Origin of the sequence: Oceanobacillus chungangensis (genome assembly GCF_003369565.1) — a bacterium.
Taxonomy (GTDB): domain Bacteria; phylum Bacillota; class Bacilli; order Bacillales; family Amphibacillaceae; genus Oceanobacillus; species Oceanobacillus chungangensis.
This window is the reverse complement of record NZ_PIOD01000026.1, coordinates 1-50548: the sequence shown is the minus strand read 5'-3', so window position 1 is coordinate 50548 and position 50548 is coordinate 1. Positions and strand designations below refer to the sequence as shown.

Here is a 50548-nt window from a genome sequence, read left to right as displayed (position 1 = left end):
GATTAAGTCCAGTCGAATACCGAACGCAATCCAGCCAATCAGCTGCATAATAAAAACTCTAACTTTTAGGGGTAACCACCTTTTGATGATTGTCTTGTTTAACAATTGCGCCATACGATGGAACAAGAATTAAATTAGAATTATAAAATTTCCCACCCTAAAAACTCTTCACCGCTTAATCAATGCCGTGAAGTCACCCTTAAAAACTTTTTCTTTATTATTATTGTAAGTAGATAATCTTAAAGTAATGATTCCAGCTTCTTTTTTTATTGCTCTCTTATCAATAACCTCAGCAATGGTATGCAACTCATCACTAGGGTATACTGGTTTTATAAATTTAATATTATTCATTCCTCTTCCAGCGATGATATCATCACCATGGACTCCTTGTTCAATCCAAAGTTTAAATGAAATGCTTAGCGTATGTATTCCAGAAGCAATGATTCCATTAAATATCCCCTGTGTTGCTTTTTCTTCTTCTAAATGCATATATTGAGGGTCGAATTCTCCAGCAAATCTCATAATATCTTCTTTTGTCAATTTATATGATTTAGTTTCGAATACATCTCCAATTGTAAATTCATCTAACTTCATAAAAACACCTCCTAATTACACTTACATCTAATTTTAACATCTGTTATTAATAGTTAGTACTAATTTTTGTTTTTTCTTATTCAACTGACCTGCTCCGTTAGCTTTAATAATCTCCTTGTTTAACTATCGCACTAAATAGTTGAAGTTATAATAAGATTACTTGTCACTGCGATACAAGCTCTTTTGCAATTTCCGTATATAAACGATTTGACCAATATGATAGGCGTTATGCGTAATAGTATTTCCGAGTAGCTCATACCATTTAGCTGGTACAGGAAATCCATTTATATTACTTTCGAGTTGTTTCTCGGTTAGTAGATTTTGCCATTCTAACAGCACCTCTATCAGTTCCGCTTTTAATTCATTAAACATTTTGTTTTCTTGAATAATAAAAGTTTCATCATTATCATGAATGGAATGGGTATTGATAATTTAGGCTAATTAGCCCTTTTAGTACAATAATTTCAACAGAAAGGCGTTAATGCAATAAGAAAATAATTGGTCTTAAGCATTCAATTACTTTGCATTTAAAATGAAACTGTTTAATGACTTCTCCTTCTCATTTGACACGTTCATCAGTTCATAATAGCTGGTAACCAGTGTTCGTATCATCGAGGGGGCGTTGGCGAACTCATTACGAATGCTATTGGCATAACTTTTTTCCCACTGTGCGTCCTGTAAATACGAAGCATCGACCACACCCTGTTTAACGATTTTAAAACCTACCTTTTCAAGCAACTCTCGAATTTGTTCTTTATGAAACAAATTTTGTATATTTCCATCATTTTTTACAAAATTCGAGTACATGGCTAGAATGGAAGCTGCGCAAAAATGAACTCGCTGCGATATGTGTGTAAAGTCAAGATTCCACTCTGCAAAGCATATGCATTTCGTCATTCTACGCAATTTCTTAAAATAACGGAGGAGATCTTCAGGTCTTTTAAAATACCAGGAACTATGAGATAACACTGCCACATCAAATATTTCACTTGATTCAAATGATCCAAAATCCATTTCAAAATGGAATGTAATACGCTCTCCCAATGCTGAACTCTTGATTATGTCCGTTGCTTGTCCTAATGTCAACGGAGCTCCATAATCCCGACTGGCAATATCAATGCCGATTACTTCCCCATAATCTCCTACCGCGTCTGCTAATGCTACCGATGTATCACCCTGTCCACAGCCAATTTCTATTACTCTCATTCCCTTTTTAACTCCAAATGCTTCCACTAAATCTAAACGGTGTTGCAGTTGAACTTGCTGTATTAGATTCGTTTCGAAGAGCTTATATTTAGATAAAAACGTAGTTGTTTTGCTGTTTATCTCAACAAATGTCATTGTCAACCTCCAGATTACTTAGTGCCTTATTCTGTTTCCAGATAATTTTTACCAAATGTTAATCCCCTTCTTATAACAAACCTGTCATTATTACAATGATCGCACGTCAATCCATCTTTCATTAACGCACCAGATAGTTTAAGTTCTTTACAAACTAAAAAAACGGAAAATAACAAAGAGGCGGATTTAAATTAACATTACTTATTTGATTTCCTCAGCCAACTCCAAAATAATTCCCTCTGGACCACGAACGTAGCATAATTTATAACTTTCTTCATATCGCTGTATCTCACTAAAGATTTCCGTACCCTTCTTTTTTAATTTGGCAACAATAGCTTCAATATCTTCAACAGTAAATGCAATATGCCGGATACCCAGTGTATTTGCATTGGGTTGGTGAATATCTTTTTCATCTGATGGCGAATAAAATTTGATTAGCTCTACCCATGTCTGACCGTCTGGCATTCCCAATCCTACACACGCTACTTTAACGTCATTAAGCCCAACTGCATATCCCATCAACTCTCCTTCCATTTCCCATTCCCCTTTCACCTCAAGTCCAAAATCGAGAAAAAACTCTTTAGCGGCAGTGAGATCATTTACGATTACACCTACATGATCTATTTTTTGGAACTTCAAATTTCATACCTCCTTTGTTCCTGTTATTTTTCATCATACAGCCAATCCCAAGTTTGTTTTCTTCATGAGTTCTATTCATCAACAAATCGCAGCATTCCTTTTCCAACGGATATAACATCTTCCTGATTAAAAATGATGCAGGCCGTTCCTCCACAGCACATAATTCGGTATGTAAAAATGCTTTAATCGGTTTATCATATAATTTCATATACCTCACATCATTTACAATTAACTTATGCAAAACTCTTCATCTAACCAACCCATTAGTTCCATAACTCTATACAATAATCTTGTTTAACTATCGCACCAGTTAGTGCAATAAAAACAGTAAATTGAATAATTACGATTAGAACTAATACTAGTATAAACATTTCACTAATCGTTAGGATAGATTTTTTTGGATTTTTGGTATATCTCCACTCAAGAATGCTCTTACCGTATAATCTATTCCAGTGGTGATAATCAATGCAATTAGAAAAATGATTATTGAATAATCTCGAAAAAATTATCCAGTTTAGAATAATAATTAATACAATTGCAGAAGTAATACTGATAGCCAAATTAAATTTTTTATGCAAATCGTTTATGTAGTTATACGTAATATGTAGTTATACGTAAAAAATTCCTTTTTCTCTTTCTCAATATTAATGAATAATCGCACCCGTTAGCTTAATTAGATTTGTTCCATTCGTGTTCCAAAACACTATATAATAATGAATCTCTCCAGCCATCTTTAATTAACAAATCTTCTCGAATTCTACCTTCCTTAGTCATACCAACTTTTTCCAAAACTTTTGATGAACCAACATTTCTTGGGTCACAAGTTGCATATATACGATGCAATTTAAGTTTCTCAAATCCAAAATCAATTAACAGAGTTGCTGCTTCCGTTGCTATTCCTTTTCCCCAATGGTCTGGATTAATAATATAAGCGACTTCTCCAACTTTGTTAGTGAAATCCCTGATGTTAAACTCTCCAGCCCCAATCATAGTTTCATTATATATGATTGCAAAAACGAACCTTGTCCTTGGTTCTTTTGTTGCGTTTTCTATCACTTGATTCACAAAATCTCTCGAGTCTTCTTCCGTATTTGGTCCCCAAGGTTGGTATTGACAAACTATATCCTGTGATGCGTATTTATGTACATCAATCCAATCACTTTCAGTAAATTCCCTTAATAGTAACCTTTCATTTGAAAGACTAATCTTAGTATGTTCGATTATAATCCCCTCCACTTTTATAACCATTTTCCACAAATCTACCCTTTAATAAAATGAGACCGTCATATTGACAATCTCATTGTTGAAGTAAAGCACCATAAAATTTAAGTGCATTATTCCACCTACTATAGGATTATTAACATGATAGGAATTTTTAATAAAGGCAAAGTTCTCATTAATTTTTCATCCTTTTAGTCTTGATTAAACCACAGTGGATCTTAGTCATCAACATCACCATAATAATTGATTAAAATCTTGTCTTTTGCTTTTATATCTGTAAAAGCATAGAAGTCGAATGTGTGATTTCTAAAATTAATTTCATAAATTGCATTTGGTTGATAAGAATGGTTAAACAGCATTCCATAACCAAGAAGGATTGCGGAATGATTTATTCCATACTCAAAAACATAATCAGCTAGTATGGTTTGCTCAATGTATTGATGCTAATTGTTTGGATAAGAAATAACAGGTGCTTCGTGTAAAAGTTCTCCTTTTGATATCACATGTAGCAAATAACCCTCTATTGAATTCTCAATCATGTTGTTCACCTACTCACTCTTAAAATATTCCTTCAACTGTAACATTAATTTTGACGTGAGCCCTTTTTATTTAAGAAAGAGACTTTCCAATCTTTATTTATATCAGCATCTATACCTAAATCCTTTGTCTTTAACCATTCAAACGCTTTTAAAACTAATAGTGAGGCATTATCCAAGGAATCATCTTTTTCTTAGATTGACCAATACGGACAAGCACGCATCCCTATCAATGACATTAATTTACCTTTCACGACATAATCCCTCTAAGCTATAATAATATTTGACTGTTTTATTTACAATAAATTATAAAAATTTCGCAAAATACTTTTACTTTCTTCGTCTTATATAGTGTAATAGCTTTTACAAAATCTTAGGAGGAGTAATTATAGATGAAATCAAATGATAAGAATTTTGTTAAACGCCTCCAAATGGAAAAGGAAGACGCATTAGAATATATCGTTAATCAGTACTTGCAACTTGTTAAAGGAATCTCCTTTAAGATATTGGGACCTATGCAAAATGAAGGTCTTTTAGAAGAATGTATAAACGATATATTCCTCTCCATTTGGAATAACGCAAAAAAGTTCAAGGGAAATTCAAGTAATTTTAAATATTGGGTTGCGGCAATTGCTAGATTTAAGGCAATTGATTATTACCGTAGAGCAATTAAAAATAATGAAGTAGGAGCAGATTATATAGAATTTCCAGATCACTACTCTGTAGAGGAGGAAATTATCCAAGCTGAAAATAAGAAGGAAGTTCTGGATTTAATTCGTACCTTAGACCCTATCGATCAAAAAATCATGATTATGCGTTATTTCCTGGATATGCATTCAGAAGAGATTTCTCAAAAGCTAGGAATAACAAAATCAGCTGTTGACAGCAGAATTTTTAGAGGTCGCAAAAAATTGAATAAGCAAGCAGAAAACTATATTTTGGGAGGTAGTTTAGGTTGAAAGATATTTATGAACTTTTTAATGGTATTGAAGTAGACACCAATGTTAAAGAAATGTCTTCAGTTTCAGATATAGAAAAGAAAAAAATTTTTAAAGAGCTGAATCATCGGATTGGAAAAGCAAAAAAGCAAAGTAAATGGAAAAGAGCTTTATCAGTAGCAATTGTTACATTTGGAATTATAACCCCTGCAATAGTTGGTCTATCCTTTACTGCCTATGCCGAAGATATACCGTTTCTAGGAAATATTTTTAATTTTTTTAGTAGTGATGGCAGTTACGAAGGATATGATGAAAATGCTGAGAAACTAGATTTAGTTCAAGAAAGTAATGGTATAAAAATAAGTATCAATGATACTGTTTTTGATGGAAAAACCTTATATATTACCTATATGATTGAAACTGACAAAGATTTAGGGGATTCCCCGTCGGTAAATTCTACGCCTGTCTATGGAGACAGTGGTCTAACAGGTAGTGAAAATATCTCAAGAATTGAAGAAGGAAAATATATAAGTGTGATGGAAACCGAGCATTATTATTCAAATGATCTAGATGAAGTTGATGTTAACTGGAACATTGAAAGTGTATCAACAGAAGCAAATAATAACGGTACTGTATATGATGGAAATTGGAATTTTCAATTTAAAGTAAAAGCTGTTGAAACCCAATATGTCGCCTTAAACGAGACAATAGAAAAAGGGGGAATGACATTTACTGCAGATAATATCGCAATTACCCCAATGTCATTTATCTTATCTTACCAGCATGTTGCAACATACGATATTATAAATAATTGGGATAATCAATTCGTTGAGGTCGAAGTAAAAGATGATCTAGGAAACAGTTATAAGTCATTATCTGTTAGTGGGTACGGCAATCCAAAGTTTTCTAAAAATTGGACTGCCACTTATAATAAACTGTATCCTAATGCAACTAAGTTAATTTTAACTCCAATCATCGAGCTATCGGATAACGAAACTATAGGCTATTACAAAAATGGCGAGCAAATAAAGGCTAATTATCGTACAATGGAAAGTGAAGCAGATTATGAAGAAATACGACTCGAGGATATTACTGTTGAGTTAAAATAAGATAACGAAACCCCTGATATTAAATTCAATATCAGGGGTTTCTATTTTTGAGATTACTCCAGACTAAAATTATATGAATTTCTTATATTTGTATTGTTAGGCCTTCATTAGTGGAACAAGGTTTAACATCTACTTCAACTAGTTCACCAGTTAATTTAAGTATAATATTACACAAAGTTAAATTTTTTTTGATACGCTAATTCCCCTTTACTAAAAAAAGAATCCGTTTATAACCATATGTTTAGTGCCTTGCATCTAAAAGTAATTTTATCTCTTTTATTTGTTCTATATGTCGCATTTCATGCAAATATATCTGTTCAATCCATTGATCAAGAGGTAATTCACCAAAAGCAGGATGTTTCACTGATTTTTCCGCCAATATGGATTTATCTTCTATAGTACTAAGAAAAGTCATCAATTTTTTTCTCGAATCGCTTAACAGATCAATTATTTGTTGAACTTCGAATGGTTCTACATCTGGTTCAACAATTTTTGGAGCTTTAATCTTTTTCGTTCTGTCCAATAATATAAGTTGAACTTTTTTACGTTCTTTTTGAGTACTATCACACTCTTTCAATCCCCATGCAATTGCCTTAATAGAGGACTCTTCCACTAAAACTAAGTGATGGCAAACTTGTGCTATACTCCACTTATTCATATCAGGCTTACTATTAAATTGAGTATCACTTAATAAAGTAATCTCCTTTACCAGGTTATTTCTCGTTTCATACAGATTGTCAATTACTAATTTATTCACGAGATTTCTCTCTTCGCCAGAAAGTGCTTACTTAGATTCCTATTCTTTATATATTCTCTACGATGAAAAGTATTCTCCTAGTTGGATTAAAATGTGAATAGGTCACAATTTTCTCGTTAAACTAACCTGCACATTTCGTACAATAGCTGCCGTTTAATTTCATCTTCAACTAAAGCACCCTTTACTTGAAGACTGTTTATAATTTTTCTTCTAAATCATAAATCCTCTTTTCAAGTTCTTTTACTTTGTTACTACATAATCCCCCCTATTAAAAATCTAAGGTCTCTACGTTTATTTATTTTTCAACTATCCTGCTCCTTTATTTCAACAAAAAGGGTGCAATCTCCTTCTTGAAGGAAAGCACCATATAGTTTAAGTATGAAAACGTCACAATCTCTTCTACAATTAAAAAAATAATCAAATCTCAAATCTGTTACTCCAAGATTTTTCCGGATTTAATAGTTTAAAATTTATTCAACTGGTGAGAGTTCGCTTTCTGTTACCCATTTATGATGTGTTACTTCTTGATCAGTTTCAGTATCTGTATTGCTCACCATATATACTGTTATTTGCTCAGCCGAGTCGATAGTAGCAGTTGCTCCATCCATTCCTTACCATATAGCCCGCAAATAATGATGATTAGTCATTATCTGCGAGTATTTTTTGAACTTTACACCGATTATTTAACTTTTATTACAATTTTCCCTTTGGCATGATGTGTCTCACTTAATTCATGTGCTTTTTGTAACGCTTCTGCTGAAAAATCAAATACACTACCCACTTGAGGCTTAAGTATTCTTTTCTCAATTAATTCGCCTATCTCTCCTAGCTGTTTACCATTTGGCGTTAACCAATAGGAACTTGCTGTTACTTGATACTTTTCTGTTAATGCTGGATTGGGTTGTCCGGCAATAGTTACTAGTCTGCCACCAGGCTTTAATATTTGGAAGCTTTTATTTAAAATGTCGCCGCCCATTGTATCAATGACCACATCATAATCACTTAATTCTTCCTCAAATTGTTGTATACGGTAATTAATGAATTCATCTGCACCTAGCTCTTTTACATATGCTTCATTTTTTTCACTCGCTGTTGTAGCGACATAGGCACCCAAATGTTTGGCCATTTGAATGGCCAAACTTCCTACACCACCAGCTCCAGCATGGATGAGTACTTTATCTCCTTGCTTGACTTTTGTATTATCCACTAAACACTGCCAAGCGGTTAAACCTGCTAATGGAATGGAGGCAGCTTCTTCAAATGTCAGGTTGCTAGGCTTTTTCGCAAGCAATTCCTCATCCACAGTCGTAAATTCCGCATAAGTACCTTCAGCGGTAGTATCCGGTCGTGCAAAAACTTCATCCCCGATCTGAAAATACGTCACTTCACTTCCAACTTCAACGATCTTACCAGCAACATCCCAGCCAAGGATAATTGGGAATGTCCAATCAAGCATCTGCTTTAAGTAACCCGCACGAAGCTTCCAATCAATCGGATTAATGGAAGTTGCATAAACCTCAACAAGTACTTGGTTTGCTTTTATTTCTGGTTTCGGTAGCTCCTGCTCCACCAACACATTTTTACTACCATATTCATTGATGACAACTGCACGCATGAATAGCACTCCCTTTTACGAAATATATTTGCAAGCTCTAGTATTAGTTTCTTCCTAAGAAGTCATTCCTTCACTCCAGAGCTTGATAAAAATCTAACAAAAGATTTTCACTTCCATGTATCTATTTGATACACAATATATCTTAGCTTCTAATAACTTGAAATCAAAATAAATTGCTTAGAAGGTGGTAGATTATGGATTAAATCACCATAGGGTAGTGTCAGGAAAATGCGATTTACACAACGTTAAGCAGATTACAACATAGAAAATCGGTTCCTAACACGATAGGAACCGATTTTTTGATTTGGCTTGTTAAGCAAATGCACCAGTTAGCCATTCATGAAGCGCAAAATCAGCGCTTCACCACAGAGAATGAATGTTTGTTTTTATGTCTATAATGGCTTTTGGGTACATTCACAACAATCTTGGCTTAGCATTTAAAAATCACAAAACGCTGGGTCTAGTTTGTTTTTGTCTTTTTTGCATTTTCGGATGTAAACTTTCATGGTAGTTTAATAAGATTGATTATTTATTAATTCATCATAATACTTTTTTGGATCAGAAATATTGTTATTAATAAAAAACTTTGCGTGACCTTTGAACATATCAATGTAAGAATCCCCACTAATGGTTAAATCTCCTAACTCATCAACGTCTCCTGTAACCTGTACAGTATTATTTTTTAGATCAACAATAACAGTCATATATGTTTTATCCTTGTATAAAACAATACAGTTTACATGTTGTTTAAATAAATCAACATGAGGATATTCATGACGTACTCCCGTTGGTTTAAAAATCGTATATCCAACCTTAGATTTATCTATGTTATCATTCATTTTTACACCCCATTATGAAATTTATGATAAATACTATTCGCCTTTTTATTGTGCTAACCTGCCCTTAGTTAAAAAGACCGCCATATTGACGATCTCCCTGTTATGCTAAAGCACCAGTTAGCTTAATAAGATTAAAAGAAATCTTTGTAATGAATTTCTAAGTAGGGTACATCACTTTCTATTTTTTCCTTCATTGCATTTAGTTTAACTTTTTTATTGTATTTTTGCTCCTCATTTAGAAACTTTGAAAAATAAATATAGGAGAAAATCTGTCTATAATTCAGGAAAAATGGTAATTTGGAAAGCCAATATGAATCAAGATTATTTTCGGTTAAATAACCTTTCAAAAAAGCCTTTATAAATAGATGTGCGAATTCCTCTCTTCCTTTAATATCATTTTCTTCGATAGTTTGAACAGCGTGATATAAAACAATTGCAATATCATATATAAACCAGTTGTATTCACAATCTCCAAAGTCAAATAAGATAATTTTGTTATTATGTACATAGAAGTTTCCTTGATGCAGATCATTATGTATCATTCCATATCCACTTTTATTCTTTGGTAGTTTATTAAGTTCGATGACAAATTTCTCCCATTTTTCAAATACTCCTTTATTAACTTCATCAAAATTATCAATAAATAAAGGCCCCATATTCCATTCTTGCTTTTTTATATTTTTATCTAAGGGACTGTAATTTTTCGATAAACAATGTATTTTGCCAAGTGCTTTTCCCCAAATATAATAAAAATCCTTGTTCCAAGTTTCTGCATCATTAACATTGTTGAAAGATCCATTTGCTTTTTCAAATGCTAAAACATAACATTCTTTTTCAATATCTATCTTAATAGTTTCTATATATTTTCCATTATTTGATAAAAGAGGGCGAGTTACATAAACTCCTGAAGAATGTAAAAATCTTATCCAATCTAATTCTGCAATAATAGAGTCTTTCCTATATAAATAACTGGGATAAAATTTTAATATAATACGTTCACCATTTCTGTTGCATTCAAATACATTATTTGAAAACCCACCAAGTAATTCAAATTCCAATGCATTTACATCAAATCTCTCTGCACCTTTAAATAAAGAAGCCTTATCCAAATTTTCTCCTCCTAATTTATTCTTGTAATAATATACGAATAATTAAATTTAAGGTTTCAGTATTTCAAAGTCTTCTTCAACTATCCTGCCCCTTTAGTTCAATAACACATCTTGATTTTAACATTAACTCCCCCTCGATTCGGCTGAATATTTTAAAAAATTATTTTATTCAACTGTGTGGAAATGATGTTGATAACAATATTTTCGGGAGTGAACAATTATGTTATTATCGGATGCTGCAAAGAGTTATGAGGCAGATAAGAAAATTGAGGGTTTTTCAGCACAAACTTTAAATGCTTATAGGATTCAAGCAAAGCTACTCATTGATTACTTTGGAAATATCAATATTAATAAGATAACAACTCTACAACTGAAGAATTATTTAGCTGAATCAAGTAATAGCTTAAAGCTTTCAAGTTTGTCACATCGTATTAGATTTCTACGTTCCTTATTTGGATGGTTACACGAGGAAGATATCATAGAGTTAAATCCTGCTAGTAAAACAAAGAAACCAAGGGTTGGAAACGGATTCCGAAATTCCTTACTGAAAGAGAAATCGAATATTTAAGGGACGCTTGCTCTTCTCCAATGGAAAAAGGTTTATTTGAATTTATGTTTTCTACTGGTTGTCGAATAGGAGAAATTGTTTCTTTGAATCGAAATAGTATTAATTGGGGAAATCAATCTGCCATTGTTCGTGGTAAAGGAGATAAGGAACAAGAAATGTACTTTAATATCCGTTGCGATATTTGGCTAAAGAAATATATAGATAGCAGATACGATAACGATTCAGCAATATTTGTTACAGAACGCTCTCCACATAGACTGAGTATTGCTCAGATGAGATATATAATTAAACGTATTTCTAAACGAGCGGGAATAAATAAAACCATTCACCCTCACCAGCTAAGGCATAGTTATACAACGCACCTATTAAATAATGGTGCCCTCTAGAAGTTATTCAAAGTCTACTGGACCACAAAAAAGTGAAACTACAAGAATTTATGCAGAACTACGTGGTAGACTACGGCAAGAGTTTTATAGAAAATATTTCTAGAATATTAAAGAGCAACGCATATTATAACAGCGTTGTTCTATTCATCTAATGCACCATATTGTTAAATAAGGTTTTTACTTTCAAGCATGCAAAATTAAGTATTAGAACTATTATGTATTTACGGAATGTCTCTTTCTTTTTAAATGAATGCCAAATAATAACAGAATTATACTATAGATACTAAAACCAACTACCACAAGCGTTGCTTCATTGGTAACACTAATTGGCTCTAATCCGCTATGATTGTTAATATGATACTCTTCCGCTTTATAGGTAAACCAAATAATAGTACCAATAAAAATATATAAAATTATTAGAAATGCTGACTTTATATAAGCTATCGTTTTGTTCTTTGAAGAAATAGAGCGCAATATATATATAAACAGACCGCCATATACAAGCATAAAAATGATTATTTCATAAATCTCGATTTTTAGTCCCATTTCACTGCCTCCTTATTAAACAGTCCTGCTCCTACACTTCAACAAAAGGGTGCGAATTCCTTCTTGCAGAAACGCATCAATTAGTTGAAGAGTGAAAATACTCTTTAGAAAAAACGCTTAGACTTTGTCATTATCCTCTTGATTTTTAGAATTCTTATCTGGCTTGGCCAAATAATATAAGAAACCTGCTGATGACAAAATAACTATTATAGTATAAACAAACCCCATTCTTATCCCCCTATTGGTTAACTAATTATTTAGCTAATCTGCCCCGTTAGCCATTCATGAAGCGCAAAATCAGCGCTTCACCAAAAAGGAAGAAAGTTTGTTTTTATGTCTATAATGGCTTTTGGGTACATTCACAACAATCTTGTCTTTTTTAGCATTTTCGGATGTAAACTTTCATGGTAGCTTAAGAACCTAAAATAATAATACCATAATTTTCTGTAAGTGTAGATTAAAGAAAAAGATCGTACCAGACGACCTTCTTGTTTAACTATCGAACCAATTAATTCAATATGAATTTATAATGACGGAGGACTATCAGACAGACAAATCGATAAATTCTAATTCTATTTCTGCTTCTACTTTCGAACGATAAACGGTAATTTTATCATAGAGTTTCAAGTTATCTTGCCATGATTCTATATTACTCAGAAAATCTCCTCCGTTTTCAGAAATTATCTAGCACTCCAAATCCCTATTGATATAACAAATTGGTGCGTCACTTTCCAAATCACATTGTTGACCAACAGTTCCGATAAATCCACCATTACTATCTATTGCCATAATATCTACATATGGAACCGTATTAAATTCTAAATGTGGAATATCATCGTCAAAGATAAATTGAATATCATAATCGTTAGCATATTTTTGGTACTCCTCATTTTTATGATAAACACTCATAGAATAAATTGTTGTACCTGTTGGTATAATCTCTGTATCTTCTAAAATAAATTTATGGCTCCAGTTAATTCTGTTCTATCTAGATAAACTTTTCGCATCTCACATCTCCGTTTAATCTTATTTTAGAGATAAATGCTCATTCCTTTTGTGATTTCTTATTAAACTATCCTGCCACTTTAGCACAATAGCTGTTTAGTTTTAGTTCCTCCGGGTATTCTTTCCAACTTATAGTTGCTTTTATAATTTCAGATTCATCGACGATAAATGTACACTCACTGCAAGATTGCCTATGCCCCTATTTCTATTACACCTTTATCATCTAATGAAGTATTACCTGCCATTTTTCCGCTGTCCGTTTCGATAATGTAACTAACTTCGCCGTCTGGAATAGGTTTCTCACCAATATATTCTATTTCTGCTTTTGTATGCTCTCTTTGTTCATCGAGTATTTCTACCGTATAGATTACTTTCCAATTATCAATTTTACCTTCAAAATCAACTATTTCTGTTTTTGAACATGAACGTAAAATAGCGTTAATCCTTTTTGAATTAACGCACCATTGGGGCCTAGTTCTCGTCAACTAAACTGTTCGCCAATATTGACAACTATTAGCTGGTTTAGTTTAATTAACCGCCATTAACTATAACTTATTCAAAGTAACAACTTATTTCATGTTATCCCTTGATTTGTGGATGTAACCTCGTTTTATAAGATTTGAGGATAATGGAGATTCCAATAAAAATCTACTTAAAACTTGATTCGCAAGCTGTAATTCATCCTCTGTATAGACTTCCTCAAGTATTTTATACATTTGATTCTCTGCCTTTACTATCAATTTATATTTATCTATTCCTAAACTTGTAAGTTGGAGTCGAACAAATCGAGAATCATTTTTTTCTTTAACTCGTTCAACAAGTTTATCTTTTACCATCCTCTCTACTAATCTTGAAGGACTTCCTGATTCGCAAATTAACATTGCTCCCAATTCTTTTAAAGACATTGGTTGGTACTTCATTAAAATGCTAATTACCTCAGCTTTGGAGGGTGTAACCCCTATCTCAAATAACAAATCCTTGTAAATTCTATTTCCTTGTCTTTGGGATGCTAATATTAAATATCTAAATTTTTCTGCTTCTTTAAATTTGTTTTCCATTTGCTATTCTCCATTTATATTATTCAATAATTTTTGGTTTAATAAAGGGATCGTGATTGGCAATAACTTGTATACAATCTTCCCTACTGGAAAAATCCCTCACCCATTCTAATGACCGTCTTGCGTAAGATTTATTAGTAGTAACACCAGGCAGTATCATTTGTGTCCAGGATTCTTTCGAATATCCAACATCGCTAGCTAACAACAACCATCCTACGTTCATTTTAACCAATACAGAAAACATTCCATCAGTATGACCTGGAGTATGAATTAGATATAGTGTTCCGTCGCCAAATAAATCAAGTCCTTTATTAAATGGACCATATGGTATATCTTTTAAGTGAAACGTTTCAATTGGGGCACCTTCCCACATTGTTTTTATATAGCCAATTTTTTTGTTTGCTGCTTTCCATTCTAGTTCACCTGTAAGTATTTTCTTTGCATCTAAAAGGTGTTTCAAACCACTAACGTGATCTGAGTGAAGATGCGTTAATAATACATAATCGATATCATTACTTTTAACTCCTAAAGTATTCAAGTTATCAAGAATGGAATACCCCTCTGGCAGCATCCCTCTATACATAGAATAAGCTAAACGACCCAAATGCTTTTTCTAATTGGTTCTCATCTCTTCGTGCCACCCCGTATCAACTAAAATAAGACCTTTAGGATGGTCTATAAGATAAGAGGAAACTGGAACCCACATCTTCTTTTCTTCCCCCCTTAACCAACCTGTATATGGTATAGGATGCAAACTCTTTTTTTTATAAGCCAATGCTTCATCAATATGCACTTTACCAGTATGTAGAATATGTACTTTCATAATTTCCCCCCTTAAATTAAATGACGTGTCATCTATGACACCTTAATAATAGATGACACGTCATTTATTGTCAATTCACTTTTCCTTCTTCAACTATCCTGCACTGTTGGCTCAATATCTCTATACCTGAATATAATACCATGATATCCCTAAAAATTTACTCAATTTTCTACAAATAAAGAGGCGACCAAATATGATCACCTTGTGTAACTCTTGCACCCTAGAGTTGAAGAACATTCATCAAGATCAACACTATGCCAAAAATAAGAGAACTTACTATTATCCATAATGTTTGTAAATACATAAAATATATCGTTACACTATCACCCTTTATGTTACCTATGTTTTCAGCAACTTTTAAATTGAATGGAACAAAATAGAAGGAAAAGAGAAATCCTCCTGATAGTGAAATGCATAAATAAATAATTACAAAATTAGAGGTTAATTCTGCCACTAAACTTCCGATTATAAAAAATGGAACTCCAGCCCATATAAAGAAAGTTACAGCCAATAATACCAATGCCATAACAACCAACATAAAGTTCCTTTTAAACACATCTAAATAATTATGAAGATATAAGTTCAATGTTATCACTTCCTGTTTCTTAAAGTATTGCACCCATTAGTTAAGGTAATTACTGTCCTTCCAACTGGTTCAAAAGATGTTTACAAAGATTTTTATGAATTGATTGTTTCCTTAAACTCTTGAGTAAATGCTTTGGATTTATCTCTTTATCAGCAAATATAGAATTTAAGTAGTCTATGAACTCTGGAATATTTGGTAAATCATTTTTGTATATGTCATGTACTTCGATTTGATAGACTTTTAACAACGACTTTAAAGATTCATCTTCTTTAATTAACTCATGATAAGAATTATTATAATTATTATCTGCAACCTTTTTTAGACGGTATTTAAAGGCTGATAAAAAAGGTGGTTAATCCTCCTTGGATCAATGCACTAGTTAGTGAAAAATATTCCTATATTTCTGAGATAGGACTAATAGTAATATTCACGTCATCAATATCATCTTCGTTAGATATCATTCCAAATAACCTGCAATTACCTTATTTTTTACATTCAAACATATATCACATTTTAATTCTTTACCCCATATTTTTACTGCATATAGCATTAAAAAGACACGTCACTTTATGACCAATTACTTATAAATTTAACTAAATTAGGATTATTTCATTCTATGACTAACCTGCCCCGACAGTTGAATAATAAAATTAGTACTTCACTAATTAGCCCAATAAAACTTCTTATTTTAAATCCTTGTTTCTTGGCATATTTATTAATCGCTTTAAGTAGATTACTTTTGGATACGGAAAATGAATTATGAATTTCTCTCTTTTCATCAATTACATATTCTTCAAAAACGATAAAGTTTAATAAGTCCATTTTTTTACAACAAATTGATTACATTCATATTCTCCACATCTGATATTCCCAGAATATATAAAGCGAATAAGTCCGTCATAAGAGTCTTGCTCAGAAATCTCAACTTCTAAAAAATCTTGCAATATATCTTGCATTTAATCACATCCTCTAAGCAAATTCCTTAATTTATATATTAAATTCGATCTAATTACTACAAATTCTTCTTCAACTCTTCTGCCCCTTTAGCACAATAGCTGCCATTCGATTTCATCTTCAACTAATGCACCAGTTAGTGAAAAATCTATTTAACGTTGTAATTAATTATTATTGAGCAATTTTCCTTTAGATTTGCTTAAAATAAGAAATATAGAACAAAAAACATTAATAGTGTCCATATATAAGAAATATGTATAGCTCTTTGGCTTTGCTGAGAAACTCTTTGTTTTTTGTGTTCAAATGAAAAAATAAAAAGGAAAATTAGAAACAGGAAATAAACAAGAAACACATATACTTTGGTATTTTTTCACCTTGAACACCCCTTTTTTTACAATTAAAATATTCTGTTTCCATTTTAACATATCCTATTCCATTAACTTACTGTTTTCGTTAAAAATAGACCGTCGTATAGACGATCTACTTATTGTGTTAAAGCACCAGTTTGTTTAAGTACATCCTTTCACAAACATAACCCATAATCTTCATTTATTACAGAAAGCTGCCCAGTATGTTTTCACTATAACTAGCACTAAATATAATCCATCAGAAATCAGTTTTCTCTGTATTTAAGTTGTAGACGATTAGAATTGGAAATCCCCATCCTTCATTAGCAGGACTTCAGTTCCACCTTCTTTAATGCCCTCTACTTTCATATCTTCGCTACCAAAGGTCACATTGACTAACAAAAGTGAAGTATTCAGACCCGCTGCCTTCAACTCTTCTTCAGATTGGTCAATGCCATTTTGAATATTGGAGGGAGATGCATTTCCGATTCCAATATGACAGGCCGCATTTTCATCAAACAAGGTATTGTAAAAAAGAGTATCTGCCTGAGCAAGAGGAGATTTATTAGAGACCAAGGCAATTTCACCTAGATAATGTGAACCTTCGTCTGTTTCGATGAGATTTTGTAACACTTCTTGTCCCTTTGCGGCATAATAGTCGGTAATCCGTCCATCTTTAAAAATTAGATAAAATTCATCTATGACACTTCCCCCATAGATAAGAGGTTTAGTACCTACCAATTTGCCACTCACCTTATTTTTATGGGGAGCAGTAAATATTTCTTCCGTAGGGATATTTGGAAAGAAAGGTATTCCATTTTTATCTATGACACCCCCACCGATATAGAGATGATTTTTAGGTAGACCAACTAATAAATCAGTTCCACGGCTATTTGTAAAATGCAGGGCTTCAAATTGGCTCTCGTTTAGGATTTTTTTTCGAGACTCGAAGGCTCTATTGTGACTCTCCCAATCTTTTATAGGATTTTCCCCATCTGCCCGAGCCCCACGTAAGATTAATTGCCATAACAATTGCAGAGCTTCTTCTTTAATTAAGTGAGGAAATACTTTAGTTGCCCATGTGAAGTGCGGGACAGCCAGAAGACACCAGCGTATCTCGTGGGATCTAATCTTTGCGTTATGAGCCTTCAACTTGGTGCGAGAGGCCTTTTGGAAGCGGCTCATCCGTTCTGTGGGAACATCCTTAAAGGCATCTAAGTTTTCAGAAATAATATGGATGTAAGCAGCACCCGCATCATTCCACTCTTTAAAGCGTGCAGCTTGCCAGTCTGGAAAGTGGTCGACGGCATCATCTGCAGCATGTAAATAAAAATCTTTGGTAGACTGTTCATCTGTCCAATCCATAACTACATTTGAAGCTCCTGCATCATAAGCTGCTGTTTGAATTAGACGTGCAAACGCAGCATTTTCTATGTCACTATGAATAATCACTAATTGATTCTTTTGCACATTTACTCCCATCCGGACAGCAAGATCTGCATACTTTTTCAACTGTTCTTCGCTAGCAAACTCATATATTCCTTTAATCATCCAATCATCCCCTAACTTTTTATTTCTTTATAAACAGTAAAACTTAGGAATTGTATATTAAGCGGTTGTTTTCACTATAATTTTTATAGGTTTTGGATTAAAATCAATAGCAATCCCTGTATAGTTGGAGAACGACTTTTCTAATTTTCCATCAATTTCAGGTATAATACTAACCCATATATCCTCTACTGAATTGTCTTTAGAAACAAAATTACTCTCATTAATAAATATGAATGGAAGAAGTAAAAATAATAATGAGAAAACAATAAAAACTTCTAAATTATGTTTCTTTATATTTTGTTTTTTTCTAGCTCCTCTCTATATTTTTGTTGTACTTTCCTCTTCTGTAAATATAATTTCATAATTTTTCACACCTTGTTAAGAGGGATTAAAGTTACATACCACTTGCTAATTAAAATAACACCTAAAGATTACTTTTTAGTTAATAATCATCAAAAATTGTCAAGACTGTTTATCATTTAACTTTAAATATATGAGGTCTTTCCGCCTTCATCGATATATGACCACATTCTGAACAAACTGTAACAAGTACTTTAGACCTGCCTTTCCAATCCATTTTTTTAGCTGCCTCTTAAATAAATTCAACAAGAAAGAGTGCTTATCCTTCTTTTAGATAAGCACCAGATTGGAAGTTTAGAGTAGGATGACAAAAGAAGAAAGACCGACAATTATGTCGATCCACTTGTTTAACTCTTGCACCCTTTAGTTGAAGAATAGATATTGTCCTTTATCTAGTGCATTACCCTTTGAGGAGGTAAGGTACGAAGTGAACTGGAATCGTGTCTGTAATCGTAAGTATCTTGATGAATTGACAACTCTTCTCTTCCAATTTTTACAATACCATTACTAACCCATTTTACTTGCGGGTCATAATCATACCAATTAAAGTAAATGGCATTCTCTTTTTTAGTTTCTGTATTTACTAACACAGCCTTTGAATTCATACCATATATTCCAGTGAAATGGTATGTGTTTTATTTGGTGACGGAAACACTGCGTTCAGCTCACCTGCTGGTAAGTAGTTCAGATTATAATACTGATTATAGAATTGAACACTTGATATACCTAACAAAACTAAAAATACCAGTAATCGTTTAGTCGGGAAATTCCTCTTTTTTACTCCCCATCTAAATATTCCTATCAACAGTATTACAAGCGAGACTATAACTATCAATACTAGAACGAAAAAAAAATAAAATAAGATCATATATAAAGTCTCATTCATTAGATAACATTCCTATCTTAGTATACTAAAGAATAGTCTACAATTTATTTTTACATTAACTTGCTGCGTTGATTGAGCAAAGATGCAATGCAATTCCTTCTTTTAGAAATGCACCAGATAGTTTTAGAACATTTATTCACAAGCTCTGATTATAGCAATTCCTTATTTTTATAATAGGAACGCTTTAAAGAAATGTAGCTAGTGAAAAACCAAAGAAGGCCAACACCTGCTAATAATGCGATTATTTCAATCCATTCATTTATGTTGCTTGGTAAACCAAAATAAATAACATAAAACAACGAATATAAAATTACAAAACTACTTGTTTTCACTACAATACTTCTTAATTCTCTCTTATACGAACTTTCTGTTGCAATATCTGTATATTCAATACCTGATATTATATACCTTCCAAATACATAAAAGAGAAAGATAGCTATGGACGACAATAGAACTGTTTCTACGTTTAAAATAAAATATTTATTGCAGATAATCATCGCAATAAGAAAAAGGAAAAGTAACAATCCTCCTTCAGAGAAAAAATACAACATCTTTTTTTCCTTATATTCATCGTTTGGTATTAAAAAAGATATCCAAGATTTCACTACAACTCTACCTCCCAAAATAATTCGTCTAATGTTTTATTAAGTTCTTTTGCAATTGCAATACAAAGCTGAAGACTAGGATTATATTCTCCTTTCTCAATGAGTCCAATTGTTTGTCTGGTTACTCCCACTCGTGCAGCTAACTGTTGTTGAGTCATCGACAATTTGATTCGTGTTATTTTCACATTATTTTTCATTTACTTCACCCACGTTTAGCAATATATATCTAACATACGCAATTTATACATTACATTATACATAGGAAAAAGTCAATTCAAACTAACACTTTTATTTTGAACAAAAAATAGCGATTCCTCCTATTGAAGAATCGCACCAGTTAGTGAAGAAGAAAATCCTACTTTATCTAGCTAAGAATTCTATTTTTTTCCACAAAAGCGAGATGTGGAAAAATAGTAAAGATGCCACGGCACCAAATATAATATACCTTATTTTGTTGGAGTATATAAGATTGTAAAACAATGTATTTAAATTAAGGAAGCAGATTAGATTCGGTGCGGAAGGTGTAAACCAGTTCAGCTTGATGAACCTTAATTACCTTAAATAGAGACCACCCCCAGTATAAATTCTTGTTTACGCAAATTATTGCTATACAGACTTCTTTACATTATTAGTAACAGGATTCGAGCGCATAAAAAATGTGAACCATACGGCAAATCCAAAATATATGAATGTCAAAATAACGAATATGAAGTTAAACTGCTCCATCAGCTGTCGGATTAGAGCAAAAAAGACAACGATGAAATGAATAAGATTTCCCAATACGACAGGTCTGTTATAGATACCACCGATCCGGGCAGAACGTGTGAACCAGTTTAACATTGCAAACCCTAAATATAGTCCTCCAATGATTTGAATTAGAACCTTAGTTATTGGTAAAGGAGAAATCCCTAAAATGTTTGAAATTTCTTCGGGAAGAAAGGTTCCAACTAACCCAAAAAACCCCATCACAACTGCACTACTACTCAAAAGCCAATTTGTTTTCATCTGTTCCCTCTTTTCATATAATCTTGTAATTTATATAGAAAAAAACGATGAAATCTTTTATCCCGTTACTTTAATAAAAAAATATTTCTGAACTGAACTACAATGGCCTGACACGATTGTTAATTTATCTCCATTCATTTGCCAAACCCGTGAATAACACATTTCATCTTCAATTGGCTCTATACCAAATAACCCTTTTAAAGCAGCACGTGTTACAGTTACAGCAGAATTTTCTAATAGAATCACTTTTTGGTCTAAAATTTTGATATCAGTAAAACTCAATACTCCAGAACGATGTGCTTCAAGATCGGCTTCCTTCGTTAATATTTGTCCAAAGTGATTTACAAAAATAAGGTTATCATTAATCAGATTGTCAAGACTATTAACATCCCCAATTAGCATCGCTTCTCGAAGTCGTTCTTCATAATCAATAATTAAACTTTCCTCCATATTTAAGCCTCCCTTAAAGTAGTTAGACATACTATACAGATATTATTATTTCATTGTCATTATTATGTCTTCTTCAACTAAACTGCCCCTTTAGCATTCCTGTAGAACGTTAAATTTCAGGTTTGAAAAAAATAGAGCCCCTCGATAAGATGAATTTACACACACAAGCAAATCAATCTTAGGAGGAAGCTCTACATGAAGTATAAAATGCAAGATAAACAAAATCAACTGATAGAAAGAATATCAGACCAACATTTAGTCGTTGGGGTCGATATCGCACAACAATTCCATGTAGCTCGTGCTGTAAATTACAGAGGTATAGTGATTGGTAATCCCCTCACTTTTGAAAATGATGAAACAGGCTTTGCTAGATTACAAGAATGGATGAACGAATTAAAAGATTCAAAAGGATATCGTACAGAAATAGTTGGTATGGAACCTACCGGACACTACTGGTTAAACCTATCTAAGTGGCTTTATGACCATGAAATTGATGTGGTGACCGTCAATCCTCACCTTGTCAAAAAGAATAAAGAAAATCGAGATAACACACAGTCTAAGAGTGATAAAAAAGACGCACTCGTCATCGCTGACATGGTGAAGAACGGATACTATTCATTTATTCGCCCAACATCGGAGGCTTTCGAAACACTAAGAGTTCTAATGTCCAACCGTGATGTAATCGTAAAACGACTTGTCAGTTCCGTTAACCAAATAAATCGCTGGGTAGATATAGTATTTCCTGAACTAAGAGAAGTGTTTAAAGATGTAAAAGGGAAAGGTGCAATCACAACGCTTCGCTTATTCCCCACACCAGTCGAACTTCGTTCGATGAAAGCCGAGGATATTATTGATGGGTGGAAAACATTAATGAAACGACAACCCGGTTTAAAGAAAGCCAAAAAGCTGATTCAACTAGCCAAGAGAACTGTAGGTACTACCCAAGCTCTTGATGCCTATAAACTCCACCTAGAACAATTACTGGAAGAATTTGACCTCGCAACAAGCCAACTCCAAAAGGTTGAAGAGGAAGCAATGAATGCACTTAAAAAGATTACATTCGCCAATAGAATACTTGGTATTAAAGGGATTACTGAAATTACACTTGGTGGCATCATAGGTGAAGCTGGGGATCTAAGTAAATTTGCACATGGGAACTCCCTATTAAGACATGCCGGCTTAAATTTAGCAGAGGCGAGCTCAGGTAAATGGAAAGGACAAATTGTCATTTCTAAACGTGGAAGATCTCGGCTAAGGCGTAACTTGTTCTTAGCAACTATGAGTCTAGTCGCAAACAACCCTGAGTTTAAGGAATTACATGCCTACAATGTCCAAGTGAAAAAGATGAAAAAAATGAAATCTATTATGAAATTGGTTGGCAAATTCGCAAGAATTTTAGTAGGGATAGCCCGAAATAATGAACCTTATTGCCCTGAAAAAATGCAACCCTTAGCATCAATAGCAGCATAACTGACCCTTTTAATAAGACAGAATTTAACTAAACATCAATATTAGTATTATAGTGAATGTTGGCTTATTCGTAGGATCTCAAAGAAAGCACAGAGTACTGGAATACTTAAACAAAAGGGCACAGACCCATACCGTTAGCAAAACCAGCCTCCACCCTTTGGATAGGCATGATGAAGGAATGAGAGGGCATTGGACCCGTTGAGAAATGGGAGGGAAAGCCTCCAGGGTCGGCGTGGAGAATACGTGCAGGATACTTATAAAAAATTGGAGTTACTAACTCCTCTATTCCCGCATGCCTTCATGAAGCCTTTATTATCGACTCTGATTCCAATTATCCGTTCATGTACTGAAAAGTGGTTTGAAATCCTGCGAATAAGCGAGCATTTACGAGTAAATCGAATCTATCTGAGGGAGTTTAAGTACAATTTTTCACAATCTCATCTAAACTCTAACATAAATATCCAAGCTCCTTTAAGGTGTTGTTCAATTAAATGGCCCTTTCATGAAGAATGACGCTCTTTTTATTTTAGAAAAGCGCCCTATTGTTGAAGATTGTTATTAAAAAAACCGTTAACCTTTAGTTGAATTAAAAAAACATATCGAAAATTATGTTCCATATCATTTACTTATCATTAATTCAAATTCTTCTACCTCATCGTTCCATTCATCGAATTTTGATGTGCTCATTCATTAAATTAGCCCTTAAAAAAGTTGCTTCATTTAGAGTTCATACCAAAGATTATACGTGGTAAAATGAATCTATGGTGTAATTTTGAAAGTAGGTTGTTCAATGGAATTTGTCATCTTTTTTATGATTGGAATTATAGGTAATGTAGTCGGTACATTGGTCGGAGGAGGGGGACTGATTAGCTTACCCACTATGTTACTTATGGGGTTACCCGTGCATTCAGCAATCGGTGCAAACAAGGTTTCCAATACTGTCAGTTCACTCTCAAGCTTTCTTGTCATATTAAAGAGAAAAGAAGTTTCCACGAAAGAAGCATTATTAGTCCTAATGTTTTGTCTTGGAGGAGGTATTTTAGGTGGACTCATTGCTTCCTTTTTAAGCGGAAGTACCCTAACGATTATTGCAATCATTTTATTAAGCTTTGCATTTGTAACTTCCTTCATGAATACAGGTAATTTTGATGGAACTGAACAGTTTCATGCAAATAAAAAATCAGGAACTGCACTAATTGGTATAGGAATGTATGACGGAATGTTTGGGCCAGGAAGCAGTACACTTGCGATGTATTTATATGCAAGCCAAAAAATTGCATATATCCGAGCAATTGGCTTAGCAAGAGTTGGGGTTTTTGCAAGTTGCTTTGGTTCTGCCATCACTTACATATCAACGGGTAAAATTTTCTGGCCACTTACCATAGCATTAATGCTTGGATCCATTGTTGGTGCACAGTTCGGAGTAAGATTAGCTCGTAAATTAAAAACGGAACATGTAAAACCACTTCTTAGATTAGTAACAGTTCTTTTAATCGTACAAATGATTGTAGATTACTTTAATTTTTAAAAGTATCTTTTTTGAAGATACTAATTGAACTACAATTCTAACCAGACAAACAAGACGTCCATCACACTTTTGGATCGACACCTCCTCCTTGATTTAAGATAATATTTATAGGGGTTCTAATAAAAAAATAAAATTCTATTCAACTTGTTCTTCAACTATCCTGCCCCAATAGTTTAAGTACGTTTCTTCACAAACTTTATTTAATTTAAACATTCACTTTATTATATAACACATTATTCTGAAAAAAATTCAAAAAAGGTCCCGTCATTTATTATAACGAAACCTAGCTAATTTAGCATCTATTTTATTAGTTATTTGCATTTTAAAATTATAGTTTATTTCGAGTGTTATTTATAGTGCTAATATAATTTTGTACTTCGCAACGGAACCATTTATTTCAAGATCGCTCTGTTTATTTGCACCAGTTTGTTTAATTAGGCCGACTTTTAAGGTTTATCGATGTTGTAGTTGATGGTATAAATTTACAACAGATAGAAGCAAAATAACAAAACACTAGTCTTATTTTTTACTCCATCTAGAAAACCAAATCAATGGAATTATAATAACAAATGGAAAACCAATAATTAAAAATGCAAAAGGTATATAATAAGCACTACTATCATAAATACCAAAAAAGCCATCTATATCTGTTGCCACTCCAGCAAGAGTTTCATCGGATATAATTCTTGCAAAAAATATCATTACAAACCCACTTATAGTCATAGAAAGACCAAAATTAAAAGCTTTGTGTAACATAAACCTCACCTCTAAATAATCAATGTTAAAAACAATACATCATTGAATGCATTGTCTTCCTTTCGGTAATGCACCAGATACGTTAAGTAGAATTCTTTACAATAGTAAACAATTTATTTCCTCTAAGTACGTCTCCATAAAAAACATTAATTATTACCTTTTTTTATTTGTTCGTTTATATCATCGATTTTCTTTTCTAAACTATCAAGTTGATTTCTCCGTTTAATATAAGAACGGAAAAAACTTACGATTAGTACGATTATAAGCAATAGAAATCCAAGATTTAACAATTGAAATATAGCATCACCAATCCTAAAACTATCCATATTTACACTCCTTTACGATTTACCAAATTTTTTACTTAATATAAACTGCGACTGTAGTACAATAACTTCTACATAAAATATCGTTATCCCTTCTATAATTAACGCATCAGTTTAAGTGCACCATTTCATTACTCTAATTAAACTGATTTTCCTCTTTTAAATGTTGGGTTACCATTATTACAACATGGGTTAATTTTTGTTTAGTTGGGTACTTTAAATATATTAGTTATCCTCTACAAATCAAACAAAGTAAAAAGAGGTGAATCCAAATGGCTAATTTAAGAACTAACCGATTGCTTGTTGGAAGTACAATTTTATCTAGTGCTCTTAGTATCACGGTTATTGCCTTGACAATTTATCACCATTTTACAATTCAAGATAGAATTGATGAACTAAAGAGGGCTTAGGAAACTAAGCTCTCTTTAACTCTTCTTCCCTTTAGTTAAATGACTTTAACAAAATAGGTACTTCTTCTTCTTTAAGATATGCACCAGATAATTGCATAAGTTAATAATTGTTACTTCTTCCATATCAATACAGCACGGTCTAAAATTTAATCCCAAGAATCTGTTCCAGCAATGATTTTTTCTACATCAAAGTTTACATAGTACACAGCATCAATTTTTTCACTTTCAGAAAGTTTCCAGATATAAACCTGTTCATTAAGATTCTTCTTGTTATTAATTAAGTTTCTTGAAGGCGAATCAGCAATTGTCTTTGTATAATAAATAAAACTCACATTCTTTTGCTCGCCGTCAATTTCAAGTAGCATAGGATGAGTTTCGTTAACACTAGCATAGCTTTCACCAAAATAATGGGAAACCAATTGATTATCATTTTGCATTTCAATTTTAACTAGATTTTCTGAATACGGAATAACTGTTTCATAATAAAACACATACGAAAACGCACCTATAAAGATAATAGCCGTTAATAACATAGAAACTATAGAAATCATCACTTTCTTGTTACGCAATTTTTTGGGGTTTAGCATTGATTGAGGAAATTCTTCAAATGGTTGAAGAAGTAAACGTTATTTATCAATATATAGCAGTATTTATTATTGGATTTGTGCCTTTTCTTAAGGCTTTCGTAGCTGTACCAATCGGAGTGCTTTTAGACCTACATTTTATTCTAGTAGTTTTAGTAGGGGTTACTGCCAACTGGCTGTCTGTTATGGCTGTAATAATATTTTCTTCATTTATTAGGTCTTTATTTTCTGAAAAAGAAAGGATTAATTCTGACCGCTTTATTAATAGACGTTTTCAAAAAGCAAAGACATACTTCAATAAATACGGAGTTCCTGGGATTTCACTTTTGGGACCAATAATAGGAACAAATCATATTGGAGCATTAGTTTGCATAATAGCAAAAGCAAATAAAAAGAATATTATACTTTGGCAAACTATCAGTATAGTTATCTGGGCTGTAGGGACTGGTGTTCTTTTTATCTATGGAGTGGATATCTACAATAACATAAATTATTAATTGAAATTATTAATTGTGTTGTGATATATTCCAACGGCATTACCTACTCAATTTTTATTTAATTGATCTTACCCTACAGCTACGTTACTAAAGATCTTTGTAAATCAATAATTGCATAATATTTCAATTTTTTTACCGAAAAAAAGACAATCAATTCAATGATTGTCTTCTATTACATTTGCGCCAGCTAATTGAAGAAGATTGATTTATTATCCTAATAGCTTTGTTTTATATTTTAATCAAAACTTTTCCTTCATAATTTCGGCTTTCAATTAATTTATGAGCCAAAGCAGCATCGTTTAAATTAAACACTTCTGTGATAGGAATAGATACTTTATTTAAAGCAAATAGTTCTATAACTTTTTCCGCAATAGGCCTTAATCGTGCTGGATTGAGTTCCCTAGTTGTACCCAAACTAAAACCTTTAATGTCCCTACAACTACTATGAACATCACTTGTTTTAATTATACCTGCTTCTCCACTGCTATTTCCAAATTGAACAAGAGTACCATAAAAAGCTAAGCAATCTAAACTTCTACTAGTCACTTCTCCAGCAACCGAATCGAAAATAACGTTAGCCCCCAAATTATTAGTCTCCTTTAAAACCTCTTCAGTAAAGGTTTCGTAGGTGCATACAACATCAGCCCCTAACTTCTTAACATAGGATTCTTTATCCAAAGTACCGACAGTGCCTATAATTTTATGGACACCTGCTAGTTTAGCTAATTGAATTAACATCGTACCTACTCCACCACCCGCGCTATGAATAACTATGGTGTCTGATTTTTTTACTTGCCCGATTTCATAGAGTAGAATATACGATAAAAATGAAACAGTTGGCATTGCTGCCGCTTGGTCAAATGGTAGACTGTCTGGAATTTTAAAAACTAATTTTTCATTTGCTACAACATACTCAGCGTAGGATCCGTTTTTAGGAAAAGCAATTACCCGATCTCCCACTGAAAATGTTGAATTCGGAGAAACCTCTTTTACAACCCCCGAAATATCAAGTCCAAGCATCAAAGGAAAAGTCTCTTTTCCCTTATTTCCTACACGCTTTTGAATATCTGCATAATTAACACTTGTGTATGTCGCTTTAATTAAAACCTCGTCATCACCAATAGTGGGTGTATCAACATCTGTATAAGAGAGTACATTTACATCACCAAATTCATTTTGTATTACAGCTTTCAATATTATATAACCCCCTTTATTAACTTAACTAATATTTTATCACCTTATTAACTATTAAGAAAATTGAATAAAATTATCTAATTCCATAAGAAGTACTTATCAGTATTAAATAATCTCTTAATAGGTTAATTCTCCAAAATACTTTTTATTATACAAACCTGTCCTTCAGTTTTAAAAAAAACCGCCGTATTGACGATCTGCTTGTTGTGTTAAAGCACCAGTTAGCGATAATAAGAGTTTAAAGAAATTCTCAGTTAAAATATGGAACCTTCTTAATTGTCAACAAATGCCCTTCTTCTAATAAAAGCTGTTTTGGATTGACAATCTCGTGAAGCAATATTTTGGATTCTTCTCGTACTTTCAGATCAACTTTGCAGGTCCACCTATTTTAACTATATTTTGATATGTGTCATCCTGAAAGAATCCATCAGGAACAGCACAGCGTAAATAGCCAGAAGGTATTAGAAATTTATAACACATCTTTGCAAATACAATACCTTCTGCATATATGAGATGCTCCCGTACGTGTTCGGCCAGTATTGCTGGAATTGAATTATTTTCAAACCTTTTATTCTTAGTATCTTCATCTATTAAATTTAGTTCTTCCTCCTGAGTATGTAACCAACCTGGATTATTATGATATTCCCCTGTACCTATAACCAGTTTTATTTCTGCTTCTTCTATAACCAACACCTTTACCAACAAGATTTCCATAACCAATATTTTCTTAAACGATAATCATTTCCTTCTAAACTAACCTGCCCCTTTAGCACAATAATTGCCGTTCGATCTCACCTCAACTAATGCACCCGTTAGTCACCATGTATTACAAAATCAGCGATACACCACAAGGAATGAAAGTTTGTTTCTATGTCTATAATGACTTTGGGTACATTCACAACAATCTTGTCTCAGCATATAAAAATCATAAAATGCTGGGTCTAGTTTGTTTTTGTCTTTTTTAGGATTTTTCGGATGTTAACTTTCATGGTAGTGGAAGAAGACAAAATGAAATTTTAACTCCTTAGTAATCGCAGCAATTGCAAACCATCGGAAGGATGACCGTTATATGACCCCATCCAATGAGGATAAGTAATGGGTATTAATGTTACTACTACTTGAAAAAAGTTAAATATTGATATCCCCCACATAAAAGATCGAAAATCACCTTGAGGTACAAACATACCTATTATTCCGAATAGAAACACAAGTACTAATGAAATTATTGGTCCACCAGCCAGAGCAACAGCTTTCTGTCGTTTATTTAAATTACCGTCCCAATCAACAAAACCAACATAAGACCAATTTATATGAAAATGGAGTTTTCCAAATCTGAAATTTTCTTTGTTCTCATTATTTTTATTTCCTAAATAAACACGTGCATGATACTTTGAAGACCTGACAGCACCGACAGCACGCCCTATTTCGTGCAATAAAATACACATTGGAATAACAAAGATATAAAAAAGTAGAAATAATAACACTTTTAAAACCCCTTACTACTAATAATTTCTTATTGAACTATTTCTGCTCCGTGAGCTCAATAACTTACTTTCAATATTACCATAATATTCATAAATATTTACTAAATAAAAAGACGATCGTTTTGATAATCGCCTTGTATCACTCTTGCACCCGTTAGTTCATTAATATTAGAAAATTTTAGTTTTTATATCTTTATTGTTTTATTAGTTGTATCTCAATTCTTTTTGCCAAGTCCGATGATACCTTATTTAAATACTCCATAACTTTCTTTCTAATATCACTGGATATGACAATCATGTCGCTAGCTAAATTTTCTACAAGATGTTCTTTTTCTATAGGAGATAACATCATATAGAATTCACCAGCCTGCACAAAATCATCATGCTTTGTTATCGAAGTTCTTTCTAGTTTCCCTTCAACATATCTTCCATCACCACTTGTAATTTGATTAGCTGGTGTCCAATTTTGCTGTTGGTTAACCGGTAATTTACGAAATTCAGCCCCAATTCTTCTTCTTTGAGAATCACTATAAATATTGGCACGGCCCTGCAGTAATTTATCATCAGATAATTCTGCGCCGTCTAGTAAATTTGACGGAGAGAATCCGACCTTTTCTACTTGTTCCATATAATTATCGGGATTTTTAGTTAATACCACTTTGCCTACTGGTATTAGTGGATACTCTTTTTCATCCCATACTTTTGTATCATCTAAAGGATCATAAGAAAGATTTGCTTCATCCTTTAGGTCCATGAGCTGGACATATAAGCCATATTCCACCGGTTTACCAACCGCAATCGCATCGTATAAATCTTTACCAGCGTAATCAGGATTTTCAGCGGCTAGTCTATTTGCTTCTTCGCGACCAATGTATTCTACACCTTCAAATGGGTACCAATGGTATTTAACGTACTTTCTAATACCTTTAGCATTTATCCAAACATATGTATTTACACTATGTCCTGGAATGTGGCGATAACTTTTTACCGTACCAGAATCCGAGTATAACCGTACAACAAAGTGAATCGATTCAGGCGCACTTGCTACAAAGCTCCAAAACCTATTAGGATCAATTAAATTATTTTTTGGTGAAGGTAAGAGTGCTTTAATAAATTCCGGAAATCGTATCGCATCACGAACAGAAAAGACAGGAATGTGATTACACAAAAGGTCAAAAACGCCTTCATCTGTATAAAATTTTGTAGAAAATCCACGCACATTTCTAGATGTATCAGGTGTTCCTTTCGTACTGACAGCTAACGAAAAGCGAACCATAACAGGAACTTTCTGATTAGAATTTTGTAAAAAGCTCAGTTTTGTATGTTCGGACATCGAATATATCGTTTGAAAATAACCAAATGCACCAGATCCTTTTACATGAACAGGTCTTTCTAAAATCTTTTCATGAATAAACTCTTGTAAGGTCTCGTGGAGTACCATATCTTGTTCCAGTACAGGTCCTCTAGAGCCGACTGTCTGTGAATGAAGTTTAGCTGACTCATCATTATTCCATTTGGAGAGGTCTCTATATAACTCTTTTCTTTCATTATAGTCTTCTTCTGATAAAGCCTGCCTCAGTTTAGAATCTTTTTCATTCATTATCATGGCCTCCAAAATTCATTTTCCATCAATTATTACTAAATATGATTTTTAAGCCCCGAATATGTATCTTTTATTTTTATTTTCAACATTTTATGCAATGATAAAAAAACTATCTCTCTATGCTTCGGATAGTTTTTGAAATTTCATTATACGGTTTTCTGAAGTCCCATAATAAAGGATCGCATACAATAACACCAGGAATTAAAGGTATTAATGTCCTCTAGGGCTTAATCAAAAAGGATTTAATTATTTAAATGTAAAATTTACATGTATCTTGAGGGGGTTAGCCGTTATGCAGCATAAGGCCCAATTGTTGAACAAAGATCAAACAGCACTCTTCAACTATCCTGCCTCGTTAGTACAATAACTTCTACGGAAATAGCGTCAATCCTTCTAGAATTAACGCACCCTTTAGCTCGGAAACTTTAAGTCATAATTTCTTTTAGATTATGACTTAAAGAGATAAATTCATCCTTTGATACGCTTACTCCAGGTTCTATCCAAGAGAAACCATCATTTAAAAAACGAGGAATAATGTGCATATGGTAATGCTCCACATCCTTAACTATTCCATTGTTTTGCATTATTGTAATTCCATCAGTTTTTAATAAATTTTCAAGGGCAATTGCTACACGTTGAGATGTAAGAATGATTTGAGTCAAACTATCATTGTCAACTACATTAAACTCTTGATAATGTTTCTTAGGCACAACAAGAATATGTCCCTTGTTTATAGGATACTTATCTAAAAAACAACAAACAACTTCATTTTCAAAAATTATATAAGCATCTTCTTTTTTAGTTACAATATCACAAAAAATACACTGTACCATCTGTTACACTTCCTCTCCAAAACTTTGTAAAAATGTTTATTTTCTTGTTTCACTAACCTGCCCAGTTAGTGAAACAACTTATCTTCCAATAATAGCATAATATTCAAACAATGTTTCTGAAAGAAAAAGACGACCGTTTTGAAGATCGCCCTGTTTAACTCTTGCACGAATTTGCTGATTAAGGACAGTTAAACCAATCGCTTCGCCTTATTCTCTAAATCCCTTTTCTTCATTTCTATTTTCTTAACTTTTTTAAATGTAATTATAGACAGAATTATAAAAAATGCATACCATCCACTAAAATTATCGCTTTTAAAATCATTTATTATTTTCACACCAAAATGTCCCCTTTGTTTACTAAAGCACCATTTAGTAGTTGGATTTAATTTACATAAAAACAACTAAACGTTCTTTTTTTAAAGAAATTAGAAATAACGAGTAGAATTATCCCTATTATGATTGATGGTAAGGAAAAAGGATAATAGACTTCTGGAATATCTTCTACCATCACACCTATCCTTTCATTAAATGCGAATCCCAGCATAAAAAATAGAAAACCTAACCAACCAATTATCTTTCCAAACTTGGTATGTTTTTTCATCATGTTTAATCACCATCCCATTTCATTTCAACTAAATAAAATCAACATTTTATAATCAACTAACCTACCCTGTTAGTAAAATATCTTCTACGTAAAATAGCGTTAATCCTTCTTGAATTAACGCACAAGTTTGTTTAAATTTCATTTAATAAGTCTTCCCCATATTAGAGAACACAACTATTTCATATTTTGTTAAATCATCTTTAGATAAGCTATCTTCTAAGTATTCCTCAACTATTGGTATATCATTTTTATCATAAACATCTATAGAAATTATTGGATTTCCTTCTCTGCGATCCAGATATTCACCAATTTTGGTACTTTGTACTTCATATTTATTCCATACAGATTCCACAACAACACACGCTAAAATTAATATTCCCAACTTGATTTTTACACGTATCTTTTCACCTTCTTTTATTCGTTTACTGGACAGAAAACCTGTTCTAAAATCCGACTCTATAAATAAAGAAAACGCATTCCTAAATGAATTTGCAAATCATGGAAGAACTTATTGGAGAAAGGCACCAGTTAGTATAATAAGAAATCATACTTTAGCAAAGTTCAATATAGCATCCTTGAATTCTAATTAGTTTCCAATATAAGGATGATGGCTACTTAATAATACCCTGATTTTTGGATTCTTAAATTTAAAATTTTGGTGATGGTCTGGACCGACTGCTTCATCTAATTTGCCCGCAATGACCAATACTGGTCTGTTAATTTGTTCAGTTAATGAAGTAAAGTCCTGAAAATATTCATCTGATGAAAACACATATTGTTGAAATTTCGGATCACTGTTCAATCCTTCATCGATTTTATCTACAATTTTTTTATTTTTTAAATTAGCATACTGAAATTTAAAATACTCTTCTTTTTCCATCAACTTTGAAAGGATTGAATAGAATATATCCATAAATGACTCTAAATTTCCACATTGGATTCTTTCCTTCTTCATCCCCAAAATATCAGTGCCCTTTTGAATTAGATGTCTAAAAGAATCGAACATATTTAGTGTTACGTTTGATAATATTAACCCTTTAGTTCTCTCAGTGTAACGTTCCGCATAGTTGACTGCAAGTATTCCGCCAAATGAGTGTCCCATAACATACCATTCACTTAACCCTAAGAAAATCCTAAGTTCCTCAATATCCTCTATTAACCTACTTAAAGAATAATCTTGTGTAGGACTGTATTTGGAACGTCCACATCCTCTTTGGTCTAAATATACCATTTCTAATTTCTCTTCTAAAAGTTCCTGTGAAAAGTATTGAAATGATTTACTCCAATAACCTGGTCCTCCGTGAAGGTATATACAAGGAAATCCTTTTCCACTCTTATCGTAATATAATTCTAGTCCATCACTTGTTATGAACTTCATTTTTACAAATTCTCCCTTGGTTTAACTACATCCTTATTTAACAATCCTACCCTTATATAAATTCAACAAGGAGAGTTCTTATCCTTCTTTAAGAAGAGCACCAGTTAGTTGAATAAGAATTTGTAATGTTTCATCTTCGTTATGTAGATAATAAGGAAATCTCTATCTTCGGCGAAGGCTAATTCTAAACTTTTTATTTCCTCCAAAGTTTTCCAGGCTGCCTATTAGTTGAAGAGAATTCGTTTATACCATCGTTTTACGGACATCCTCTGGTATCATAACCACTTTGGTTTCTAAATCAACGTGGGGAATCTCTTCATCAATACACTCATACCAATATTCAAGATGTTTCTGATCAACTTCGTGTTGTGACTCTTCAACGCTCTTTCCGCCTTCTCCCTGGACTGAAAACCAATATAAATATTCAATTTCGCCATTCTTTTCTCGAAATATAGACTCTACAAACATTTTCTCATCTTTTAAAGTTAAGAGTACCTGATTCATATGTTCGTTTAAAAAGTTCATCCATTCATCAACTATTTCAGTTTTACCACTTTTAACTTTAAACTTAGATAACTCAACATTTAATGCCAAAAAACCAAGTCCCTTCTATATATTATATTTCACTAAGCTGCCCCTTTATTAATTTCAACAAGTAAAGGTGCTTATCTTTCTTCTTTGAGGAAAGCACCAGTATCCACTTAACAATTTGAAGTTGTTTGCTCTGCACACTCATATTTCATTTTCAAAACTCAAAACTACTTCCGTTCGTATCTTGCATATAAGTCCCATCGGGTTCAAAGCGACCTTTTGTTTAACTATCGCACCCGTTTATTGAGGAAGTTAATTCATAAATGATAGTATCTTCTCTTTCAATCCAGCATTACTTGTAAAAATAATATAAGCATCTGAATCTGTGTTTATTACTACCCTCTCTGTCTGACCATCGGGAAGACCAATCCTAATTCCATTTTTTACTTTTCCAGCGTAGGTATCATCATTTAATACTTCGATTATTTTGGAGAATGGTATTTCAATGTTGCTTAATTGCCATTGAATATGTAATATTTCATTTTTCTTAGTCACCTTAACTTCCATCACAGATCGCTCCTACTCTATATAAATTCATACTTACATATACATTATAAGTTTCAACTTTTCAGTCCCATCAGCTATAAAACCGATTTCATTATTGTATTATTGCATCCGTTAATTGAATAAATAATACAATTTTTTAAGAACAACAATAAATTGCCTTATCAAAAGTATCTTCAGGTAAATCATACCATTTCTAATTTCATAAGGTATTTCATTCTTTTCTAGCAATTCAGTTATTTTTAAAAATACGATCGTTTTAATTTTCTCCAGTTACTTTAACAAGAGAATTTTATAGAAACTAAACTAAAACAAAAAATAAAAGCACTAATACAACTATTAAAGTAACAAAGTAACAAAGAATACCGACTATTTTCACTTTCACCTCGACTCTTGCTTCAGTTTCCAAACTTTTTATATAGCGATATACTACCAACAGACTAATAAGAAGGATAATACCAAATAACCAATTATTTATTAAATAATCCAAAGATAAAGCAGTAACTATCCCTAACGCTATGTAACTAATTATTATTTGAATAACAATCGTCCTCTCTAAGTTATATTTCTACTTATTCAACTTTACTGCCGCTTTAGAACAATAGGAAAAAAGCATAACTGAAATAAGATTACATCTTCAACTCTTGCACCCTTTAGTTTAAGTGCAAAAATCACAATCTATCTTCTTAACAAAATCTTGGTATGTCAACACTAAACTGGACAAAAATTATAGGGTCTTGCTTGAATTCCACTGGTGTTAAATAGCCTAGTGTTCCGTGAATTCGAATGTTATTAAACCAATGAACATAATCATCCAGTTCAAGAGCAAGTTGTTCAAGAGAAGAGAAATGAGCTCCGTTAGCGAATTCTGTTTTGAATACCTTAAACATCGCTTCGGCCACGGCGTTATCATAAGGGCATCCTTTCATGCTTAGTGATCTCTGGATGCCGAATGTTTCAAGTGCTTCTGAAATAAGCTTATTATCAAACTCTTTTCCACGATCTGTATGGAATAGTTGAACATCGTTCAAATTGCCTTTAATGCTCGATAAAGCCTGATAGACAAGCTCTGCACTCTTATTCGCACCAGCACTACGGCCAATAATTTCACGATTAAAAAGGTCAACAAATAAGCAAACATAATGCCATTTTGTTGGGTCACGGACGTATGTTAAATCACTCACGATGACAGCCAACGGTTCTTCTTGTTCAAACTGACGCTGTAATTCATTGTTTATCAACGCCTCATTATATGTTGATTTATGTGGCTTATACTGTGCTACAGTGTAGTTTGATACGAGTCCAAGTTCTTTCATTAAACGACCAATCCGACGACGTGATACGTATCTTGGCTTTGATAATTTACTTAGTTCTTTCTTGATTTTTCGCGTCCCATAATTGTTTCGACTTTCTTTGAAAATCCGGGCAGTCTCTTTGGAAATCTCTTTATCATCAGTTTTAAGCACACGTTTTCCATATAAATTGGCGTGATAGTAATACGTACTTTTTGGAATATTGAGGACGTCATACATTGCTGATACTGAATATTTGTGAGCGTTATTTCGAATCACATCTATTTTCGTCCCATGATCAGCGCTGCTTGCTTTAAAATATCATTCTCCATCATTAAACGTTGATTTTCCTTGCGTAATCGAGCCAATTCATTTTCCTCTTCAGAACGGTTATCTTTGGCGGCGAATGAACCGGTTTCCTTATGGTTTTTAATCCAACGATCTAGCGCAGAAGGCGTAATATCGTATTCCCTAGCAATGTCCGCACGAGATTTACCATTTTCATAAAGCTTCACTAATTGCAGCTTAAATTCGGGTGTAAAAGTTCGACGTTGACGTGTCATAATTGCACGCTCCCTTAAGTTAATAGTCTAAGTTTACAAGCCCTTATTTTATCTGTCCAACTTAGTGTAGCCTATCCATCTAAAAACTCAACGTGTAGGGGCATGAAACTAAGACGCCTTCTTACTCAAGACAAGTGCTCGATTGTGGAAGAGCGCCATTTCATTAAATAAAAATCTATATAAAGATACTAAAGTATTAGGCTTATTGTTTGAACCTTCAATGTTAGATAAGGTAGTTGCTCTTCTCCATAAATAGCCCCCTTGTAAACTTAAAATAGCAATAATTAATTATTTATTCCATGAAAAGTTATGGCAGTTATTATAGATTAGTAATAAACATTAGTAATAAATAGCATGGCCAACTATCTGAAATTTTTTAGGATAGTTGGCTATTATGCACATGATTACATGCTTATTAATTCCTTTTGCACTAAAGGACGTTAGTTGAATTAGAAAATCGAGCAGTTTTTTCAAATAAAGGAATTTATGCAGCGGAAACATTATTACCCATGAAAAAAATGTTGTGCTTTAGTAATATTCTTCTTTCTATAGAATTCAAATGCAGTAAAAATAACTAGTGCAAACAAAAGCGTAAATAACGCAGACAAAACATTTGTATCTGGAATATACACTACCCAGAATGAATTAATTAAGGCATGAAAAATAATACATAGAAAAATACTTTTAGTGGTTAAATAAATGACGGTCATTAAAAAAGATAATGCCAAAGCAATTACAGTAAACCAAAGGAAATTCATACTCATTTGATTTGAACCAACTATGAACCACAATGGCAGATGCCAAATTGCCCAAATAATACCCACAATGAGCGTACTTGTGAAAGACGACCATTTTTTTTGCAACGTAGGCTGTAAATATCCGCGCCAGCCGATTTCTTCCAAGCCGCCTCCTATAATCATGATTGGGAGATTAATTAATGCTAGATATAGGGGGTTCTCCATAGATGCTCCACCCCAAAGAGTTGGCAAAAAACAAGCTATAAACGCTAGCCCAACGGTAAATAGATACCATGCTAATGGATGTCTATAATTTTTTATATTACTAATAAACGAGTTGAATTCTTCTTTAGAACTATACTTCTTTTTTAGCCAAATCTCAGTAATAGCAGGTGCAACACCGCCAAGAATATGCAATATTATTGATAATGCAGTTCCAAACTTAAGCAGATTGAATTGGGTTAAAATTACTAAACCGCCCCAAAATATCCACGACAAAGTAAATGTATAGAATAGATACCTTCCTACCTCTTTCCCCATCAAGTTTCCTCCTTATTTACATCCCAACAATGATTGTACAGACTTGCATAGAGTCTCCATTAGTCGAATCTCGTCAAAAAGTGCTTGTTCATTTTGGAACATACCATAACATTTTTGTAAAACAACATCGCTTACAATTCCATCAATGGAAGTCATGATAAAAGTAAATAAATCATCTAGTGGTACTTCAGGCTGAAAGCTCCCTAAAGAAATTCCCTCATGAATGGTATTAAATATTTGCTCGACCAAGTATTGTCCACTTTCGTTTTCAGTAATATTAGGTAAAATTTTTGTTTGTCTCTCAGGATTGTTCGCAAATAAGATTGTTAGTTCAAATTGAATTTTGCCAACCGTTGATAAGTTTTCTTTAATGTACTCACCGAGAAAAATAAACAACTTTTCTATCGTCTTTTTAGGAGCAGCGCTATTTTCAATGATCGTATCTACAGCTTGCTTATAGTCGGCATTTGCATTAGCTTGATTAATGATTGCAACAAGTATTTCATCTAAATCTGAATAATAGCGATAAATACCCCCTTGACTTACTCCGGACGCTTTAATGATATCTCTCATAGTAATTTCATAGAGTGGCTTAACTGTACACACCGATACAGCTGCTTTTAAAATGGCATTTTTCTTCCTTATTACATATTCATGATTTACTTTAGGCATAATTTCCTCCTCATCATAATAAAAATGACACTAGTGTCATTTTTATTATGTGTCACGAATTACTCATTGTCAATAGTCAAATTATAATATTGTAAAAATTCCTCCTTTTCTAAACCCTGAATAATGAAATTAGTTAATCCATCATGTTGAAAGTTCTATACTTAGACACAAAAACACCCCTTTAGACAATACAATCTAAAGGGGTAAATAAATCTTTAATTAAAACAGTTAAACGTTATTTCAATGAAAATTAAACTAAACTGCTATGCTAGTTGAAGTTTAAAAGTATCCCAATGCGGTGTTTTGTAACATTTCATAAAAAGTTGTTATTCAATAATATGGCCCGATTGTTGAACAAAAGATATAAAACACTCTTCAACTAACCTGCCCCTTTAGTACAATAACTTCTACATAAAATAGCGTTAATCCTTCTTGAATTAACGCACCAGTTAGTTGAACAAGAACCATTATTTTTATATAAGTGAAAATTATTTCCTTTTACATCATTTTTTTAAGGTATGGAATCTTTCTCCATACAAAATGACTTAGCAAATAACTTAGAATGATTCCTAAAGATGCCGTTATAAGAAATTTAGTCCAGACTGGTATTGGTAGGTCATTCAATGTATATTGAATGAAGACAACTCTCCGGAAGAAAAAGACGACCATTTCGAGGATCGCCCTGTTTTACTCTTGCATCCGTTAGTTGAAGTTCATCCACACATTATCATTCTAACCTTTTTCGAAATAAGTCTATTTCAATTTTTTTAGGAGTTTTACATATTCACCATATTCGTCTTCACCCATATATAATACGTTAGTAAATCCCTTCTTTTCATATAAATGTCTTGCGCTTGAGTTATCTGTATCAACACCAAGTGATATTTCCTCATATCCAAGTTGTTCTGCATAATCAATCAAATAATCAAGAATAATACCACCTACTCCACGATTTCGATATTCATCTTTAACTATCATACGAGATAGGTAAATTCGTTTATCTGGAATAGTATAATCTGGGTCATTGTTTTTAAAAACTAACGAACCTTCCCCTATAAACTCGTTATTTTCTAAATAAATAAAAGTAATTCTGTTTCCGCTTATTAATTCGTCATAAAACATCTTCGCCATTTTTTGTTTCTTGTCCATATCCCATATATTACTGCACTTATTATAGTCTTCAAGATTTAATTTATTTTATACGAAGTCATAACCTATCCCTCTCTTAGTTAAATAGTTTTGAAATACAAAGCAACAAATGCAGTTGTTCAACTAGCTGCAACTTTAGTTAAAAAAGACCGCCGTATCGACGATCTTATTGTTGTATTAAAGCACCAGTTAACTCAATTAGTTCAGTATGATTTTTGGTCACTATATAGCATTCTTTTTAAGAAATCTATTTTTCTAATATCTTTATTATTATTGTTATCTGCACGGTAACTATCCTTGGATGAAGATTCGTAAACACTTAAATACTGGTCAGGATTTAGTAGATAATACTTTGTCTCTCCCATTTGGTGCATTTCTAAATCCTCTAATTGTACTCCTGCGAAACTTGGTAAAGTATCAATAATACCAAACTCAATTGATAATCCCTCTTTAATGAACTCATGTTCATGTAAATCAATCAAACTATATTCCATTGAATTCATAATGTTCACTATTTCATCCCAGTTATATATATTTAATTCGGGCGGTACTTCCCACCCTCTTTTATCACCAGGTACATGAATGTCTAAGTCTTGTGCATCCCAACCCTTACCTGTAACGACCTCTAAACCAACCGAACCCATTAACAACGGAATAATTTCAATATCATTTAGTTTTTTTGTAATTTTAATAAATTCATTAAACTTGTAATTATCCATTTGCCCCTCCACTTTTTCTTAATTCTTATTCAACTAACCTGCCCCAATAGCACAAGACACGACTGACCTTATTTAACAATCGCACCATATAGTTCACAACCTTCATGAACGTCCAATTTGTTGTCTTATGGGTGCTTTTCCCAAGAGTCAATTTGTCCAATGGTTAATATTTTATTTCCTTTCTTGATAGCTTCAATTACACCATCAGAAATCTCCTTACTTGTTAACCACCTTGAACGGGAACCCTCTATTACAAATCCCAATTGAACTTGATGATATGAACAACCCGTAGGAATTATAACTTCTCTCTTAATTCTATTTAGATCTGAACTACTGCCTAAAACATGGAATAACTCCCATTCACTTTTACTAATTAAAACCTCTTCCGCTATTATTTTAAGTGCATTTGGAGCAGTAGAGTGAATCCATGCTACTACAATATCAATAGCATCATTTTTATTTATTGTTGCATGCACTTTCTTTTGTAATTCATCATGATTACTATAATCAACAAATAGTGGTGTGACATGACTATCCAAGTCTGTTTGTTCCATTAAATCCTTCATCCGATCAGAATTCCTAGCGATGATTGAAACATGATACCCTTGTTCAAATAACCAGAGTGATACCCCTGATAACATACCTGTTCCACCAACTACTAATGCGTGCTTCATTAATTTTCCTCCCCATTATGATACAATTTTTATAATAACTAAGAAGGTGATTATGTGAGTTCAACAAAACTATTACTAGAAAACAATAATGGAGTTTTCTTATATAAAAAAGATTTCGGCCAAGAAAGCAACTGGCGTTCAGATGATTGTTATAAATTTATTTACTCCCTAAAAGGAACTATAGATTACCAAACGAACAGAAGTCAGCTTACCCTTAATAATCAACATTTTCTTTTATTCAACCCCCTAGATGAGCATAAACAATTAGCAATAGATGACAGAAAATTTCTAATTGAATTAAACCCTTCTTTTCTTAATGAGGTTTCTCAAGCTCTCTATCCTGTTCACAATGATATCCAGTTTGCTTTAGGTACCCAGAAAAACGCTCAAATTTCAAATTGGGTTAGATTTGTATTAGATTTCGCACAACTTGAAAAAGATGACACAAAATCTATAGAAATATTTCTGGAACACAGTTTCACTCAGTTGGCTTTAATGTTACTGAAAAGTGCTGTTGGGACCCATACACAAGATATAAATGTAAATATCTATAAAACAATAGATCCACAAATTTACAAAACAATACTAGCTTTAAAAGAAGATTATAAGCATTCTTGGACCTTGAATGAGATGGCAAAAGTAGCGAATTTAAGTAAATTTCAATTTGCCCATTACTTTAAAGACACCTTAGGGATTTCCCCTTACTCTTGGTTACAAACTTACCGAGTAGTCAGAAGCCAGGAAATGCTTAAAAAAACAAATAAAACTGTATTAAAAATTGCAATGGACTGTGGTTTTTCATCTGTTACTGTTTACAATCAATTATTTAAGCGATTATACGGAATTACTCCAGGTGCTTTTCGAGAAAATGTTAATAAATAAGCGACTGAACAAATAACCATCATAGTTCCACATATTATAAATAAGATGCTTGTAGACAAGAATGAAGAGATGAATCCGAATACACCAAGAGAAATAGTATTTGATAAATATAGAAGAAATGCATTAAAACTAAAGCCCCTACCTAGTTTTTCTGTGGGAAGGTATTTTTGCAACAAATATACCCGTGATAGTCCAGATAAAGGTAAGCCTATTGCTGCCACTAATATCCCTATAAAATAAAGTGGAGTGGTATACGCAAATCCTAAAAGAAGTATACCTATTCCCCAAATCAATGAACCAAACAAATAAATTTTCACACTTAACTTTTTCCAAATTAATGGGATAAGCAGGTTAACTGCAATTACAGCAGCACCATACCATCCTAAAAGTAAGCTGTATAATTCCTCTCCATTTGGGGTTGTTTCTATTAGTTGCAGTAATAAACCGACTTGCCATACCCAGGTATTGAAAAACACAATGATTACTGTAACTATAAATATGGTTCGAATTGTCGCTTGTTTTTTCACCCAAATTGAAAAATCCTTTATTGAGATAAATATATCACTTATTTTTCTTTGATTTGATCTTTCGCCTGTTATATTTTTTTCTGTAAATTGAATTTTATAAATAAGAATCGCACTTAAAAGATATGTTAGTGCATCGAAAGTAAAAAAGTGGATAACGTTAATTGTATTCATTAAGCCTATACTAACAATAGGTCCTAATACAGTAATGCCCCTTGTAACTGTGTCAAGCAAACTGTTAACAGAAGATCTTTCCTCTTCCTTTGTAATAATGGTAAATATAGCCCTATGAGCAGGATTAAAAAAACAGCCTAGGCACTGAATAAGAAAGCTCACTACTATTAAATGCCAATAGTTCAGCAACTCTAATTGTTGAAATAGCACTAATGATAATATTAGAGGTACTCTTATTAGATCGATTATTATTAATATCCTTTTTTTACCTACCCAATCAGCAATTACTCCCCCGATTAATCCAAATAAAAGATAAGGGACTGCTTGTGAGATTGCAACACCAGTTGTATGTATACTTGATTCTGTCATCTGATAAGTTAAAAATAGGAAGGCTAACCCAGATATAACATCCCCCAAACTAGAAGTCCCAGCTCCTAACAAGTAAAATAATACATTTCTATTATTTTTTATAACTTTTAAATACACATTAAATCACCTCTTCCCTGAGTGTACTTATTATTTGAGGTGATTTCTTTACTAATCTTGCTAGATTTTCTTGCAAGATTATGATGTACTTACCAATGTTTATTATTAACCTTGTACTAACCTGCCCATTTAGTTCAATAACTTCTACAAAAAATAGCGTTAATCCTTCTAGAATTAACGCACCAGTTAGTGCAATAAAAATTATTTTGAATTAATATAGTAAATTAGGTTATCAGTCCATTCATCAAATTCATAGATAAAACCTTTTCTTATACATTCAAATTGCATTCCAACACTTTCTGCTAATTTTATCGAAGGAGTATTATCGAGATTAATATGTGCTTCTATACGGTGAAAGTTTAGCTTATTAAAAGCAAGAATTATTGCTGCTTTTACAGCCTCCTTTCCATAACCTTGTCTCCAAAATTGGTTATGAATTGTATAACCGAATCTCGCCCATTGAAAATCATCTCTCATAATCGTCGAGAAATCCATTGCACCCAAATGAGCATTATCTTCTTTTCGAAATATACCAAATACATATACTTTGTCATCCAAAGCCATCTGTTGATGGTTATCTACCAATTCCCCAAACCATTCTTCAGTACAAATGCTCATATCTATTTTTCCGTCATCATATTTGTGCTGTGAAGGTAATCTATTATTAAATTGGGTTAACCAATTTGAAAAATCTTCTTTGATATATGGTCTTATTATTAATCTTTCTGTCTCTGTATTATAGTTAAACTTACTCAAACAAACACCTCATCATAATTTTTAGAGTAATACTAAAACACACCTGCCCCTTTAGTAAATAATTCGACAAAAAGCGTTAATCCTTCTTAAATTAACGCACCAGTTAGATGGAAAATAATGATACTATTTTAGAATCATTATTCCTTTTTAGGCTTAAGTGCATTTTATTTCGTTAACCACACGCTTGTTACGAAATAAACGCCCGACATTACAAAAGGAAAAATAGTAAATAAGTGTTCAGTTAGCACGAAGCCAAAAATTGTGGCAATAGCTATGATTGCTACTGTCTGAAAGATATATGCTTTACTCTTATATACCCAGGCGAATGGAAAAAAGTGTGCTCCTGTTAAAATCCCTACATAAAACGGTAGCAATTGTGGTTCATCAACAAAGATTACCATCAAAAGGGGAGTAAAAAACAGTTGCATAGCACCAAGCATTCCTGCAAGAGCTGATAACGGGTTATCTTTTGCGACCATATCAATTTTCATAATTTTCGACAGAAGTATTCCAAGCGGAAATATAATTGATATTCCTATAAATACTAATAATCCGTGCAATTTAATGTGCATCTCAAAGAAACTTAATAGTCCGACAATAAACCAAAAAACCACCCCTATGATAATCATTGGTAAGCCTCTTCTTGTCTTGTTGATTAAATCATATTGCATTTCCAAAAGTTCCAAACAAATCTCCCCCTATACTTTTTAATAAATTTTTTATTCCATTAACCTGACCCTTTAGTTGAACAAGAAAGAAGAGCCGTCTAACCAGCTAATCGATTTCAAGTAAAGCACCAATTAGTTAAGAATGAAATCAATATTTGAATGAAGTATTTTTTCTTATATTCAGTAAGATTTCATCCAAATCGGAAGGCTGCAAGTAGGTTGTATCGTAGAAAAAGCGTTTATCTATTCCTTCACTTTCAAATTCCTCCACTAATTCTAAACATCTTGCTCCCATCTGTTGTTCTTTAATCCTTAAATGATTACAGTCTTATTCGCTTGTAAAAAATTGATACTTAAATCAGCAATATTTTCCCAAATTAACGAAGATGATTCTTCACTTTTCCAAGGCGGTAGATATCCGCCAACAACCATATGATTGATTAAGTCACCTTCAATATAAGCACTATGGTCAAATTGTTCAGCAAGCCCCTTTGAAGTTGTGGATTTACCAACTCCTGCTGGACCAGATATAATATATATTTTATTCATTATTTCCACCCACTTTTTATATGTACATATGTAATTAAATGTTAAAATCTTAAAGTCCTTCTTAAAGGAAAAATCATTATTTAATGAGCGATTTTGCTTAACTCTCGCACCAGCAAGTATAAGTACGCGTTAATCCTTCTCGAATTAGCACCAGTTAGTCATCAATGTATCGCGAAATCAGCGATACACCACAGGGGGGATTGGGTACATTCACAACAATCTTGTCTCAGCATTAAAAAACTACAGAATGCTGGGTCTAGTTTATTTTTGTCTTTTTTAGGATTTTCGGATGTAAACTTTCATGGTAGTTTAATAACTGTATGTTGGTTTGTTTCTTTTCAAAATATAAGCCTCGTCCATTTTCTTGTGGTACAAATCCTGATAAATTTGATGAATTTTCTACCATATTTTGTTCGTCTGCTATTATAATTATTTCAAGGTCTTTACCTTCAATAGCCTTATTTTCACGCACTTCTTGTTCCTCTACTGTTACAACTCTAATTTTGTCTCTATCACTAACGTCAACTTGTCCTGTTGCTAATACATCTGTAAATCCAGTTGATAGTGCAAAAATTCCTATAAAACCCAAACCTAATTTTCTTTTCATAAAGCAGCTTTCCATTTTGAATATTATATATTCTTTAAATATATTATCATAAACAAATAATAAAACCATCTACTATTTTACTGCCCCTTTAGCACAAGCTGCAGTTCGATCTCATCTTCAACTAATGCACCATTTAGTTGAACAAGGCATTATTCAAATTTAATCAATTGAAATAACACCATCCATAATTGGTATGAAGTTTGCGTTACCACCGATAATCAGAAATAGTTACCTATTGAAAAATATGTACAGTGGGAGACTCTGCCCCAGCTTTACGAGAAATCAGACCTACCATCTGATTACTTGAGGTTATATTTATTTCCAGATCGTAGTTATTATCAAATATGTACTGTACTTGCCCGTATGCATGCTGCATGAAACCTAATAATTCACCATCACTATAGAATTCTATTGGAATCTCTATTGTTAGCTTTTGCAGTTCTTCATTAGCATAGAATCCATTCCCAATCATTCCTACATAATCGGGGAAATATGGAGATATTTCATTTTCAAGACTCTTTAGAAGCTCGTAATCTTCCAAATATTTTTCTTCTCCCTCAGGTGATGGAAAGAGAATATGTTCTTCATCAATGGATTCCCAATCCTTAATTGTATTACTCCCACTTGGTACATTTGTTTTAGCCACATAGTTTCCCGGTACTGGGGATGCATGGTCTTCCTCCCGATATAGGGCAATCATAATAGGAATGTCAGAAAGCCCATCTATTTCCCTCATCCTCTCTACTACTGTTTGTGCTACTTCATATCCTTTTTCTAACATGACTTCCATTTCAATCTCTTCATTATAATCAGGACCATCCTTTGGTGCTTGAAAGCGATAAACTGACTTTAATGAAATACCGATAGAGATCCCCGCCAACTCAAAATTATTACCCTCAACTTTCCTTAAATAGTTTTGCTCTAAAATATACGAGAGAATACGTGGGTTTTTTCGGTGTGTTTCTTCATCCCAGTTATCTTTCCTTTCCGGATTTAAATCATTTATCCAACTTAATAAAGTTTCTTGCGTAAAATATTGTCCCTCTTGAAAATATAAATCACTTGAATCAAATACCTCTTTCGAATGGCGTCTAAGTCCTTCCTCTATTTCATCTATATCTACATGATTCATAATCTGATTCGTAATTAATCCCCTTGCTACATCCGTTTTATATGGAGTAACTATTCCATACGTTTCTTCAGATAATTGAATACCTGGAACAATCGATGTTTCCTGGTTGATCTCACCCGTTTGTAATATTTCTTCCTCATCCATATTTGGCGCACAGCTCGATAGGATTAGTAGTGTGCATAAAGACCAGAAAATTATTTTTTTCATCATGTAACACTCCTCAGTTTTCTAGAGTTTTCTTTGCCTGCTCTTCATTTCCAATCATTATAATAAATATCAGTTCCTTGTCATACTTGGTTTCCCCATCTTCAGCAGCAATCAGTAAATCCTATTTTTGGAAGAAACCAAAGTTTGGAAGGGATTTCATTTAAATGCTTAGCGATTTTTTTCATCTTTAATTGTTTGTAGAATCTTAATTCTTTGATAATTAAATAGAGATTTTGCTATTTTTGTTTCCTTATCGTCTCAAGTTCCTTCTTTCTTTATCAAACCTTTAAAACATAGCCTTAACTAATTCTTCTAGTTCATTTCTCAATGGTATAATTTCTTCTTTAACTATCTCCTTTAACTCCTTTTTCTTATCGTCTACGAAGTATAATTGGCCTTGGTACAAACTGTTTAACAAGAACTCTACGTCCATTAATAATTGATTGTATTGATTCTTTGTTACCTTATCTCTTGGAACCAATGTATCGCGCAAAATAGTAACCTTTCCGTACACTTTATCGTACAACGATTGAACGGATTGTTTAAGGCTCGCTTCGGACTCGCCGCTCTCATAAATCGTTATTAATTCCGATGAGTCATTAAGAATACCCTCTCCTTGTTTGTTCATCTTTTCCCAGAATGAATCTTTATCAGCTTCAGATTCGGCTTCTATTTCTTTTAATGTCCGATTTATCGGATCTGATGCCCACATATCCCGCCTTATTCTTATTTCAGGTACCGCAAACGCTCTGAATTCCGAAGAGTGTACCGTGTGTATTTCACAAATTCCACTATCGCAATAGGTGACTAAAGCTTCATTCCCTACGATTTCTTCCCAATCATCCCTACTGATAAGCTCTTTTGTTTCATTTTTTAAGGTTACCTCTTCTAATTTAATTTGATTTCTCTCATCATAGTATTGCTGCCATTCCTTTGCATCCTCTTTAGATAAGAATAACTCTGTAGTAAGGTCATCCAAATAGTAATAGTTCCCAACCATAACTTCAATTTACTCATTTGTCTGATCAAGGTCTTCTATTTCTTCATTAGAGAAAGTATCATTTACAATAGGAAGCAATCGATATTCCCAGTGTGTTCTACATTCATTTAATTTGTAGAACCCTTCTTCCTCATCTATGGACATATAAGCACACTGCTGAGATGCATTATTAAAAATAACATCTTGCACTTCATTTTCAGTAGGTTTATAGTAGCTCAAATCAGGTTTAACCATAATCCAACCTACATTTGCGTTTGAATCATATTCTGATTCCAAATCGTAGATTATGACGCCTTTTGTTTGATACTTCACCACTCTAATTTGACTTTCGTTGTTTTCGCCAGCCACTTCAACAAAATTATCGAGTATATCTTTATTACTCAACGCATTATTTTTAAACACAACATCACTTTCATTCGGAATGTATATTTCCTCTTGGCTCTTTTCTTCCGGTGAATCATTTTCTACATTTGTTGACTGAGGATTTTCCTGTTTCTGCCCGTTATCTACATCTTCTAAAGAATCGATTTCTGTACTATTACATCCATACAAAAATAACGATAATAAAATTAAACTCAAACAATAAAGAACCACTTTCTTAATAAAAGGAAATTTCATCGTACTTTCTCTCCCACCTTCATAAAATTCATAAAAAATTATCTATATTTAACCATAAATCTCTACTTTTGCACTAGTTAGTGAACTTACATTTATAGAATCTTTGATATAATAAATTTCTATGAATAGTGAAATGGCCTATTTAATTTTTATTTTCTTTTCCTTCAGTCTTTCACGAACAAGATTTTTTAACGTAACAATTTCGTCATAAGTATTAAAGTATCGTTTAGGGAGAATAATCGCTTTATTCCTGGATACATAGGCTAAGAACATATCCTTTTTTTCATAAAACTTGTATATGTCTTCCCATTCAATATAATTATTTGATTTTCTTACTTTTTGATTGATCCCTTCTTTATTAATCGTATAGGATAGATCAGATTTTATTAATCTATCACTCTTATATTCTTTTTGAGTACGGAACAAAATAATGAGGACTCCTAGTGAAGTAATTAGACATGAAGTGATTGCAGCTTTCATTACATCAGAGAAAAAAATAATGGCTATATTCCAATATCTCCCATAAATGAACTGTAACACGAAGTCTGAAATCAAGTTTTCTTGATAAACAAACTACCTCTTAACGAAAAGCAATGTATGTAAACTTAGGCGAAGACTACTTTGATAAACAGAGGCAACAATCTATTGTACGACACTCACTACGTAGACTTGAAAGTTTAGGATACACAGTATCATTACAAGAACCTGAAGCATCTTCATTCCGCCCATATTCCTAGAATCGATTAATGGATCAGGCGCTCTCCCCTTTTTAAAATTTAAATGAGCTGCGTATTATTAAGTATTGCCTTTTTCACTGAATTACAGAATTTTATTTTCATGGTAGTTCAGTCTCTTTACCCGAATAATAACATAATATCTAACAATTTAATTGCAAATTTCCGAAATTAATAATAAAAGAAAAAGACCATCATGGTGCTTACCCCTATAAGTTAGAGTTTTTATTATGCAGCTGATTGGGTTGATTGAGTTCGGTAATCGACTGGACTTAATC

55 protein-coding genes and 5 pseudogenes are annotated in these 50548 nt (G+C 32.8%); 7 read left to right on the top strand and 53 right to left on the bottom strand.

Annotated elements, in window-relative coordinates; translation table 11 throughout:
• Positions 1–168 precede the first annotated feature (168 nt).
• From CWR45_RS18575 to CWR45_RS18545, 7 genes and pseudogenes are all read right to left on the bottom strand, one after another.
• Positions 169–594 (bottom strand): MaoC family dehydratase, encoded by a 426-nt coding sequence (locus tag CWR45_RS18575; protein ID WP_115751345.1) that lies wholly within the window; start codon positions 592–594, stop codon positions 169–171.
• A gap of 156 nt (positions 595–750) precedes the next feature.
• A pseudogene (locus CWR45_RS18570) lies at positions 751–1011 on the bottom strand (DinB family protein); the annotation flags it as partial.
• Between the two features lie 99 nt (positions 1012–1110).
• Entirely contained in the window at positions 1111–1935 is an 825-nt protein-coding gene (locus CWR45_RS18565; RefSeq protein ID WP_115751343.1) for an SAM-dependent methyltransferase, read from the bottom strand.
• 201 nt (positions 1936–2136) lie between these two features.
• Positions 2137–2574 (bottom strand): VOC family protein, encoded by a 438-nt coding sequence (locus tag CWR45_RS18560; RefSeq protein WP_115751342.1) that lies wholly within the window; start codon positions 2572–2574, stop codon positions 2137–2139.
• A gap of 263 nt (positions 2575–2837) precedes the next feature.
• Positions 2838–3134 carry a hypothetical protein gene (locus CWR45_RS20560; protein ID WP_170138912.1) on the bottom strand — a complete coding sequence of 99 codons (297 nt, stop codon included), beginning with the start codon at positions 3132–3134 and terminating at the stop codon, positions 2838–2840.
• A gap of 109 nt (positions 3135–3243) precedes the next feature.
• On the bottom strand, positions 3244–3822 hold the full coding sequence (locus CWR45_RS18550) for a GNAT family N-acetyltransferase (protein WP_211315991.1): 579 nt from the start codon (positions 3820–3822) through the stop codon (positions 3244–3246).
• A 191-nt stretch (positions 3823–4013) separates the two neighbouring features.
• Positions 4014–4326 (bottom strand): annotated as a pseudogene (locus CWR45_RS18545) (SET domain-containing protein); the annotation flags it as partial.
• Between the two features lie 397 nt (positions 4327–4723).
• Between CWR45_RS18545 and CWR45_RS18540 the strand changes: the two are divergent.
• Complete coding sequence (locus CWR45_RS18540) at positions 4724–5290, top strand: sigma-70 family RNA polymerase sigma factor (protein WP_115751340.1); 567 nt, start codon at positions 4724–4726, stop codon at positions 5288–5290.
• Positions 5287–6378 (top strand): DUF4179 domain-containing protein, encoded by a 1092-nt coding sequence (locus CWR45_RS18535; RefSeq protein WP_115751339.1) that lies wholly within the window; start codon positions 5287–5289, stop codon positions 6376–6378. The genes CWR45_RS18540 and CWR45_RS18535 overlap by 4 nt, the downstream gene beginning before the upstream one ends.
• Before the next feature lie 241 nt (positions 6379–6619).
• Here the strand turns inward: CWR45_RS18535 and CWR45_RS18530 are convergent, their stop codons facing one another.
• From CWR45_RS18530 to CWR45_RS18510, 5 genes and pseudogenes are all read right to left on the bottom strand, one after another.
• Complete coding sequence (locus CWR45_RS18530; RefSeq protein ID WP_115751338.1) at positions 6620–7135, bottom strand: DinB family protein; 516 nt, start codon at positions 7133–7135, stop codon at positions 6620–6622.
• A gap of 470 nt (positions 7136–7605) precedes the next feature.
• A pseudogene (locus CWR45_RS18525) lies at positions 7606–7746 on the bottom strand (DUF1541 domain-containing protein); the annotation flags it as partial.
• Between the two features lie 68 nt (positions 7747–7814).
• Complete coding sequence (locus CWR45_RS18520; RefSeq protein WP_115751336.1) at positions 7815–8750, bottom strand: NADP-dependent oxidoreductase; 936 nt, start codon at positions 8748–8750, stop codon at positions 7815–7817.
• Between the two features lie 512 nt (positions 8751–9262).
• The gene (locus CWR45_RS18515) at positions 9263–9589 is read right to left on the bottom strand and encodes a hypothetical protein (protein WP_115751335.1); all 327 of its coding nucleotides are present in this window, start codon (positions 9587–9589) and stop codon (positions 9263–9265) included.
• 131 nt (positions 9590–9720) lie between these two features.
• Positions 9721–10698 carry a phosphotransferase enzyme family protein gene (locus CWR45_RS18510; RefSeq protein ID WP_115751334.1) on the bottom strand — a complete coding sequence of 326 codons (978 nt, stop codon included), beginning with the start codon at positions 10696–10698 and terminating at the stop codon, positions 9721–9723.
• Between the two features lie 220 nt (positions 10699–10918).
• On the opposite strand from CWR45_RS18510, the pseudogene CWR45_RS20215 reads away from it, so the two are divergent.
• Positions 10919–11755, top strand: a pseudogene (locus CWR45_RS20215) (tyrosine-type recombinase/integrase).
• 110 nt (positions 11756–11865) lie between these two features.
• Here CWR45_RS20215 and CWR45_RS18495 read toward each other — a convergent pair.
• From CWR45_RS18495 to CWR45_RS18430, 13 genes are all read right to left on the bottom strand, one after another.
• Positions 11866–12198 carry a peptide ABC transporter permease gene (locus tag CWR45_RS18495; RefSeq protein WP_115751332.1) on the bottom strand — a complete coding sequence of 111 codons (333 nt, stop codon included), beginning with the start codon at positions 12196–12198 and terminating at the stop codon, positions 11866–11868.
• 684 nt (positions 12199–12882) lie between these two features.
• Complete coding sequence (locus tag CWR45_RS20210) at positions 12883–13107, bottom strand: hypothetical protein (RefSeq protein ID WP_245975473.1); 225 nt, start codon at positions 13105–13107, stop codon at positions 12883–12885.
• A gap of 287 nt (positions 13108–13394) precedes the next feature.
• Positions 13395–13688 carry a hypothetical protein gene (locus tag CWR45_RS18485; RefSeq protein ID WP_115751331.1) on the bottom strand — a complete coding sequence of 98 codons (294 nt, stop codon included), beginning with the start codon at positions 13686–13688 and terminating at the stop codon, positions 13395–13397.
• Positions 13689–13772: 84 nt separating this feature from the next.
• On the bottom strand, positions 13773–14261 hold the full coding sequence (locus CWR45_RS18480) for a MarR family winged helix-turn-helix transcriptional regulator (protein ID WP_115751330.1): 489 nt from the start codon (positions 14259–14261) through the stop codon (positions 13773–13775).
• 19 nt (positions 14262–14280) lie between these two features.
• Positions 14281–14865 (bottom strand): N-acyl homoserine lactonase family protein, encoded by a 585-nt coding sequence (locus CWR45_RS18475; protein WP_245975472.1) that lies wholly within the window; start codon positions 14863–14865, stop codon positions 14281–14283.
• A 9-nt stretch (positions 14866–14874) separates the two neighbouring features.
• Positions 14875–15084, bottom strand: coding sequence for an MBL fold metallo-hydrolase (locus CWR45_RS20205; RefSeq protein ID WP_245975471.1), 210 nt, complete (start codon positions 15082–15084; stop codon positions 14875–14877).
• A gap of 1395 nt (positions 15085–16479) precedes the next feature.
• Positions 16480–16626: a hypothetical protein gene (locus CWR45_RS20200; protein WP_245975470.1), complete on the bottom strand. Its 147-nt coding sequence runs from the start codon at positions 16624–16626 to the stop codon at positions 16480–16482.
• Between the two features lie 642 nt (positions 16627–17268).
• A complete protein-coding gene (locus CWR45_RS18460) occupies positions 17269–18522 on the bottom strand; it encodes an aminopeptidase (protein WP_115751328.1) in 1254 nt (417 codons plus the stop codon).
• 752 nt (positions 18523–19274) lie between these two features.
• Positions 19275–19487, bottom strand: a complete 213-nt coding sequence (locus CWR45_RS20555) for a DUF5412 family protein (RefSeq protein ID WP_115751327.1) — start codon at positions 19485–19487, stop codon at positions 19275–19277.
• Positions 19488–19917: 430 nt separating this feature from the next.
• Positions 19918–20373: a DUF3278 domain-containing protein gene (locus CWR45_RS18445; protein ID WP_115751325.1), complete on the bottom strand. Its 456-nt coding sequence runs from the start codon at positions 20371–20373 to the stop codon at positions 19918–19920.
• The gene (locus tag CWR45_RS18440) at positions 20373–20570 is read right to left on the bottom strand and encodes a helix-turn-helix transcriptional regulator (RefSeq protein WP_115751324.1); all 198 of its coding nucleotides are present in this window, start codon (positions 20568–20570) and stop codon (positions 20373–20375) included. Before CWR45_RS18440 ends, CWR45_RS18445 begins: the two co-directional genes overlap by 1 nt.
• Positions 20571–20979: 409 nt before the next feature.
• Positions 20980–21378 carry a multidrug DMT transporter permease gene (locus CWR45_RS18435; protein WP_115751323.1) on the bottom strand — a complete coding sequence of 133 codons (399 nt, stop codon included), beginning with the start codon at positions 21376–21378 and terminating at the stop codon, positions 20980–20982.
• 57 nt (positions 21379–21435) lie between these two features.
• On the bottom strand, positions 21436–21828 hold the full coding sequence (locus tag CWR45_RS18430; RefSeq protein ID WP_115751322.1) for a nuclear transport factor 2 family protein: 393 nt from the start codon (positions 21826–21828) through the stop codon (positions 21436–21438).
• A 195-nt stretch (positions 21829–22023) separates the two neighbouring features.
• Here CWR45_RS18430 and CWR45_RS18425 point away from each other — a divergent pair, with 195 nt between their 5' ends.
• Both CWR45_RS18425 and CWR45_RS18420 read left to right on the top strand, forming a co-directional pair.
• The gene (locus tag CWR45_RS18425; RefSeq protein ID WP_115751321.1) at positions 22024–23298 is read left to right on the top strand and encodes an IS110 family RNA-guided transposase; all 1275 of its coding nucleotides are present in this window, start codon (positions 22024–22026) and stop codon (positions 23296–23298) included.
• Positions 23299–24088: 790 nt separating this feature from the next.
• A complete protein-coding gene (locus CWR45_RS18420; protein WP_115751320.1) occupies positions 24089–24826 on the top strand; it encodes a sulfite exporter TauE/SafE family protein in 738 nt (245 codons plus the stop codon).
• Positions 24827–25345: 519 nt separating this feature from the next.
• Here CWR45_RS18420 and CWR45_RS18415 read toward each other — a convergent pair.
• From CWR45_RS18415 to CWR45_RS18405, 3 genes are all read right to left on the bottom strand, one after another.
• Positions 25346–25582, bottom strand: coding sequence for a hypothetical protein (locus CWR45_RS18415; protein ID WP_115751319.1), 237 nt, complete (start codon positions 25580–25582; stop codon positions 25346–25348).
• Positions 25583–25728: 146 nt separating this feature from the next.
• Entirely contained in the window at positions 25729–25908 is a 180-nt protein-coding gene (locus tag CWR45_RS18410) for a DUF4083 domain-containing protein (protein ID WP_115751318.1), read from the bottom strand.
• Between the two features lie 553 nt (positions 25909–26461).
• A complete protein-coding gene (locus CWR45_RS18405) occupies positions 26462–26806 on the bottom strand; it encodes a hypothetical protein (RefSeq protein WP_245975469.1) in 345 nt (114 codons plus the stop codon).
• A 95-nt stretch (positions 26807–26901) separates the two neighbouring features.
• On the opposite strand from CWR45_RS18405, the gene CWR45_RS18400 reads away from it, so the two are divergent.
• Complete coding sequence (locus CWR45_RS18400; protein ID WP_115751317.1) at positions 26902–27396, top strand: small multi-drug export protein; 495 nt, start codon at positions 26902–26904, stop codon at positions 27394–27396.
• Between the two features lie 228 nt (positions 27397–27624).
• Here the strand turns inward: CWR45_RS18400 and CWR45_RS18395 are convergent, their stop codons facing one another.
• From CWR45_RS18395 to CWR45_RS18315, 16 genes and pseudogenes are all read right to left on the bottom strand, one after another.
• Positions 27625–28590, bottom strand: coding sequence for a quinone oxidoreductase family protein (locus CWR45_RS18395; protein WP_115751316.1), 966 nt, complete (start codon positions 28588–28590; stop codon positions 27625–27627).
• Positions 28591–28965: 375 nt separating this feature from the next.
• Positions 28966–29283, bottom strand: a pseudogene (locus CWR45_RS18390) (class I SAM-dependent methyltransferase); the annotation flags it as partial.
• A gap of 323 nt (positions 29284–29606) precedes the next feature.
• Positions 29607–30074: a hypothetical protein gene (locus CWR45_RS18385; protein ID WP_115751314.1), complete on the bottom strand. Its 468-nt coding sequence runs from the start codon at positions 30072–30074 to the stop codon at positions 29607–29609.
• Between the two features lie 193 nt (positions 30075–30267).
• The gene (locus CWR45_RS18380) at positions 30268–31674 is read right to left on the bottom strand and encodes a catalase (protein WP_115751313.1); all 1407 of its coding nucleotides are present in this window, start codon (positions 31672–31674) and stop codon (positions 30268–30270) included.
• 428 nt (positions 31675–32102) lie between these two features.
• The gene (locus tag CWR45_RS18375) at positions 32103–32510 is read right to left on the bottom strand and encodes an HIT family protein (RefSeq protein ID WP_115751312.1); all 408 of its coding nucleotides are present in this window, start codon (positions 32508–32510) and stop codon (positions 32103–32105) included.
• Positions 32511–32892: 382 nt separating this feature from the next.
• On the bottom strand, positions 32893–33114 hold the full coding sequence (locus CWR45_RS18370) for a hypothetical protein (protein WP_115751311.1): 222 nt from the start codon (positions 33112–33114) through the stop codon (positions 32893–32895).
• A 142-nt stretch (positions 33115–33256) separates the two neighbouring features.
• Positions 33257–33466, bottom strand: a complete 210-nt coding sequence (locus tag CWR45_RS18365; RefSeq protein WP_147294848.1) for a YolC/YozM family protein — start codon at positions 33464–33466, stop codon at positions 33257–33259.
• A 234-nt stretch (positions 33467–33700) separates the two neighbouring features.
• Entirely contained in the window at positions 33701–34492 is a 792-nt protein-coding gene (locus tag CWR45_RS18360) for an alpha/beta fold hydrolase (RefSeq protein ID WP_115751309.1), read from the bottom strand.
• A 243-nt stretch (positions 34493–34735) separates the two neighbouring features.
• Positions 34736–35086 (bottom strand): DUF6176 family protein, encoded by a 351-nt coding sequence (locus CWR45_RS18350; RefSeq protein WP_115751308.1) that lies wholly within the window; start codon positions 35084–35086, stop codon positions 34736–34738.
• 249 nt (positions 35087–35335) lie between these two features.
• Positions 35336–35590 carry a SunI/YnzG family protein gene (locus CWR45_RS18345; protein ID WP_115751307.1) on the bottom strand — a complete coding sequence of 85 codons (255 nt, stop codon included), beginning with the start codon at positions 35588–35590 and terminating at the stop codon, positions 35336–35338.
• Positions 35591–36273: 683 nt separating this feature from the next.
• A protein-coding gene (locus CWR45_RS18340) for an IS3 family transposase (RefSeq protein WP_115751306.1) occupies positions 36274–37442 on the bottom strand; the annotation gives its coding sequence in 2 pieces (ribosomal slippage) (positions 36274–37196 and positions 37196–37442; 1170 coding nt in all).
• A 503-nt stretch (positions 37443–37945) separates the two neighbouring features.
• A complete protein-coding gene (locus CWR45_RS18335) occupies positions 37946–38719 on the bottom strand; it encodes a CPBP family intramembrane glutamic endopeptidase (RefSeq protein WP_115751305.1) in 774 nt (257 codons plus the stop codon).
• 12 nt (positions 38720–38731) lie between these two features.
• Positions 38732–39391 carry a TetR/AcrR family transcriptional regulator gene (locus tag CWR45_RS18330; protein WP_115751304.1) on the bottom strand — a complete coding sequence of 220 codons (660 nt, stop codon included), beginning with the start codon at positions 39389–39391 and terminating at the stop codon, positions 38732–38734.
• A 753-nt stretch (positions 39392–40144) separates the two neighbouring features.
• Entirely contained in the window at positions 40145–40540 is a 396-nt protein-coding gene (locus CWR45_RS18325; RefSeq protein ID WP_115751303.1) for a GNAT family N-acetyltransferase, read from the bottom strand.
• A 203-nt stretch (positions 40541–40743) separates the two neighbouring features.
• Positions 40744–41259, bottom strand: coding sequence for a phosphoribosylanthranilate isomerase (locus tag CWR45_RS18320; RefSeq protein ID WP_115751302.1), 516 nt, complete (start codon positions 41257–41259; stop codon positions 40744–40746).
• A 125-nt stretch (positions 41260–41384) separates the two neighbouring features.
• On the bottom strand, positions 41385–41933 hold the full coding sequence (locus CWR45_RS18315; RefSeq protein ID WP_115751301.1) for a short-chain dehydrogenase: 549 nt from the start codon (positions 41931–41933) through the stop codon (positions 41385–41387).
• A gap of 54 nt (positions 41934–41987) precedes the next feature.
• Between CWR45_RS18315 and CWR45_RS20195 the strand changes: the two genes are divergently transcribed.
• Positions 41988–42815 (top strand): AraC family transcriptional regulator, encoded by an 828-nt coding sequence (locus CWR45_RS20195; protein ID WP_245975468.1) that lies wholly within the window; start codon positions 41988–41990, stop codon positions 42813–42815.
• On the opposite strand, the gene CWR45_RS18305 is transcribed toward CWR45_RS20195, so the two are convergent.
• From CWR45_RS18305 to CWR45_RS18265, 9 genes are all read right to left on the bottom strand, one after another.
• Positions 42752–43999, bottom strand: coding sequence for an MFS transporter (locus tag CWR45_RS18305; protein WP_115751300.1), 1248 nt, complete (start codon positions 43997–43999; stop codon positions 42752–42754). The genes CWR45_RS20195 and CWR45_RS18305 overlap by 64 nt on opposite strands.
• Positions 44000–44200: 201 nt before the next feature.
• Positions 44201–44755 (bottom strand): GNAT family N-acetyltransferase, encoded by a 555-nt coding sequence (locus tag CWR45_RS18300; RefSeq protein ID WP_115751299.1) that lies wholly within the window; start codon positions 44753–44755, stop codon positions 44201–44203.
• A 164-nt stretch (positions 44756–44919) separates the two neighbouring features.
• Positions 44920–45441, bottom strand: a complete 522-nt coding sequence (locus CWR45_RS18295) for a DUF7010 family protein (RefSeq protein ID WP_115751298.1) — start codon at positions 45439–45441, stop codon at positions 44920–44922.
• Between the two features lie 294 nt (positions 45442–45735).
• Complete coding sequence (locus CWR45_RS20190; RefSeq protein WP_245975467.1) at positions 45736–45972, bottom strand: hypothetical protein; 237 nt, start codon at positions 45970–45972, stop codon at positions 45736–45738.
• Positions 45973–46228: 256 nt separating this feature from the next.
• Positions 46229–46579, bottom strand: coding sequence for a hypothetical protein (locus CWR45_RS18285; protein WP_147294847.1), 351 nt, complete (start codon positions 46577–46579; stop codon positions 46229–46231).
• A gap of 232 nt (positions 46580–46811) precedes the next feature.
• Positions 46812–47918 carry a CamS family sex pheromone protein gene (locus tag CWR45_RS18280; RefSeq protein WP_115751296.1) on the bottom strand — a complete coding sequence of 369 codons (1107 nt, stop codon included), beginning with the start codon at positions 47916–47918 and terminating at the stop codon, positions 46812–46814.
• 286 nt (positions 47919–48204) lie between these two features.
• On the bottom strand, positions 48205–48918 hold the full coding sequence (locus tag CWR45_RS18275) for a hypothetical protein (protein WP_115751295.1): 714 nt from the start codon (positions 48916–48918) through the stop codon (positions 48205–48207).
• Positions 48919–48927: 9 nt separating this feature from the next.
• A complete protein-coding gene (locus CWR45_RS18270) occupies positions 48928–49536 on the bottom strand; it encodes a hypothetical protein (protein ID WP_115751294.1) in 609 nt (202 codons plus the stop codon).
• A gap of 138 nt (positions 49537–49674) precedes the next feature.
• Positions 49675–49962 (bottom strand): YcxB family protein, encoded by a 288-nt coding sequence (locus CWR45_RS18265; RefSeq protein WP_170138910.1) that lies wholly within the window; start codon positions 49960–49962, stop codon positions 49675–49677.
• Positions 49963–50548 lie beyond the last annotated feature (586 nt).

What these genes read in the sequence shown, in the direction of transcription:
- CWR45_RS18575 (WP_115751345.1), bottom strand. Translation starts at nt 594, where the DNA reads ATGAAGTTAGATGAATTTACAATTGGAGATGTATTCGAAACTAAATCA.
- CWR45_RS18565 (WP_115751343.1), bottom strand. Translation starts at nt 1,935, where the DNA reads ATGACATTTGTTGAGATAAACAGCAAAACAACTACGTTTTTATCTAAA.
- CWR45_RS18550 (WP_211315991.1), bottom strand. Translation starts at nt 3,822, where the DNA reads ATGGTTATAAAAGTGGAGGGGATTATAATCGAACATACTAAGATTAGT.
- CWR45_RS18540 (WP_115751340.1), top strand. Translation starts at nt 4,724, where the DNA reads ATGAAATCAAATGATAAGAATTTTGTTAAACGCCTCCAAATGGAAAAG.
- CWR45_RS18520 (WP_115751336.1), bottom strand. Translation starts at nt 8,750, where the DNA reads ATGCGTGCAGTTGTCATCAATGAATATGGTAGTAAAAATGTGTTGGTG.
- CWR45_RS18515 (WP_115751335.1), bottom strand. Translation starts at nt 9,589, where the DNA reads ATGAATGATAACATAGATAAATCTAAGGTTGGATATACGATTTTTAAA.
- CWR45_RS18495 (WP_115751332.1), bottom strand. Translation starts at nt 12,198, where the DNA reads ATGGGACTAAAAATCGAGATTTATGAAATAATCATTTTTATGCTTGTA.
- CWR45_RS20210 (WP_245975473.1), bottom strand. Translation starts at nt 13,107, where the DNA reads ATGAGTGTTTATCATAAAAATGAGGAGTACCAAAAATATGCTAACGAT.
- CWR45_RS18480 (WP_115751330.1), bottom strand. Translation starts at nt 14,261, where the DNA reads ATGGAAAACAAATTTAAAGAAGCAGAAAAATTTAGATATTTAATATTA.
- CWR45_RS20205 (WP_245975471.1), bottom strand. Translation starts at nt 15,084, where the DNA reads ATGAAAGTACATATTCTACATACTGGTAAAGTGCATATTGATGAAGCA.
- CWR45_RS20200 (WP_245975470.1), bottom strand. Translation starts at nt 16,626, where the DNA reads ATGCAAGATATATTGCAAGATTTTTTAGAAGTTGAGATTTCTGAGCAA.
- CWR45_RS18460 (WP_115751328.1), bottom strand. Translation starts at nt 18,522, where the DNA reads ATGATTAAAGGAATATATGAGTTTGCTAGCGAAGAACAGTTGAAAAAG.
- CWR45_RS20555 (WP_115751327.1), bottom strand. Translation starts at nt 19,487, where the DNA reads ATGAATTCAAAGGCTGTGTTAGTAAATACAGAAACTAAAAAAGAGAAT.
- CWR45_RS18440 (WP_115751324.1), bottom strand. Translation starts at nt 20,570, where the DNA reads ATGAAAAATAATGTGAAAATAACACGAATCAAATTGTCGATGACTCAA.
- CWR45_RS18435 (WP_115751323.1), bottom strand. Translation starts at nt 21,378, where the DNA reads ATGAAAACAAATTGGCTTTTGAGTAGTAGTGCAGTTGTGATGGGGTTT.
- CWR45_RS18430 (WP_115751322.1), bottom strand. Translation starts at nt 21,828, where the DNA reads ATGGAGGAAAGTTTAATTATTGATTATGAAGAACGACTTCGAGAAGCG.
- CWR45_RS18425 (WP_115751321.1), top strand. Translation starts at nt 22,024, where the DNA reads ATGAAGTATAAAATGCAAGATAAACAAAATCAACTGATAGAAAGAATA.
- CWR45_RS18420 (WP_115751320.1), top strand. Translation starts at nt 24,089, where the DNA reads ATGGAATTTGTCATCTTTTTTATGATTGGAATTATAGGTAATGTAGTC.
- CWR45_RS18415 (WP_115751319.1), bottom strand. Translation starts at nt 25,582, where the DNA reads ATGTTACACAAAGCTTTTAATTTTGGTCTTTCTATGACTATAAGTGGG.
- CWR45_RS18410 (WP_115751318.1), bottom strand. Translation starts at nt 25,908, where the DNA reads ATGGATAGTTTTAGGATTGGTGATGCTATATTTCAATTGTTAAATCTT.
- CWR45_RS18380 (WP_115751313.1), bottom strand. Translation starts at nt 31,674, where the DNA reads ATGAATGAAAAAGATTCTAAACTGAGGCAGGCTTTATCAGAAGAAGAC.
- CWR45_RS18375 (WP_115751312.1), bottom strand. Translation starts at nt 32,510, where the DNA reads ATGGTACAGTGTATTTTTTGTGATATTGTAACTAAAAAAGAAGATGCT.
- CWR45_RS18370 (WP_115751311.1), bottom strand. Translation starts at nt 33,114, where the DNA reads ATGATGAAAAAACATACCAAGTTTGGAAAGATAATTGGTTGGTTAGGT.
- CWR45_RS18360 (WP_115751309.1), bottom strand. Translation starts at nt 34,492, where the DNA reads ATGAAGTTCATAACAAGTGATGGACTAGAATTATATTACGATAAGAGT.
- CWR45_RS18345 (WP_115751307.1), bottom strand. Translation starts at nt 35,590, where the DNA reads ATGGAAGTTAAGGTGACTAAGAAAAATGAAATATTACATATTCAATGG.
- CWR45_RS18335 (WP_115751305.1), bottom strand. Translation starts at nt 38,719, where the DNA reads ATGGGGAAAGAGGTAGGAAGGTATCTATTCTATACATTTACTTTGTCG.
- CWR45_RS18330 (WP_115751304.1), bottom strand. Translation starts at nt 39,391, where the DNA reads ATGCCTAAAGTAAATCATGAATATGTAATAAGGAAGAAAAATGCCATT.
- CWR45_RS18325 (WP_115751303.1), bottom strand. Translation starts at nt 40,540, where the DNA reads ATGGACAAGAAACAAAAAATGGCGAAGATGTTTTATGACGAATTAATA.
- CWR45_RS18320 (WP_115751302.1), bottom strand. Translation starts at nt 41,259, where the DNA reads ATGGATAATTACAAGTTTAATGAATTTATTAAAATTACAAAAAAACTA.
- CWR45_RS18315 (WP_115751301.1), bottom strand. Translation starts at nt 41,933, where the DNA reads ATGAAGCACGCATTAGTAGTTGGTGGAACAGGTATGTTATCAGGGGTA.
- CWR45_RS20190 (WP_245975467.1), bottom strand. Translation starts at nt 45,972, where the DNA reads ATGAATAAAATATATATTATATCTGGTCCAGCAGGAGTTGGTAAATCC.
- CWR45_RS18285 (WP_147294847.1), bottom strand. Translation starts at nt 46,579, where the DNA reads ATGAAAAGAAAATTAGGTTTGGGTTTTATAGGAATTTTTGCACTATCA.
- CWR45_RS18280 (WP_115751296.1), bottom strand. Translation starts at nt 47,918, where the DNA reads ATGAAAAAAATAATTTTCTGGTCTTTATGCACACTACTAATCCTATCG.
- CWR45_RS18275 (WP_115751295.1), bottom strand. Translation starts at nt 48,918, where the DNA reads ATGGTTGGGAACTATTACTATTTGGATGACCTTACTACAGAGTTATTC.
- CWR45_RS18270 (WP_115751294.1), bottom strand. Translation starts at nt 49,536, where the DNA reads ATGAAATTTCCTTTTATTAAGAAAGTGGTTCTTTATTGTTTGAGTTTA.